55 protein-coding genes, 1 pseudogene and 2 riboswitches (2 of these 58 cut by a window edge) are annotated in these 57,671 nt (G+C 45.7%); of the genes and pseudogenes, 25 read left to right on the forward strand and 31 right to left on the reverse strand.

The features are described 5' to 3' along the window. Positions 1 to 1,583 carry the 5' portion of an immune inhibitor A domain-containing protein gene (locus AC3B4V_RS12990; RefSeq protein ID WP_488378653.1) on the reverse strand. The gene continues 808 nt to the left of window position 1, outside the view, so 1,583 of the gene's 2,391 nt are visible here — the first part of the coding sequence; the start codon lies at positions 1,581 to 1,583; its stop codon lies off the left edge, out of view. 255 nt (positions 1,584 to 1,838) lie between these two features. Here AC3B4V_RS12990 and AC3B4V_RS12995 point away from each other — a divergent pair, with 255 nt between their 5' ends. From AC3B4V_RS12995 to AC3B4V_RS13005, 3 genes are all read left to right on the forward strand, one after another. Beyond that, positions 1,839 to 3,326, forward strand: coding sequence for an HD domain-containing phosphohydrolase (locus AC3B4V_RS12995; protein ID WP_488378654.1), 1,488 nt, complete (start codon positions 1,839 to 1,841; stop codon positions 3,324 to 3,326). Between the two features lie 25 nt (positions 3,327 to 3,351). Next, positions 3,352 to 3,771 (forward strand): GyrI-like domain-containing protein, encoded by a 420-nt coding sequence (locus tag AC3B4V_RS13000; protein WP_488378711.1) that lies wholly within the window; start codon positions 3,352 to 3,354, stop codon positions 3,769 to 3,771. A gap of 173 nt (positions 3,772 to 3,944) precedes the next feature. Then, entirely contained in the window at positions 3,945 to 5,480 is a 1,536-nt protein-coding gene (locus tag AC3B4V_RS13005) for a M4 family metallopeptidase (protein WP_064300711.1), read from the forward strand. Between the two features lie 104 nt (positions 5,481 to 5,584). On the opposite strand, the gene AC3B4V_RS13010 is transcribed toward AC3B4V_RS13005, so the two are convergent. From AC3B4V_RS13010 to AC3B4V_RS13025, 4 genes are all read right to left on the reverse strand, one after another. After that, on the reverse strand, positions 5,585 to 6,451 hold the full coding sequence (locus AC3B4V_RS13010) for an SH3 domain-containing protein (RefSeq protein ID WP_488378655.1): 867 nt from the start codon (positions 6,449 to 6,451) through the stop codon (positions 5,585 to 5,587). A gap of 68 nt (positions 6,452 to 6,519) precedes the next feature. Continuing rightward, positions 6,520 to 7,503, reverse strand: a complete 984-nt coding sequence (locus AC3B4V_RS13015; RefSeq protein ID WP_214858840.1) for a YhdH/YhfP family quinone oxidoreductase — start codon at positions 7,501 to 7,503, stop codon at positions 6,520 to 6,522. Between the two features lie 254 nt (positions 7,504 to 7,757). Continuing rightward, complete coding sequence (locus tag AC3B4V_RS13020; protein ID WP_214858886.1) at positions 7,758 to 8,264, reverse strand: hypothetical protein; 507 nt, start codon at positions 8,262 to 8,264, stop codon at positions 7,758 to 7,760. 49 nt (positions 8,265 to 8,313) lie between these two features. Further along, positions 8,314 to 9,087 (reverse strand): hypothetical protein, encoded by a 774-nt coding sequence (locus AC3B4V_RS13025; protein WP_488378656.1) that lies wholly within the window; start codon positions 9,085 to 9,087, stop codon positions 8,314 to 8,316. Between the two features lie 141 nt (positions 9,088 to 9,228). On the opposite strand from AC3B4V_RS13025, the gene AC3B4V_RS13030 reads away from it, so the two are divergent. Continuing rightward, positions 9,229 to 10,866, forward strand: a complete 1,638-nt coding sequence (locus tag AC3B4V_RS13030; protein WP_488378657.1) for a glycosyl hydrolase family 28-related protein — start codon at positions 9,229 to 9,231, stop codon at positions 10,864 to 10,866. 41 nt (positions 10,867 to 10,907) lie between these two features. Here AC3B4V_RS13030 and AC3B4V_RS13035 read toward each other — a convergent pair whose 3' ends face one another. The 3 genes from AC3B4V_RS13035 to AC3B4V_RS13045 all read right to left on the reverse strand — a co-directional run bounded on the left by AC3B4V_RS13035 (position 10,908) and on the right by AC3B4V_RS13045 (position 13,742). Further along, entirely contained in the window at positions 10,908 to 11,729 is an 822-nt protein-coding gene (locus tag AC3B4V_RS13035; protein ID WP_488378658.1) for a DUF1028 domain-containing protein, read from the reverse strand. Positions 11,730 to 11,828: 99 nt separating this feature from the next. Next, a complete protein-coding gene (locus AC3B4V_RS13040; RefSeq protein WP_488378659.1) occupies positions 11,829 to 13,232 on the reverse strand; it encodes a YfcC family protein in 1,404 nt (467 codons plus the stop codon). Between the two features lie 228 nt (positions 13,233 to 13,460). Continuing rightward, positions 13,461 to 13,742 (reverse strand): putative quinol monooxygenase, encoded by a 282-nt coding sequence (locus AC3B4V_RS13045; protein WP_029342949.1) that lies wholly within the window; start codon positions 13,740 to 13,742, stop codon positions 13,461 to 13,463. A 156-nt stretch (positions 13,743 to 13,898) separates the two neighbouring features. Here AC3B4V_RS13045 and AC3B4V_RS13050 point away from each other — a divergent pair, with 156 nt between their 5' ends. From AC3B4V_RS13050 to AC3B4V_RS13065, 4 genes are all read left to right on the forward strand, one after another. Next, positions 13,899 to 14,384: a cupin domain-containing protein gene (locus AC3B4V_RS13050; RefSeq protein WP_023469764.1), complete on the forward strand. Its 486-nt coding sequence runs from the start codon at positions 13,899 to 13,901 to the stop codon at positions 14,382 to 14,384. An 87-nt stretch (positions 14,385 to 14,471) separates the two neighbouring features. Continuing rightward, positions 14,472 to 15,362, forward strand: coding sequence for an aldo/keto reductase (locus tag AC3B4V_RS13055; RefSeq protein ID WP_311246981.1), 891 nt, complete (start codon positions 14,472 to 14,474; stop codon positions 15,360 to 15,362). Positions 15,363 to 15,375: 13 nt separating this feature from the next. Then, positions 15,376 to 16,308 (forward strand): aldo/keto reductase, encoded by a 933-nt coding sequence (locus tag AC3B4V_RS13060; RefSeq protein ID WP_133208435.1) that lies wholly within the window; start codon positions 15,376 to 15,378, stop codon positions 16,306 to 16,308. Between the two features lie 80 nt (positions 16,309 to 16,388). Continuing rightward, the gene (locus tag AC3B4V_RS13065; RefSeq protein WP_156323147.1) at positions 16,389 to 16,835 is read left to right on the forward strand and encodes an OsmC family protein; all 447 of its coding nucleotides are present in this window, start codon (positions 16,389 to 16,391) and stop codon (positions 16,833 to 16,835) included. An 84-nt stretch (positions 16,836 to 16,919) separates the two neighbouring features. Here AC3B4V_RS13065 and AC3B4V_RS13070 read toward each other — a convergent pair whose 3' ends face one another. Beyond that, positions 16,920 to 17,738, reverse strand: a complete 819-nt coding sequence (locus tag AC3B4V_RS13070; RefSeq protein ID WP_488378660.1) for an HNH endonuclease — start codon at positions 17,736 to 17,738, stop codon at positions 16,920 to 16,922. 40 nt (positions 17,739 to 17,778) lie between these two features. Here AC3B4V_RS13070 and AC3B4V_RS13075 point away from each other — a divergent pair, with 40 nt between their 5' ends. Beyond that, complete coding sequence (locus AC3B4V_RS13075; RefSeq protein WP_488378661.1) at positions 17,779 to 19,497, forward strand: hypothetical protein; 1,719 nt, start codon at positions 17,779 to 17,781, stop codon at positions 19,495 to 19,497. Between the two features lie 44 nt (positions 19,498 to 19,541). Here the strand turns inward: AC3B4V_RS13075 and AC3B4V_RS13080 are convergent, their stop codons facing one another. Continuing rightward, the gene (locus tag AC3B4V_RS13080; protein WP_488378662.1) at positions 19,542 to 19,823 is read right to left on the reverse strand and encodes a DNA cytosine methyltransferase; all 282 of its coding nucleotides are present in this window, start codon (positions 19,821 to 19,823) and stop codon (positions 19,542 to 19,544) included. Continuing rightward, the gene (locus AC3B4V_RS13085) at positions 19,811 to 20,794 is read right to left on the reverse strand and encodes a DNA cytosine methyltransferase (protein WP_488378663.1); all 984 of its coding nucleotides are present in this window, start codon (positions 20,792 to 20,794) and stop codon (positions 19,811 to 19,813) included. Before AC3B4V_RS13085 ends, AC3B4V_RS13080 begins: the two co-directional genes overlap by 13 nt. Positions 20,795 to 20,990: 196 nt before the next feature. On the opposite strand from AC3B4V_RS13085, the gene AC3B4V_RS13090 reads away from it, so the two are divergent. After that, on the forward strand, positions 20,991 to 22,175 hold the full coding sequence (locus tag AC3B4V_RS13090; protein ID WP_406748684.1) for a class I SAM-dependent rRNA methyltransferase: 1,185 nt from the start codon (positions 20,991 to 20,993) through the stop codon (positions 22,173 to 22,175). A gap of 84 nt (positions 22,176 to 22,259) precedes the next feature. Here AC3B4V_RS13090 and AC3B4V_RS13095 read toward each other — a convergent pair whose 3' ends face one another. Further along, entirely contained in the window at positions 22,260 to 23,258 is a 999-nt protein-coding gene (locus AC3B4V_RS13095; protein ID WP_488378664.1) for a zinc-binding dehydrogenase, read from the reverse strand. A gap of 109 nt (positions 23,259 to 23,367) precedes the next feature. Here AC3B4V_RS13095 and pepT point away from each other — a divergent pair, with 109 nt between their 5' ends. Beyond that, positions 23,368 to 24,603 carry a peptidase T gene (gene pepT, locus AC3B4V_RS13100; protein ID WP_488378712.1) on the forward strand — a complete coding sequence of 412 codons (1,236 nt, stop codon included), beginning with the start codon at positions 23,368 to 23,370 and terminating at the stop codon, positions 24,601 to 24,603. Between the two features lie 39 nt (positions 24,604 to 24,642). On the opposite strand, the gene AC3B4V_RS13105 is transcribed toward pepT, so the two are convergent. The 4 genes from AC3B4V_RS13105 to AC3B4V_RS13120 all read right to left on the reverse strand — a co-directional run bounded on the left by AC3B4V_RS13105 (position 24,643) and on the right by AC3B4V_RS13120 (position 28,846). Then, positions 24,643 to 25,662, reverse strand: coding sequence for a DUF916 domain-containing protein (locus AC3B4V_RS13105; RefSeq protein ID WP_488378665.1), 1,020 nt, complete (start codon positions 25,660 to 25,662; stop codon positions 24,643 to 24,645). Positions 25,663 to 25,685: 23 nt separating this feature from the next. After that, positions 25,686 to 26,378: a WxL domain-containing protein gene (locus AC3B4V_RS13110; RefSeq protein ID WP_488378666.1), complete on the reverse strand. Its 693-nt coding sequence runs from the start codon at positions 26,376 to 26,378 to the stop codon at positions 25,686 to 25,688. A 16-nt stretch (positions 26,379 to 26,394) separates the two neighbouring features. Then, complete coding sequence (locus tag AC3B4V_RS13115; RefSeq protein ID WP_488378667.1) at positions 26,395 to 27,678, reverse strand: hypothetical protein; 1,284 nt, start codon at positions 27,676 to 27,678, stop codon at positions 26,395 to 26,397. Positions 27,679 to 27,976: 298 nt separating this feature from the next. Further along, positions 27,977 to 28,846, reverse strand: a complete 870-nt coding sequence (locus AC3B4V_RS13120; protein ID WP_488378668.1) for a prohibitin family protein — start codon at positions 28,844 to 28,846, stop codon at positions 27,977 to 27,979. A 299-nt stretch (positions 28,847 to 29,145) separates the two neighbouring features. On the opposite strand from AC3B4V_RS13120, the gene AC3B4V_RS13125 reads away from it, so the two are divergent. The 3 genes from AC3B4V_RS13125 (at position 29,146) to AC3B4V_RS13135 (ending at position 33,211) form a co-directional block, all read left to right on the forward strand. After that, positions 29,146 to 30,768 (forward strand): ABC-F family ATP-binding cassette domain-containing protein, encoded by a 1,623-nt coding sequence (locus tag AC3B4V_RS13125; RefSeq protein WP_023469778.1) that lies wholly within the window; start codon positions 29,146 to 29,148, stop codon positions 30,766 to 30,768. Between the two features lie 64 nt (positions 30,769 to 30,832). Beyond that, positions 30,833 to 31,216 (forward strand): NUDIX domain-containing protein, encoded by a 384-nt coding sequence (locus AC3B4V_RS13130; protein ID WP_488378669.1) that lies wholly within the window; start codon positions 30,833 to 30,835, stop codon positions 31,214 to 31,216. Positions 31,217 to 31,330: 114 nt separating this feature from the next. Further along, positions 31,331 to 33,211 carry a PhoX family protein gene (locus AC3B4V_RS13135; protein ID WP_488378670.1) on the forward strand — a complete coding sequence of 627 codons (1,881 nt, stop codon included), beginning with the start codon at positions 31,331 to 31,333 and terminating at the stop codon, positions 33,209 to 33,211. 39 nt (positions 33,212 to 33,250) lie between these two features. Here AC3B4V_RS13135 and AC3B4V_RS13140 read toward each other — a convergent pair whose 3' ends face one another. The 6 genes from AC3B4V_RS13140 to AC3B4V_RS13165 form a co-directional block, all read right to left on the reverse strand. Next, positions 33,251 to 33,718 (reverse strand): SRPBCC family protein, encoded by a 468-nt coding sequence (locus AC3B4V_RS13140; RefSeq protein WP_029342963.1) that lies wholly within the window; start codon positions 33,716 to 33,718, stop codon positions 33,251 to 33,253. A gap of 76 nt (positions 33,719 to 33,794) precedes the next feature. Beyond that, positions 33,795 to 34,742 (reverse strand): ATP-grasp domain-containing protein, encoded by a 948-nt coding sequence (locus AC3B4V_RS13145; RefSeq protein ID WP_050678782.1) that lies wholly within the window; start codon positions 34,740 to 34,742, stop codon positions 33,795 to 33,797. After that, positions 34,739 to 35,797 carry an LLM class flavin-dependent oxidoreductase gene (locus AC3B4V_RS13150; protein ID WP_326188657.1) on the reverse strand — a complete coding sequence of 353 codons (1,059 nt, stop codon included), beginning with the start codon at positions 35,795 to 35,797 and terminating at the stop codon, positions 34,739 to 34,741. The genes AC3B4V_RS13145 and AC3B4V_RS13150 overlap by 4 nt, the downstream gene beginning before the upstream one ends. Positions 35,798 to 35,871: 74 nt before the next feature. After that, positions 35,872 to 35,974: riboswitch (SAM riboswitch) on the reverse strand. A 112-nt stretch (positions 35,975 to 36,086) separates the two neighbouring features. Then, positions 36,087 to 36,725 carry a DUF975 family protein gene (locus AC3B4V_RS13155; protein ID WP_488378671.1) on the reverse strand — a complete coding sequence of 213 codons (639 nt, stop codon included), beginning with the start codon at positions 36,723 to 36,725 and terminating at the stop codon, positions 36,087 to 36,089. Between the two features lie 63 nt (positions 36,726 to 36,788). Further along, positions 36,789 to 38,057: a DUF2325 domain-containing protein gene (locus AC3B4V_RS13160; protein WP_488378672.1), complete on the reverse strand. Its 1,269-nt coding sequence runs from the start codon at positions 38,055 to 38,057 to the stop codon at positions 36,789 to 36,791. An 87-nt stretch (positions 38,058 to 38,144) separates the two neighbouring features. After that, the gene (locus tag AC3B4V_RS13165; protein ID WP_488378673.1) at positions 38,145 to 38,930 is read right to left on the reverse strand and encodes a DUF817 domain-containing protein; all 786 of its coding nucleotides are present in this window, start codon (positions 38,928 to 38,930) and stop codon (positions 38,145 to 38,147) included. 152 nt (positions 38,931 to 39,082) lie between these two features. Between AC3B4V_RS13165 and AC3B4V_RS13170 the strand changes: the two genes are divergently transcribed. From AC3B4V_RS13170 to AC3B4V_RS13190, 5 genes are all read left to right on the forward strand, one after another. Then, the gene (locus AC3B4V_RS13170; RefSeq protein WP_195866106.1) at positions 39,083 to 39,748 is read left to right on the forward strand and encodes a YczE/YyaS/YitT family protein; all 666 of its coding nucleotides are present in this window, start codon (positions 39,083 to 39,085) and stop codon (positions 39,746 to 39,748) included. 154 nt (positions 39,749 to 39,902) lie between these two features. Then, on the forward strand, positions 39,903 to 40,358 hold the full coding sequence (locus AC3B4V_RS13175; protein ID WP_023469788.1) for a MarR family winged helix-turn-helix transcriptional regulator: 456 nt from the start codon (positions 39,903 to 39,905) through the stop codon (positions 40,356 to 40,358). 1 nt (position 40,359) lies between these two features. Next, on the forward strand, positions 40,360 to 40,995 hold the full coding sequence (locus AC3B4V_RS13180; RefSeq protein ID WP_023469789.1) for a nitroreductase family protein: 636 nt from the start codon (positions 40,360 to 40,362) through the stop codon (positions 40,993 to 40,995). 51 nt (positions 40,996 to 41,046) lie between these two features. Then, positions 41,047 to 41,682, forward strand: coding sequence for a nitroreductase family protein (locus AC3B4V_RS13185; protein ID WP_023469790.1), 636 nt, complete (start codon positions 41,047 to 41,049; stop codon positions 41,680 to 41,682). 76 nt (positions 41,683 to 41,758) lie between these two features. Continuing rightward, on the forward strand, positions 41,759 to 43,075 hold the full coding sequence (locus AC3B4V_RS13190) for an NAD(P)/FAD-dependent oxidoreductase (RefSeq protein ID WP_488378674.1): 1,317 nt from the start codon (positions 41,759 to 41,761) through the stop codon (positions 43,073 to 43,075). A 21-nt stretch (positions 43,076 to 43,096) separates the two neighbouring features. On the opposite strand, the gene AC3B4V_RS13195 is transcribed toward AC3B4V_RS13190, so the two are convergent. The 5 genes from AC3B4V_RS13195 to AC3B4V_RS13215 form a co-directional block, all read right to left on the reverse strand. Continuing rightward, positions 43,097 to 44,533: a DEAD/DEAH box helicase gene (locus AC3B4V_RS13195; RefSeq protein WP_488378675.1), complete on the reverse strand. Its 1,437-nt coding sequence runs from the start codon at positions 44,531 to 44,533 to the stop codon at positions 43,097 to 43,099. A 63-nt stretch (positions 44,534 to 44,596) separates the two neighbouring features. Next, entirely contained in the window at positions 44,597 to 45,670 is a 1,074-nt protein-coding gene (rlmN, locus tag AC3B4V_RS13200) for a dual-specificity RNA methyltransferase RlmN (RefSeq protein ID WP_023469793.1), read from the reverse strand. 124 nt (positions 45,671 to 45,794) lie between these two features. Beyond that, on the reverse strand, positions 45,795 to 46,601 hold the full coding sequence (locus AC3B4V_RS13205; protein ID WP_064300737.1) for an ABC transporter permease subunit: 807 nt from the start codon (positions 46,599 to 46,601) through the stop codon (positions 45,795 to 45,797). Next, positions 46,598 to 47,482 (reverse strand): ABC transporter ATP-binding protein, encoded by an 885-nt coding sequence (locus tag AC3B4V_RS13210; protein ID WP_231884720.1) that lies wholly within the window; start codon positions 47,480 to 47,482, stop codon positions 46,598 to 46,600. Before AC3B4V_RS13210 ends, AC3B4V_RS13205 begins: the two co-directional genes overlap by 4 nt. Before the next feature lie 9 nt (positions 47,483 to 47,491). Beyond that, positions 47,492 to 48,151: a methyltransferase gene (locus AC3B4V_RS13215; protein WP_488378676.1), complete on the reverse strand. Its 660-nt coding sequence runs from the start codon at positions 48,149 to 48,151 to the stop codon at positions 47,492 to 47,494. A gap of 89 nt (positions 48,152 to 48,240) precedes the next feature. Here AC3B4V_RS13215 and AC3B4V_RS13220 point away from each other — a divergent pair, with 89 nt between their 5' ends. The 3 genes from AC3B4V_RS13220 to AC3B4V_RS13230 all read left to right on the forward strand — a co-directional run bounded on the left by AC3B4V_RS13220 (position 48,241) and on the right by AC3B4V_RS13230 (position 51,389). Then, positions 48,241 to 48,561, forward strand: coding sequence for a heme oxygenase (locus AC3B4V_RS13220; RefSeq protein WP_023469797.1), 321 nt, complete (start codon positions 48,241 to 48,243; stop codon positions 48,559 to 48,561). A 124-nt stretch (positions 48,562 to 48,685) separates the two neighbouring features. Continuing rightward, a complete protein-coding gene (locus AC3B4V_RS13225; RefSeq protein ID WP_347357177.1) occupies positions 48,686 to 49,423 on the forward strand; it encodes a uracil-DNA glycosylase family protein in 738 nt (245 codons plus the stop codon). Positions 49,424 to 49,515: 92 nt separating this feature from the next. After that, a riboswitch (Lysine riboswitch) is annotated at positions 49,516 to 49,694 on the forward strand. 111 nt (positions 49,695 to 49,805) lie between these two features. Further along, positions 49,806 to 51,389 (forward strand): Na+/H+ antiporter NhaC family protein, encoded by a 1,584-nt coding sequence (locus AC3B4V_RS13230; protein ID WP_214725178.1) that lies wholly within the window; start codon positions 49,806 to 49,808, stop codon positions 51,387 to 51,389. 65 nt (positions 51,390 to 51,454) lie between these two features. On the opposite strand, the gene htpG is transcribed toward AC3B4V_RS13230, so the two are convergent. Both htpG and AC3B4V_RS13240 read right to left on the reverse strand, forming a co-directional pair. Continuing rightward, entirely contained in the window at positions 51,455 to 53,317 is a 1,863-nt protein-coding gene (gene htpG, locus AC3B4V_RS13235) for a molecular chaperone HtpG (RefSeq protein ID WP_290714303.1), read from the reverse strand. An 83-nt stretch (positions 53,318 to 53,400) separates the two neighbouring features. Continuing rightward, positions 53,401 to 54,270: a PDZ domain-containing protein gene (locus tag AC3B4V_RS13240; RefSeq protein ID WP_488378677.1), complete on the reverse strand. Its 870-nt coding sequence runs from the start codon at positions 54,268 to 54,270 to the stop codon at positions 53,401 to 53,403. Between the two features lie 135 nt (positions 54,271 to 54,405). On the opposite strand from AC3B4V_RS13240, the gene AC3B4V_RS13245 reads away from it, so the two are divergent. Beyond that, positions 54,406 to 55,236, forward strand: a complete 831-nt coding sequence (locus tag AC3B4V_RS13245; RefSeq protein WP_488378678.1) for an SDR family oxidoreductase — start codon at positions 54,406 to 54,408, stop codon at positions 55,234 to 55,236. 139 nt (positions 55,237 to 55,375) lie between these two features. Continuing rightward, positions 55,376 to 56,548, forward strand: a complete 1,173-nt coding sequence (locus tag AC3B4V_RS13250) for a M20 family metallopeptidase (RefSeq protein WP_488378679.1) — start codon at positions 55,376 to 55,378, stop codon at positions 56,546 to 56,548. A 66-nt stretch (positions 56,549 to 56,614) separates the two neighbouring features. Here the strand turns inward: AC3B4V_RS13250 and AC3B4V_RS13255 are convergent, their stop codons facing one another. After that, a complete protein-coding gene (locus AC3B4V_RS13255; protein WP_488378680.1) occupies positions 56,615 to 56,962 on the reverse strand; it encodes a hypothetical protein in 348 nt (115 codons plus the stop codon). A gap of 85 nt (positions 56,963 to 57,047) precedes the next feature. Here AC3B4V_RS13255 and AC3B4V_RS13260 point away from each other — a divergent pair, with 85 nt between their 5' ends. Next, on the forward strand, positions 57,048 to 57,473 hold the full coding sequence (locus tag AC3B4V_RS13260) for a DUF1801 domain-containing protein (RefSeq protein WP_488378681.1): 426 nt from the start codon (positions 57,048 to 57,050) through the stop codon (positions 57,471 to 57,473). A gap of 50 nt (positions 57,474 to 57,523) precedes the next feature. On the opposite strand, the pseudogene AC3B4V_RS13265 reads toward AC3B4V_RS13260, so the two are convergent. Beyond that, a pseudogene (locus tag AC3B4V_RS13265) lies at positions 57,524 to 57,671 on the reverse strand (MFS transporter) (it continues 1,090 nt past the right edge of the window).

Here is a 57,671-nt window from a genome sequence, read left to right on the forward strand (position 1 = left end):
AATTCAACATCATAGTAAGCCTTGAAGTCGAACTTCGCTTCTTTTGCATTCGTCAAATCAAATTCTGGTGAAGTCATCGACGTATGCAAATCGTCACCTTTCGTGCTGTAGTAATACTTTTTACCAAATTCAGGTGTGATTCCTTTTACTGGCTTTTTCGGTAAGTTGACCTTGATGATACCAGGATTTTTTGATTTCGTGACACTCTGGTCGAGATACGATGCCGTTCCTGCTTTCGTGAGTGAATCAAAATCAATCTGTTGGATGTTTGCCCAGTTTCCACCCATCACGTTTTGGAAGAACTCTTTGTTTTGTGGTGAGAAACTTGTTGGTTCTGTTCCAGCAACTTTACCATTCCAGCTACCACCACTCATGATCGACCAAGACGCAACTGGTTCACCTTGACCTGTGTACTGTGTATCGTACTCATCAGGAAGTCCAAGATCATGACCAAATTCGTGCGCGAAGACACCGACTGCACCATCTTCTGGTTGAACCGTATAATCATAAGCAGCCATTTTTCCGCCCCAGTAATTGACGCTTGCTGTCGTATCCGCAACCGGATAGACGCCACCAAGTGTCCAGCGGTGTGACCAGATCGCGTCGTCACCGAGCTTACCGCCGCCTGCTTCTTGTCCTGTACCAGCATGAATGATCATCAAGTGATCGACGAGACCATCTGGCTCATTCAAGTCGCCATCGCCGTCCATATCGTACTGGTCGAACTTATCGTAATCTGCTAAGTTAATGCCAGCTTTAACAGCTGCATTCAAGGAATCCTTGACGAGACCACGTGGTCCTTTTGCGCCAGGCAAGTTATCATTTCCACCTGCAGGATTATCCGAACCATAATCTTTTGCTGTTCCAGGAACAGTCAACCAATTGGACACCGTACCATCTACCGAGTAACTACCACCTGATTGTTCTTCATAGAACTGTTTGAACGTTTTTACTTTGTCTCCGTTGAAGAGTTCGAACTCTTGATCACCAAACATTAAATCTTGATAATGTTTTTGGTTGAAGTCATCTGAATACATATATCCAGGCTCTTGAACGACGTTGTTGTGCTTGAAGTCGCTGTACTCGACGAGAAGGACGAGGACTTTGTCCGTCCGTGTCGCACCGTTATAGGCTGCCTGTTTTGCTTTATCCACTTTGACGAAGCCATTCGGATTACCTTTTTTGTAGTTGTCGTGTTTTTTCTTTAATTGTTTAGCAAGTTGTTCCTTTTGTTTTGTTAAGAAGTCTTTTGTTTTCTTATCAAACGCGGCTTCTTTACTTGATTCATGATCGTGGTCATGATCGACGGCCGGTTTTCCGTTCGCCTTTTTGTCCAGATACTTTTGAACGGCTTTTTGTTTTGCTTCTGCTGAAGCTGCTTTTGAGATGACCCCACGTTTTTCAAGCACTTTTGCTAATCGATCCTGATCGACCGTGTTCAAATCCATCGGTGCACCAGGTGCTACTTTTTCTGCTGCTTGTACGGACGTTACCTGCCCACCAGGTAAGACCGGACCAACAGCAAATGCAGCTGCCGTAATTCCAGATAGAACGGCTAGACTAAGCTGTTTCTTTTTTCCCACGTGAATTGACCCCCTATGTAGTAGTGAAAAGCATCTGATTACTATACTTTTCTGAATATTCAAATCATAGATTATTTTATTTCGTTAATCAATTGCTTTTAAGACAATTAGTGCTTTGTAACCATACCTATTTTTGGGGATTATTTTCAAAAGATTTTCAAAGGATTCTTTCACCTCTTTTTCAAAAAAATACGTTCTTATTATTTTAGAAAACGGTACGCTGAAAGCACTCTAATTCACTTAAGGGAGGATACAATGAGCGCTTTACAACGTTTTGAACGTCACTTACTAAGGAACTATCTAATCGGTTCATTCGTCGCTGTCTTCGGCGTTGGATGTCTGTTTATTTTTGAGACCCTCACCTTCACTAGAACCGAACAATTGATGTTGATGGGGCTCATGGCCGTATCTGTCAGTCTGATGTTTTTACTCGAATACACAGTCTATTCGCGACATATTCACCCTTTACGTCGTTTCTTCCAAAACGATATTCCGTCTCTCGTCTCGTTTCAGGAGGCTTATCAAACGGTACATCGTTTTCCGGTACTGACTGTCCAGCGCATCATGGGACCTCATTTTTTAGGACTTTCTGTTCCCGCTTCACTTCTGACAGCACTAGCGATCTCTCAAGGATGGTTACAGATGCCGTACTATTTGATTGGTCTTGCTTGTTTTGGTGCGGTCCTCGTCGCCATTCTGCATGCGCTGATTGAGTTTTTTCTAACCTATCGTGTCACGGAGCACATGCTTCTGACGTTAGAGAAGTATGCTTTTGAACATGGATTTGATTTTCCAAAAAAAACGACAGTTGTCACGCTAAGACAAAAAATGCTCATCAGCATACTCATCATCGGTGTTTTCCCGATCATGCTGTTCGTTCTCGCCTCAGCTGTCCAGTTAACGGAAAATGAGAGCCTTCGCTCTTACTGGAGTTGGGCGACACTTATTTTAATCGTCATCTTATCCGTTGCGACGTTTTGTAGTCTTCTTCTCTATGAAAACATCCGTAAACCAATCGCTACCCTGCAACAAGGGATTCAAGATGTCGAAAGCAATCGACTCGTCTCATTACCGAATCCATATTCAGACGAGTTCTCCCATCTCGTTTCTGGTTTTAACTTGATGATGGAAGGTATTAAAAAGCGTGATGCGGAAAACGAACAGTTACTTGATAGTTTGTTTACCTTGTTTGCTGCGACACTAGATGCCCGTGATCCTTACACAGCCGGTCATTCCGTTCGTGTCGCTGCCTATTCAGTCGAAATCGCTACCGCTGCCAATCTACCGAACGAACAAATCGAACTGTTACGTAAATCCGCGCTGTTACATGACATCGGAAAAATTGGGATTCGAGACGATGTGTTATTGAAAGAAGGACGTCTCACAGACGAAGAATTTCAGATCATTCAGCAACATCCAGTCATCGGTGTGCACATTCTATCGCAAGTTCAGCTACCAAAGACGTTACAACCGATTCTTCCTGGGGTAAAGTACCATCACGAACGCTATGACGGAAAGGGGTATCCGGAAGGTCTTATAGGAGAGGACATCCCACTCTTTGGTCGGATCATGGCAATTGCTGATGCCTATGATGCAATGACATCCGATCGTCCCTACCGTAAGGGGATGCCCGTGGAAAAAGCTTTATCTATCTTAGAAGAAGGCATGGGTACACAATGGGACGCTACCTTTACGCGTCTATTTCTAGATTTGAAGCGTTCGCCCGTCGAGGACGTGTCATAGGAAGGGAGTTTCTGATGCATCCAAAATCGTTGAACGCCATGAATTTTATTTTGTTGGACTTGGACTGACTTGTGAAGAAAATGAACTGCATACGCTGATGCCGGAACTCTGGCGTGAATTTTCAAGACGTTCGCATGAGATTCCTGCGAAGCCGGATAGTTATCCGCTCGACATCTCCCTTGAGCGAAACGGAACAAAATATTCGCAATGTGTCGGGTATCCTGTTGCATCACTTGATGGAATTCCAAAAGGTATGAAAGGTCACCGGATTCCTGCTGCGCGTTATGTCTTCTGGAAGCACGAAGGACCGGATATCGAAATTTGGAAATCGTTCGAGAAAATCCAACGTTTCGCTTCAAAACAAGGAATCGAACTTGATCCGCATGACTTTAAGATTGATGAGACGCGAGACGACGTCCATCATCTTTACCAACGCATCCGCTGAACCATTCTCTTGAATGGTTCTTTTTTTATGACTTAATATCTTTTACACTTAATAATTCAGTCCAGGTACTACGGACTATATTCAGAAAATTCTATTTAATTCGAATGACTTATTCTCGCTTCTCTGATTCTTTGGCATAGTTAGACTCAACCCAAACAAGGAGGCGATTTATTTTGAAAAAGTTTCTCGCTACATCGCTTGTCGCAAGTGTACTTGTCGTTCCTACGGTAGTAGGTGCAGAAGGTCTTCAGTCTGGTAAGCTCACGAAAGCTTCGTCAGAACCAGCTGCAACGATCGTTAAAGATTTCGTGAACAAAAAAGGTGACTTTGCTGTTCAGAACGTCGAAAAAGACGGATCTTCACAGATCGTACGTCTCCAACAAGAAGTGGATGGCGTCCCTGTCTTTGGTAGTGTCGTCGTCGGGAACGTCGCGAAAGACGGTACTTTGAAAGCAGTCGTAAACGATGCGATCAACGTCAAAGGAAAACCAGGTCTCGCGAAAAAAGCAACGCTCTCTGAAAAGAAAGCCATCAAACTTTATCAAAAAGCAATCAAGGCTTCTGAATTCGAAGTCGCTCCAAAAGCAGAACTCGTCATCTATCCAGTAAAAGATGATGCTGTCTATGCATACAAAGTCACATCGACAGTCCTCGCGGGCAAAGAGCCATCACGTTGGACTTACTTCATCGATGCGAACTCAGGTAAAGTACTTAATAAATATGACCAACTCGCACATGCAAAGCCAGTCAACACTGTAACAGGTACAAACGCTGTCGGTACGGGAACAACGGTTCTTGGGACAAGCGCGACATTCAACACAGTGAAAAGTGGTTCGTATTACTATCTTCAAGATTCAACACGCGGTAAAGGAATCTACACATATGACGCGAAAAACCGTAACACTCTCCCAGGATCACTCTGGGCTGATCTCGATAACCAATTCAATACGACATATGACCGCGCAGCTGTCAGTGCGCACGTCAACGCTGCTAAAACATATGACTTCTACAAGAACACATATGGTCGCAACAGTTACGACAATGCAGGTGCTGCTCTGAACTCAACGGTTCACTATTCAACGAGCTACAACAATGCATTCTGGGATGGCACGAAGATGGTATACGGTGACGGTGATGGTTCAACGTTCACATACCTCTCTGGCGCACTCGACGTCGTTGCACACGAATTGACGCACGCTGTCACAGAATACACAGCTGGTCTCGTATACCAAAACGAATCTGGTGCGATCAACGAAGCCGTTTCAGATATCATGGGTACGGTTGCTGAATACTCAGTCGGATCGAACTTCGACTGGCTCGTAGGAGAAGACATCTACACACCAGGAGTCAGCGGTGACGCACTCCGCTCGATGTCGAACCCAGCAGCTTACGGTGATCCAGATCACTACTCTAAACGTTACACAGGTACACAAGATAACGGTGGTGTCCACATCAACTCTGGTATCATCAACAAAGCCGCTTACCTCCTCGGTAACGGTGGAACGTTCTACAACGTATCTGTCACAGGAATCGGCGTGCCGAAACTCGGTGCGATCTACTACCGTGCTCTCAACGTGTACTTGACTCCGAACTCGAACTTCAGCTCACTCCGTGCAGCAGTCGTTCAATCGGCGAAAGACCTTTACGGTTCAACAAGTGCAGAAGCAACAGCTGCAGCGAAATCATTTGATGCAGTAGGCGTCTACTAAGAAAATCTCCTCCCAAAGGATTTTCATATTTCCTCCCGAGTGTCGGACTCGGGAGGTTTTTGCGCAAAAAAGACGAATTCGCTTGAAGCGAATCCGCCGTTCATTCATTCTTGTCCAGGATCACGCGCAAGACGTAAACGCATCTTTCCGTTATCCGGGAACACTTTTAGTTGTAAGGATTCTCCCTCGTACCACGTACCATAGCTCGTATCGACGACGGGTTCACCCAGTGTCGATAATCCACCAGTCGAAGCATTCGTCCAGTCAATCGCTTCAATGATTCCATCCGAGACGACAAGCAGATATCCAGCATTCGAGAAGTAATACGTATTGACGGCATCCTGTTGTGTATTACCAACAGCACCATACTTCGCTTCGAATTCAGCAATCGGTTTTCCGAGATACTGCTCCGGCTTGTCAATCGGTTGATTAGCGACTGCTTGCGAAAGCGCCGCAAGAACGGCTTCGTCTGATGTCCCTTTTGGTGCTTCCAAACGAACATCACTTTCCGGTAAGTATCCTTCGATGCTGTCATTGAGTTTGAGATGGACCATGCCGTCCTTCGCATCCAGTACCTCATAAACATCACCTAAATCTGCTTTGTAGATGACACTACTCCGATTCGCATCACTGTAAACGTTCGCGAACGGACGTGTCACCCAAGCCGCTTGCGCATACTCTGCTGCTTTTTTCTTTGCTTTCTTCTTTTCTTTTTTCGCTTCTTTTTTATCATCCGTTGTTGCTGTTTCCTTCTTCGACTCCTCGTTTTGTGTTGCTTGATCGGTCGTTTTCGGTTTTTCAAGTGTGGATGTCGCTTGAGAGGCGTCGTTATTCGTCAACATATATAACCAACCACCGACGATGAAAAGCGTTGCTAAAATACCTCCGAAAGCAATCCCTCGACGATTGCGTTTTTGTTTCCGTCTTTCTTGTCGAGACTGTCGTTCTTGTTCTTGTTGGTGTTCACTCATGTATGGTTCCTCCTGAAAAAGTCGACACAGTTTTTCCCCACTATACCACCAATGTTTACTCGAAATATTTAAATTTCGATGACAGTTCGACCACGATGACGTGAAGTCAGCAAGGCTTCTGTAATTTCAGGTAAATCGTTTAGTGTTTTGATATCGACTTCTGACGCAAGATCGACCTGCCAGTCACTCGCTAAACGTTGCCATAGCTCTTCGCGATAGGCGATTGGTGTTTGCACCGCATCGATGCCGATCAAGCGGACACCACGTAAGATGAAGGGATAGACTGTCAACGTCATTTCTGCCCCACCGACGTTCCCACACGTCGTGACGACACCACCATATTGCACGAAGCGAATGACGGACGCGAGCAATGGTCCCCCGACCGTATCAATGACACCGGCATAAAGCCCTTTTTTTAGAGGACGATCGGTTTCTTCTAGGAATGTCGTGCGGTCTAGTACCTTAGCCACCCCTTTTTTGAGCAATCGTTCTTGTTCTACTCGTTTTCCGGTCACAGCATGTACCGTGTATCCTAATCGAATCAGTAAAGAAATCGCAATCGTACCAACCCCACCTGTCGCTCCCGTCACGAGGATCGGTCCTGCATCCTTCGAGACGATTCGCAACAATTCATCAACCGATTGCGCTGCCGTCAATCCGGCCGTTCCATATTGCATCGCTTCTAATGGACGAATGGATTCTGGGAGTAGCGTCACCCAATCGGCTGGTACGCGTATGTATTCTTGAAATCCGCCTGAAGTGTTCATCCCGAAATCAAAGCCATTGACGACGACGGCTTGACCGATATGAAATCGTTCATCTGTCGTTTGTTCGATGTATCCTGCTGCGTCAACGCCCGGGGTATGCGGATAGGATTTCGTCACCCCACGATTACCCGACATCGATAAAGCATCCTTATAGTTGACGCATGAGTGTGTGACACGAATCAGGATATCTCCTTCTGGTAAATCATCGACGTGCTTTGTCTCGATATTCCCCTCGTATGATCCATCGACTTCGCGAACGACGAATGCTGAAAAAGTGTGTTCCATGATCTCTCTCCTTTCGCTTGTGCTTCTCTATACCCTGTTGTTTCCATCGACACACTAAAAATCCCTGCCGTTTCTCAAAGAAACGACAGGGAGCGGGGACGGAAAAAGCATCAGGGTTCCATAGGTGGTCAAAGGTAACAGGTCAATCTGTCAATGGTTCGTGGTCATCGGTTTGCCGTCGCCATTTCTTCTCCACAGAGGAAAATTGAGGTCCGTCCCCTCCCCTTGACGCGGAGTCTCACCACGCCAAGGAATTACATGTAACGTCCACCATCAAAATCGATCGTCGTCTGGTAGTTCGCGGCATTGATTGCATTCGATACTTTGTGTGCTCGTCGTTCCACTTCCTCCGCTTTTAAACGATAGGCATCTGGATCAAACAAGGCATGACGAATGACCGTCGTTCCTTCGAATCCGTATTGAAACTCACGTTTCGGTCGACTCGCAAGCATCTGGTAATTTTGTGCCTTTGCCCGTAATTGGGTAGCCCACTCGATCGCTTCGACGAGCGGCATGTCTCCTTCATCCGTCGCGATCACGGTGTTTAAATTCGCTGCATAAACGAGACGATCTAAGACCCGCATGTCGTAACGCACAATGTCCATTGCGGCTTCTACGTCAGTTATCGTTCGTCCTTGTTGCGTCGGGAGTGCTTCTCCCTTTTCTAAATCAATGAACGCTACGCGCTCCATTTCTTCGATTAGCTGATCGAGTTGTTTCCTCAAAATACTCTTTAATTTCACAGCATCTGCTAGGTACATCATCATCTCCCCTTTCCTGTTTCATTTACGTCATCTTGTTCAAAAGGTTTCAATCGAACTGATGGACGAAGGCTCCGAATTCTCCCTGAATCGTTTGTTTATCCATCTCCGATATCGCAAAAGATCGTTCTGTGTATCGTTCTAGAAGATAGGCTTTTGTTAAGCGATGGGAAGGTTGAAATCCAATTCGCAGGCACCATTCCTGAAACGTCTCTGTATCATGTCGCTGTAAACGGACCGGGAGAATCTGATTGAACTGGATAAGCTGTTTGCGAATCCAGGCATCTGGTAGCTCGATCGAGTTCTTTTTTATAACAAAGTCGTTGTCTAAGGACTGTAACGGGGTGTCAGTTCTGATCGAGTCCTCACCCTGTTTCTTGGTCTTTCGACGTTTCCGCCAAACGATATAGCTTATGATGAATAGAGGTAAAACAAGCAGGCTCATCAGTAAGATCGATGAGGAAGATCCCCCTTTTTCATTCGTACCTCGCTTAGCATTTTCAACTCCTATAGTGAAGATCTTATTCTTTTTCTTTTTCGGTTTGAGGTCTTTCTGCTTCTTCGGCTTTTCCTTCGTATCCCAAGCACGTAAATCTTCATCATTCTTCATTTTCTTTTTAGGTAACCATGAAAGAAATCGAATGTTTAACAATTCGCCTTTTTTCTTGCAGTTCGGTTTACACGATCTATTTGTTTCGATTCCAGACGGCTGAACCGCTTTTGGCTTCATTGCTTGAACAGCCGCTTCTGTCAGTGGCTTACCGATCCCTAATAGCAGCAAAATCAATCCGATACCAATTACGAGTCGTTTGCGAAGTGACATCAGAAGACCTCCTCTTTTAAAATCCATTATAATCCATTTAAAAAATTTTTGTGTATTTTTATGGATGTATTAAAACGAGGAATGTTTGTGTAAGGAGAGGGGAAAAGGTAGACAGACCTATTCAGAGAGGGGAACCATTTCATGTTAAAACTCGATCACACGCATGATCCGTATCAAAATGCGGCGTTGATTCAAGAATACGTTGAAACGTCAACCAACGAACAAGCAGTTCGACAAGCGGAACAACTGCTACACGATAGTCCATTCGTCGCACCACGACGCAATCCTAATCTCAGTCGAACGCTTCGTTCGATGATCTCGCCATTATTTTTGACGAACCGTGATAAACATATTCTACCGCTGACACCAGCTTTCGTTACACCACGCGATGAGATTCGACCAAGTTGGTTCGGTCGTCTCAATCATGAGTTCGAACGTTTGATCAGCGATGTCGAAACTGTCGATGTTACTGCTTTTGGCGCAGTCGGTGATGGACAGACGGATGATACACAAGCGTTCATCGACGCACTCGGTGATGGACATCGACAAGTCCATGTCCCACCCGGTACGTACGTCGTTCGGGGGATTCGTTTGCCTAGTTACACGATTTTAACGGGAGCCGGTAAAGGGAAAACGATTATAAAGATGCACGATGAGGCACCAAAAGGACGACGTCTCGTGACGAATCAAAATTATCTTCTCGGTAATCATCATCTCCTCGTCGAGAAAATGACGCTCGATTGGAACATTAAACGCATCGGTGACGCGAAAAAAAGTAGCACATGGGGGAACCACTCCAGTTGTCTCACATATGCGCATGTCACCTATGGCTGGGTCTTTGATGTCGAGGCCGTCAACCCGGGACTTCACTGTTTTGATATCTCGACACCATATTACAATTACAACGGAGATGGAGCTCGAGCAAATTTAAGTAGTTCATTCATCTGGTTCGATGGATTGACTGGTTACGGATTCGGAGATGACGGGATCACGACGCATCATAGCGATCACCTCTTCATCTCGAACTGTTTCATGCATGACCCAAGTGGACGTGCCCATGCAGAAGGCTTCTCCAATTCAAACGGAATCGAAGTCGATGATGGATCACGCGACGTCTGGTTGTTCAATAACGCAACAAGTCGTTGTTTCGGTGGACTCGAAATTAAGGCACATGCAACCTCTTCTGCTGCCTCGACCGTCAAAATCGTCGGACACCTATCGATTGATGATCATCGCGCGTTTAACTTCCGACACATCGGTCACCATCAAGCGACTGATCCGACGTCTCAGACGGCTTATAATATCATAGCAACGCGTTTGATTGCTCAGACTCCTAAATATACAGAACTCTATGCGAATTCAAAACCGCGTGCGCTCGTCGTTTCCGCTTATCGTAATGTCGTCATACATGATTTTACGGTGCTCGGTGATCCGTATTATGACTATCAAGAACAACCGATGATCGGGATTCAATATAAGGCACGGAACGTCACGATCAGTCAGTTGAAGATGAGCGGATTCCGACAAGCGAAAACGGACATCCAAATCTTTGGGGGAGAAAATGGGGCTGAAGACGTACGCCTTCGTGATATCCGCATTGAGGATTCCGCCAAACACGGGATTACGATCGGTCCAGACATCACGCGTGTCAAGCTAACGAACGTGGCATTAAAAGGAGACGGAACAGTTGGCTTAAACGCTAAATCGGAACCGGAAATGGAACGGTTCATCGCGACCGGATTCAAAGTACCGATTCGCGCCCAGTCGACACAAGTATGAAAAAAATGACAGGATGGACCGCGGTCCATCCTGTCATTTTTTCATTGTGCTCGAATATACGCGAGAACACGTGTATCAATCGAACGATCCGCTTGTTCGCGCATCTCGAAGTTTTCCGTATGCAGATACGTCCGGAATGCGTCTTCGAAATCACCCCGGTAGCCGAGCACTAATAATTTATCCATCAACTCTGACTCTAAGGCATCATCGATTGGCTTGATTTCTTCCGGCTTACTCGGTTGCAAATAAAGTGTATGCAGTTGATAGATGCGTTCGAGCTCTTCAATCGGACTCGGATGATCGTCAACGCGTAAATCAATATATCGGTCGTTGAATCCACCGTATCCGCCACCCTCCTTGACGACGAGGAGTGCCGCTGATTGCATTCCGCGTGAATCCCCGCCTGCTGCTTGACCAGCTGCTAACGCACGCAATAAACGTTCTGCGAGCGGACCTTGTGTTGATTCAAAGACACGTGCCATCTCTTTTACCGTGTTACCGTCTACAAGAATATTCCCTTGCGCTGCAAAGTGTTTCCCGGCAATACCGCCTGCCCAGTCGTTACATCCCTCTCCCGTGAATGTCGCACTCTTGCCATTCGCATCAATGATTCCCACTTGACGATCCGCTCGTCCTTCATCTGCTTCCGTCAATCGACGCAACACTTCGTCCGCTGAAGCACCTTGTTCGATCATTCGTAATCCTTCAGGGCCATACGTCGTGTTTGCAAATGATTGTGTCGCTACAGCACCTACTCCCGCCTTCGCAAATGGAACAGCGCTCCCGACGGCTAAAAACTTCGACTGAACGGCAACGCCCCATGCTTGTTCTTTTTCACAATACCCAACGATTGAATATGTCACTTCAGTTCCCCCTTTAGTCATTACCTATTCCGTTCGTGATAACGCTTCCCGATTCCTGCAACTGAAAAACCTTCCAGACAGATGTCCGGAAGGTCGACTTCATTGAATACCGAGTGTTACGGCAAGTAGTAGGGCGGCACATGCCAAGGCAATCCAAATCGCGAAGAGTTTCCAAACGAAGCGTAACCATTGCTCATACGGAATGCCTGCAATCGCGAGAAACGCCATCAAATGTGCGCTCGTCGGGAAAATCATGTTCGTCAATCCATCCCCATATTGGAATGCCAAGACAGCCACTTGACGCTCGATCCCGAGTAAATCCGACAATGGTGCCATGATGGGCATCGTCGTCGCCGCTTGTCCACTCCCAGATGGAATGAAGAAGTTCGTAATCAATTGCACGGCGTACATCCCGATGACGGCAAAGAACGTCGGCAAATGTCCTACGGCATTCGATAAGCCGTAAATGACCGTATCGATAACACGTCCTTCTTCAAGAATGACGACGATTGCTCGAGCAAATCCAACAATCAATGCGCCGAACGTCACGGCTTTTGCGCCGTCAATCAAACTCTCGAACGTACCGTTCACACCAAGCGTAACGATTCCCGCAATCATCCCGATGATCAAGAAGGATGCGGTTAATTCCGTCAAATACCAGCCCCACTCGAAGATTCCGATCACATTGAGTGTAATACCACCGATTAAAATAAGTAAGACGAAGGCATGACGTTTCGAAAAGCGTGAAATCGTCGTCGCTGCTTCTTCCGAACGACGTTGTTCGAGATCATAAACAAGACTGCGCGCCGGATCATGTTTGACTTTCCGTGCGTAATTCATGACATAAAGAATCGTCACTGCTAAAAATACGATATAAACAGCCGTTCGATACCCGAGACCACTAAAGAGCGGTACTTCCGCAATTGATTGAGCGACACCTACCGTAAACGGATTCAACATCCCGCCGGCAAAACCAACCGCCGCCCCTAGACTGACGATCGCGGCTCCTGTCATCGCATCATATCCAAGGGCACGCGCTAACATGATCCCAATCGGCACGAAGATGATTGTCTCCTCTGCCATCCCGATCGTCGCCCCGGCAATCGAAAAGACGAACATCGTCATCGGAATCATGATGTGCCCCTTTTGACCAAACCGACGGATTAATTGATTGATCCCCGCCTCGATGGCGCCGGTTTGACGAATGATACCGAAGACACCACCGACAAGAAAGATGTAGAAGATGATCGCAGCACCTGCTTCCATACCTTTTGGGATTGCTTCAAATAAACCAAAAAGATTGACAGGTGCAGACTCTACCGCGCGATATGTACCGTCGATGACGACAGTCTGTCCGTCTTGCTTTTCACGATCGAATTGTCCTGCTGGAAGTGTGTACGTCAAGATGACTGAAATGACGAGAATCACCATGATGATGGCATATGTATGAGGCATCTTGAAGAATGATCGCTTCGACTCTGGTGCATTCGTTCGTTCATTCATGATAAAAGCCTCCTTTTTGTGTCTTTATAAGAATAATGCCCTAATCAGGGAAAAACTAACATTTTCAGTGAAATGTCATATGATTGTAAAAGAAATGTGAAACATGCTTATATGAAATCTGAATTGAAAATGAACGTTCTAAACGGTCACATTGAACGAAAAAAGGAGGATATTCTCGGTCATAAAACCGAGGATATCCTCCTTTTTTATTTCGTTACTCTCTTACATTTATGCTTGGAACGATTGAACGTCTAATGGTTTAGCAAGAGCCGTTTGTGCAAACGCAACGAATTGTCCGAAATGAGCACTCGTGTTGTGTGCTTCGATTGCAGCTTGGTCTTCCCATTTTTCAATCATCATGAAGACATTTTCGTCTTCTGTACTTTGGAATAAGTCATAGCTGATGTTTCCTGCTTCAGCACGTGATCCTGCAACTAGTGTTTTAGTTGCTTCTAAAAATTCTTCTCGTTTCGCGGGTTGTACTTCTAATTTTGCTTCGATGGCGATCATCGGAAAGCCTCCTTTGTAATTTCGTTAACTTAAGCATCTTAGCACCTCCGAATTCGTTACGCCATAAAGATGCTCGGACGATTGATGATATTTAATTACGGGTAATTACAGATGTAATTATTACTTTGTGCCACACCAGAGAAAGGAGCAACGAAGATGCGCGTTGAGGTATTTTATTTTGAGGATGACGGGCACATTCCGAACAACCCGACATTCCCCGTGTTGATTTATCGGCACGCATTTGCAGAGCCATCACACATCGAACAGACCTTCCATGCACATGACTGGCGTAACAGCTGGGTGGATGGGATTTTTGACTTTCATCATTATCATAGTATCGCTCATGAAGTGATCGGGATTCTTGAAGGGCATGCAACCGTTCAGCTGGGTGGTCCGCTCGGTAAGACCTTCACTTTGACGAGTGGAGATATTCTTTTACTTCCTGCAGGTACGGGACATAAAGCACTTGATACAAGTCGACACTTTCGAGTAATCGGTGCCTATCCGGATGGTCAAGATTACGATACGCTGACAGGTCAAACAAGTGAACGCCCGGAAAATCTTCAACGTATTCGTCAGGTGATGCGTCCAACTCAAGATCCTGTATTCGGTGATCACGGTCCCTTGTTTGAGCATTGGTGACGTCTCCTTCTATTGAAGAAGACGTTTTTTGTTCGGAGTTCGCGTGGTAAACCCTACTATTGTCTCTCTACTAAAGGAGGAAGAACGATGAACGCAACAGAAAAGACGTTGATACTTGCTGCATTAAAGCAAAAAACGGTGACGTTTCCCGATCAGACGCATGTTCGGGCACTCGGACAAGGTACGTGGCGGATGGGAGAAGAGTCGGAGAAGCACGAGGCAGAAATCGAAGCACTCCGTGTCGGTCTTGATAGCGGAATGGAACTCATCGATACGGCAGAGATGTACGGAGAAGGTGCTTCTGAAGAATTGATTCGCGACGCGATCGCAGATCGACGAGAGGAAGTCTTTCTCGTTTCGAAAGTCTATCCGCATCATGCTGGTGGGAAAGCATTGAAGCAGGCTTGTTCCAACACACTTGAACGTCTTGGTACCGATTACCTTGATTTGTACCTTCTGCACTGGCGTGGCGACATTCCACTGAAAGAAACCGTCGAAGGACTGGAAGCTTTAAAACAAGAAGGAAAGATTCGCCGTTGGGGTGTGTCTAACTTTGACGTATCAGACATGAAAGAACTGTTGGCACTGCCAAATGGTGATCAATGCGCTGTCAATCAGGTACTCTATCACCTTGGATCACGCGGAATCGAGTATGAACTATTACCGTTACTACGTGAGCATGGTATACCAGTGATGGCGTATTGCCCACTAGCAGAAGGTGGTTCATTACGTGATCAACTTCTGAATCATCCGACCGTCGAGGAACTCGCTGAGACACATGGCGTTGAACCGGCACAGATTCTACTCGCATGGGCGATTCGTGAAGGTGACGTCATCGCGATTCCTAAGGCTGGTCAGGCACATCATGTCGAAGCCAATGGTCGCGCTGCGCTTCTGAATTTAACAGAGGAAGAGCTCGCTGCACTTGATCAAGCGTTCCCAGCACCAACGAAAAAAGAACCACTCGATATCGTTTAAGGAGGTCATTTTCATGACAAAACATGTTCAACTCGGTCAATCTAACTTATTCGTTCACCCCATCGGTCTCGGTACGAATGCTGTCGGTGGACACAACTTATATCCGAATCTCGATGAGCAAGCCGGACGCGATCTCGTTCGTGTCGCTTTGAAGCAAGGAATCAATTTCCTCGACACAGCTTTCATCTACGGACCAGAACGTTCGGAGGAACTCGTCGGTGAGGTCTGGAACGACACGGTCGCTCGAGAAGATGTCGTCCTCGCGACGAAAGGTGCGCATCAGTTCGTTGACGGAAATGTCGTCATGAACAATTCACCAGACTTTCTCCGTCAATCGGTCGAAGAGAGTTTAAAACGTCTTCAAACAGACTATATCGATTTGTATTACATTCATTTTCCGGATGAATCAACACCAAAGGATGAAGCCGTCGCTGCACTCGCAGAACTGAAAAAAGAAGGAAAGATTCGCGCAATCGGTGTCTCGAATTTCTCACTCGAACAACTGAAGGAAGCGAACAAAGACGGACATGTCGACGTCTACCAAGGGGAATACAACCTATTCAAACGGGATGCGGAAAAAGAATTACTCCCGTATATCGTTGAGAACGGTATGTCCTTCGTCCCGTACTTCCCACTCGCTGCTGGATTATTGGCAGGGAAATATACGAAAGAGACGACGTTTGATGATCTACGAAAAAATGATCCCTTGTTCCAAAAAGATGTCTTCGAACAAAATCTCGCAAAAGTCGATCAACTACGTCCGATCGCAGAAGCACACGATGCGGAAGTCGCACACGTCGTACTCGCGTGGTATTTGGCACAGGACGGCATCGATGCCATCATTCCTGGTGCCAAACGACCAGATCAGGTGACGGATACGTTGCGTACGTTAGACGTTCAGTTGTCGCAAGAGGATATCAAAAAAATCGACCAAATTTTTAGCTAATCGGTCTCTTCCTATGCACATGAGCAGAATAGGCGAAAAATCATACTAAACTTCGTATGATGGAGGCATGGAGGCGATTGATCATGAAGCACCATTTTCATTTAACCGCAGACTGGCCGGGCAATCGCAATGATGTCGGTCAGATCGAGACGGGTGAACTAAAAACAAAAATCTCAATTCCGGACGCCATGGATGGTCCAGGGGTTGGTACGAATCCAGACGAGATGTTACTCGGGGCTGCTGCTACGTGCTATATCATCACGCTTGCCGCGATGCTTGAGCGTAGTCACATTCCAAAAGTCTCGTTAACGATGGAATCTGAAGGCATCGTCGATGTCACGAACGGTGTCTTCACATACGACGCGATCATTCATCGTCCGAAACTCTTATTGCCATCTGATCTGTCGGATCGTGATGTGGAGAAGGCACAACGTCTTGCTGAAAAAGCGGAAGGTTCGTGTATGATTACGCGGGCGCTAGCTGGTAATGTTAAAGTATCGCTTGAGGCTGTTGTGGAGCGCGTGTAAGTTAATTTTAAACAATTAGAAATCAAATACTCCTTTAACTATGTATTTTCTAAATCACAGTTAAAGGAGTATTTTTTACTAAATTCAATATTGATAAGGATTTTTCAATGAATCTTGTATCTTCTTTTTTAGCACCTCGTAAGAGGCATTCTCATCTTGTCTCATTAATTTATGAATTATTCGATGGCAACTTGCACATAACAAAGCTAAGTCTTCAATCTGAGTATCTGTTATGCCACTTATACTTAATTGATTTTTATGATGCGCTTCAATGTAACCTTTCCCGATAACTCCATAAACTTCCTCATAATTCATCTCACAAATATCACAGAATAATTGTCCGGCGTGTTTAATTGCAAACTGTTCTTTTGCTTTTTTAACTACTTTTGCATTTCGTTCTGTTATGTAATGCGTGGCGAGTCGCTTTTCCCCTTCTGTATAACGCTCATCCTCCAATAGACTTTCAGCAATGTGCGAGTTAAGTACTTCACTTTCGTCTGTATAGTACTCTGTTGGAAAAGCAAAGTATTCTTTAAATTTACTTTCGAAAGTATCAAAGGTCATAAAGGGATGAAATTTTTCCAGTTTAAATGATTTATCTGATCCGTTAAGATCTTTTTTTAAGTTTATTACTTCATTTTGATTCAGCCATGCAAATTGTATATCGTTTATTCTGACTAATTCTTCCTCATTGGTAATACAAAAAATAAGGTAATCATATTCGGTTACTTTCGTATCTCGGATGCCATACATTCCACCCGTTGCTCCTCTTATTCCGATACGTTTTCCATTTAAAATTTGCTTATTCTTTTCTGATTTAAATGATACATTATATTGATCAGACAACGATTTTAACCACTCTTTTGTTAACTTTTTCATTATACCTACAATATCTTTTTGCAAGATCTATCCCTACTCTCGTTTCATTTGGAGGATTGCATGTATGATCAAAAAACAGAAAAAATCAGGAGACCAATATACTAAAGATGTTGCGATGTATTTAGAACAATTGATTCAAGAGCAATCATCTCTTTCACAAGAACAACATCCCGCAACAATCGTTGCTCAATTTCTATTCACCCAGTTTCCAAAAACGAGTGAAGTCAAAACTAAATTCGATTTTAAACGTGCTGATCATCATGCTGATTTATATATTTATCAAGACGAACACATTTATCCGATTCATTTATTTTTCCTTAAGAAAAATACAACGATTCAACCTAAAAATCCTGGTGCTAAATCTTTCTTACATAAGTACTTTGGTTTAACGGAATCCCAACACACCTTTAATGCATTACTGGATCAGGCGCGTTCTAAACTTTTTCAAGATATTGCGTTTCACCATGGGATCACCGATTTATATGTATCAGAGGCAACGTTAAAAAAATCAATTCATGCATTGCAGTTAGATGAGACCATACTTAAAGCCTATCGTAGACGATTCTTAGAAGGTATTCGGGATCATTGTTATTCGCTCCTTCTTAAGAGTCTAAATGAGCATCAATTTGATTTTTTCAAAGGTTTCAAGCATCTATCGATGATTGAAGAGTATAAAATTATATTCATCGAAGAAACCTCTGAGATCAAACTAGAACAACAGACAATACAATCATTCGAATCCGTACATCTATTGAAAAAGAACAATTCATCGATTCATATCTTAGTTGATGACTATGAGCTCGAACTTCGATTCAAATTCGAGTCTTCTTTGACGTCTTCCATTAAATTAGCGACAAAACTATCGCATACTCGTGAACTAACGAATCAATTTCAACAAAAAACGAAGCAACTCAATGCAAAGTGGTTAAATGCTTTTGAAGATTCTCTACATACTCATACATTACTTACTCATTCGAATAAAAGTAATGCAATCGGTCGCTGTCATGAAGTCCTTACGTTATATCAATTCATCAAACACGATCCAACGATTCATTTAGTCGATCCTACTCAAGTCCATCAGACATTAACAGCTTACTATTCGTATCTTGAACCAAACGTAATGCAACAACTGATTGATAGTGCTCACGTTACAACTTCCGTATTACTTCAATACCTAAAAGATGTATATGGTAAGTCTCAGATTGAACAAGTTCAACTCGTATCAGATAGCTATGTCGCGAATAAATTAGAAACAGCAGACATCTTACTCACTCTTCGACATGAACAAACCTTGATTGAGCTTCCCCTGTCCTTAAAAGCACTAAAAGCTCATAATTCTGTCATGACGATTAAAAATCCAGGTGCTGGTACGATTCTTTCTTATCAATATTTTGATGTTTTCGACGAAATGCAGGAGTTCATTGCAAGGATAAAAGAAAAGTATTTGGTCGGATTGATCTCACGTCAGGAAGTCCTCTCTGAGGTATCGAACGAAATCACAAGACACCTTTCCATCGCTTCACAAACGTCTCTTGTTTCTGGATTGAAAAAAATGATTGGAACGAACTTATCGATTGTCTCTTTTTATCAAAGTTTAACGTGCTCCATTCATCCACCGATTGAAGTCGGAGGGCATATTCATGTGTCTCAACATTCATCGACTACGACACGCTTGACTTGGTCCAACGGTAACGAATACTTGAACTTTCGAGTTAAGTTTAGTGCTGGTGTTTCTCATGGATGGTCGTCCCTAAAATTGTCATGTGAACGTTCCGTCTCATAATAAAAAAACGGATCTACTCATCAAAGAGCAGATCCGTTTCACGTTTAAAAAAGCTTCAATTGTTGTTCTGATTGCTCTGCAACTAACTCCTCTGATTTCAACCAGTCTATGATGGGTTGCAGAATACGCAACGCTAAGAGTACAGGTACAGCATTTCCAATTTGCTTATACTGTTTATCTAACCGGTTGTTTAGCTGCGTTTTCGTATTGCCACCATCGTAAAATTCGAACCAATCCGGAAACGTCTGGATACGGGCCGATTCCCGAACACTCATACGACGATTGGAACCCACTAAGCTCCATTCATCTTTTCCTATTTTTTGCATTGCCTCTCCACCTGGCCACAATTGTGCTTGTCTACCAGATGCTTGAATCGTAAAGGCTTGCTCCGTCCATTTTTTTTACGATTACGAGATAAATACATCGGAGAAAAACCACCACTGTATACATCAGTTGGTTCCTTCGGTAAATCTGCAATCGTCTCTTCTAAAGTCACGTAAGGAAATTTTCCTAAAGGACCATGAGTAGGCTCTGGAAATGTATATCTGAATGAAACATCTTTTCGTACACCGATGATAAAAACACGTTCCCGAAGTTGTGGCACCCCATAGTCTCGAGCATTGACCAGTTGGTAATTCACTTCATATCCCGCTGCAGCAAAGTCTTCAATGATTTGACGCGCTACTTCCCCTTTTCCTAAGGTTAATAATCCTTTTACGTTTTCAGCGACGAATACTTTAGGTCGTGCTTGCATGATCGCTCGAATGAAATGGATATATAAAAAGTTTCGCTCGTCATCAATCAAGCGTGGACCCGCTGAACTGAATCCAGGACAAGGAAATCCACCAAGTATGACATCACATTCAGGAAAGTGTTTGATTTTCCGTATATCTCGACCGTCTTGAAAGACCTCTGTCGAAAAGTTCATCTTATATGTGACGGCAGATTCTCGAAACATGTCATTCGAAAAAATCGTCTCTGTTACGTTTCCTTTTGATATTAACTTCTCAAAAGCTTCTTTTGATTGAAAGACTCGTTCAATGACATCTTCTCCGTACAGACTAACAAGACCAGCTAGTTCTAATCCTAAATCTAATCCTCCCGCTCCAGAAAACAGACTAATTACACTATGTGCTTTTGTTGAGCGTTTGATATCAGAAAAAAAAGCGGTATCGTCTGTTTCAAAAATACGGTTTGTTTCTTCCTGGATTTTTTCGAATAGTACATTTTTTACATCGTTCTCTTCATATTCAGTCAAGGGACGGTATTTTGCTCGTCCTCTCTCGTTTAATTTCATAGGTTTACCTCCTGGCAACATCCTCTTACCTTTATTATAAGCGAGCATCCGTTAAAAGGCCAGCATTCTGATTAAATCGTAGAATAATTGATTTTAAAGACATCGTCTTTTTTATATACCAGTTATCCACATGTGGATAACCCCATTTATGGTATACTTATGGCACTTATCCACAAGTAGAAATGAGGAAACTAACATGCCCCGTGAACTTTATCCAGTTGTCGTCAAACCAGAATGGATTGAATCGATCCGAAGCGGGTATCCCGCCTTACGCAAGGAAATGTTCGAAGCTTTGCACCATGTCAAAGAGGCAGGCGGACTGCTTCATCTGATGACAGAACATAAAGAATACCTCGCGACCGGTTATTTTGGCAAGCAGGAAAAAGGTGTCGGTTGGACTCTCTCAATGGACGAGCAAGAAGCGATTGATGTCGCCTTCTTCAAACAACTTTTTGAAAAAGCGTTAGACAAACGAAATGAATTTTTTGAAGAGTATTCAGAAGCCTTCCGTATCTTTAACGGTGCAGGGGATGGCATTGGTGGTTTGACGATTGACTGTTATGATCATCATTACCTCATTACATTCGAAAATGAAGGCATTTATACATTCCGCCCACTGATTCTTGAGGCTCTTGAATCACTACTGAATTATAGAAGCATTTATGAAAAACGAGACTTCCTCGTCGATCTTCAACCGGTCAAAGGCGACGACTTTTTGAAAGGCGAACGAGGCGATTTTCCTGAAGTCGCACAAGAATATGGTGTGTTGTATGAATATGACTTGGATGCTGGTATGCGGACTGGTTTTGACATTGCCCAACGTGAACTTCGCCGAATCCTTCTCGATTCCGTCGAACGAAAGACCGTACTTAACCTCTTTTCCGATACAGGAACGTTAACGGTAGCTGCCCTTTATGGTGAAGCTGCCCGAACGACAAGCGTTGATTTCTCGACACGTAGTCGAAATAAGACAAAAGATAATCTTATGTTGAACAGTTTTACTCCCGAAAAACAGAAGATTTTAGTTCAGGATGCGTTCGACTACATCGAACAAGCGGATAAGAAGACTCGTTTTGACGTCGTCTTGTTCCATCCGCCCGTACAAGTCAATACACGGACGCGTCAGTTTCGGACGGAACAGGATCTCGCCCTTTGGATCCAAAAAGTCATTCATTTGACGAATCGTGGAGGACTGCTTGCGATTACGACAGATAGTCCTGCTCTTGATGCATCACAATTGAAAAAAGCTGTCGAGCAGGCATTCAACAAGTTGCGTCAAAAATTCGAAGTCGTGTGGGAGCAACCGGAGCAGAAAGATTTCCCGACTCCTCCTTCCATGCCACAACTCGCTCCAAAAAGCATTCTCGTCCGTCGTAAATGATGTGTTATCTAAAAAATCCGCTACCGAATTTTTCAGTAGCGGATTTTTTATATTTTTAACAGGAAATGTAAAATGAATGGAGAATCATTTTTTAGGGGTTGGATATACACTCACCTTACCAAAGTGTGATGTTTGATCAAATCGTTGATAGAGATCGTTTAACGCATCGCGTTCATAGGGAATCTGCTCTTCAATCCGAATCTCGATGACACCCTCCTCCACTAAATGAATGAGTTCTGATAAGTGACGTTGCTGTTGTTTCATCTCATCTACTTTTCCTTTCAGTAACGGAAGCGCGACGAACACAGCTTCAAGGGACAAGGCTTTACTATGCATCATCGTTAAATCTTGTGTCGTCCGCGTCGCGATCGAAATGATGCGTCCCCGCTCTTTTGCGAGTATGAACGATTCTTGTAAATGGTCACCACCAACTGTATCAATGATGACGTCGAATCCGTCCAGATCAAGTCGGTTTAATAACGCTTCAGCTGATTCTTCCTTGTACCGATGAACGCGAATCCCTTTCGCTTCTAGCCAAGCTGCCTTCTCGTCAGAAGAGGCGCTCGCTGTGACGTCGCATCCATAATGACGCGCGAGTTGCACGGTAAAATGTCCTACTCCACCCGTTCCACCTGCTACATAAACACGGATGCCTGGGGTAATCGCGATTCGCTCTTTTAAAATTTCCATCGCCGTCAACCCAATCACCGGTAAACAACCAGCAACCTCAGCCGAGACCCCTTCCGGTCGTAAGACTGCCATCTGTTCAGGTACAAGCATTTCTTCCGCTAGCGCACCGGCACGTGTTCCAAGTCCGCCACCGAATGCGACGATGCGATCGCCGATAGAAAAAGACGTCACACCCTCGCCGATCTCAATGACTTTCCCCGTTACATCGCCCTGGAGAATTCCAGTCGTCGAAGCCGCCGCCACATGTCCGAAGAACATCTTCGTATCAAGTGGATTGATGCTCGACCCCTCGATTTGAACCCGTAATTCGTGTTTCCCCGCTTTTTCAGGTGTGACGTCTTTTTCTGTAAGTGATGCGTCTTTTCCATACTGATCGACTACGAATGCTCTCATAAAGAATTCCCCCTTTTTCATTATTAGTCTATCATGATTCAGAATTCTCTCACATTAGTCGCTCATGCTATGATGAAGGTATCTTATGACGAGAAGGGACGTTTTTGATTTGAAACAAGAATTGATTGATCGTCTAACTACATACGTGAAAGTCGATACACAGTCGAACTATGAGAGTACAACTGTTCCAACAACTGAAGGGCAATGGACACTGGCTCGTTTGCTCGTAGAAGAATTAAAGATAATTGGCATGGAAGAGGTCACGGTCGATGACAATGGTTATGTCATGGCGACGTTACCCGCTAATACAGATGCAGACATTCCGACAATTGGTTTCCTTGCTCACCTTGATACGGCAACGGACTTTACAGGTACGAATGTCCGTCCGCAACTCGTGGAAGCATATGACGGAAATCCAATCACGTTAAGTGAAGTACCGTCCGTCATCCTGTCGCCAACTGATTTTCCGGCACTACACAACTATGTCGGTCATACCTTAATGACAACGGATGGTACGACATTACTCGGTGCCGATAATAAAGCTGGAATCGCAGAAATCATGACAGCAATGCATCATCTGATTTCACATCCAGAAATCAAGCATGGTCGCATTCGTGTTGCCTTCACACCAGACGAAGAAATCGGTCGTGGACCACATCACTTCAATGTCGAAGCATTCGATGCCACGTATGCTTATACGGTCGACGGCGGTCCGCTTGGTGAACTCGAATACGAAAGTTTTAATGCGGCTGCGGCCAAAATCGTCTTCCATGGAACGAATGTCCATCCAGGAACAGCAAAAGATAAAATGGTCAATTCGCAGAAACATGCGATGGCGTTCCACGATCGTCTTCCTGGAGAAGAGTCTCCTGAATTCACGGATGGTTTCGAAGGCTTCTTCCACTTAATTTCGTTTGACGGTTCTGTCGAAAAAACGACACTCGACTACATCATTCGTGATTTTGATCGTGAGGCGTTCGAAGGACGGAAACACTTCTTATCTGCCCTCGTCGATGAGTGGAACAAAAAGTATGGCGCAGGTAGTGTGGAAATCGATTTACACGATCAGTACTACAACATGCGCGAAAAAATCGAACCTCATATGCACATCGTCGATATCGCTCATGCAGCGATGGAGTCGCTTGACATCACACCGATCATTAAGCCGATCCGTGGTGGAACGGATGGATCACAACTTTCATACATGGGTCTTCCGACACCGAACATCTTTACCGGTGGCGAGAACTACCACGGCAAGTTTGAATTCATTTCGGTCGATAATATGGTCAAAGCAACACAAGTGATCATTGCCATCGCTCAAGGGTTTGAACAAGCTTCTCGCTAATCAAAAAGCAGATTCTCAGCGCTGAGAATCTGCTTTTTTTCATGTCTGGCGTTGTTGTTTTTTCAAACGATAGATGTAACCAATCAACAAAAAGATAATCAACGTCGAGGCAATCATGAGTTCCTTCGACCATTCACCGACGAAGGAGTTGAAATTTTCCTCGATCTCTCGCTCGGGCATCTGTTCTTTCATCTGGTCTGCTTGACGCTTCGTAATTTTAAAGCTATCTTTCCACTTCCACGTTTTTTCTTCTCCTTCAACACGGATATTAATGTAATACGTACCTGGATCTAAGATTCCCGTCGTTTCAATCGGTGTTCTCATGTAAATCGACGGGGCAAATCGAACTTCCATCTCTTTACGAACGACGACTTTTTTACCTTGCGTGACGACGGCTTCGAACTTCATAGGCTGACTGATCGTCGGTACCTGATTGGCTAGCTTAACAAAGACGGTCGGTCTAGAAAAAGACGATTTTGCCTCTACCCCTTCGTACGTTATCTCGGGCGCCAATTCTTTAATCGAAGATCGGACTTTCAAACCGATGATGTAAGAGTGACGATTTTGAATACCGATTGTATTTTTTTCAGCTGTTTCTTTTTCTGGTTTCTTCTCTACCCGAACACCAGCTAACAAGGTACCGTCTAAATCGTTCACAATCTCAAGTGGTAAAGAAACGACTTTCGATTCGCCTCCTTTGATGAACGTAGATTTTGTATTCGGTTGGATGAGATCCGTCAAGGAAGTCGGAGCTAACGGGACAGGTTTCTTTTGATCGTAAACAATCAAACCATTATCGTTCGTCGTCGCATTCCGGATTGATGTCAAAAACGTATGATCCTCCGGTCCGTGATTGAAAATTCGAACTTGAATATTCGTCTTTTGTTTCGCTGTCATACGTAAATCAAAGTACGAGACACCCGAATCGACTTGATAGGTATTCGGAACGGCTTCAATCGAAAAATTGACACGATCTTCCGCAAAACTAGTCGAAGGTATGACACAGAATAACAATCCATAAAGCAGTATAGCAAGACAACTGATTCCCCATCGTTTCATCTTTTTCTCCACCTGCTTTCAAGTCAATTCACGACATCCGTAAGCGTCCAGTCGAGTGTTGCGGTATGCGTGCCTTTCACTTGAGAATTGATTGGTACATTGAGTTTGATGTAATCGTTATCGGTTCCGTTACCCTTCCAGTAAATTTGCCAAGTTGAGAACGTTCCTTCTGGGGATGTTAATATCGTTTGCGCATCTCCTGCATTTCCTGGTGTCAATGTTATGTCTCCTGTCGTAGGTGCCGTGAATCCTGATACATTGACTAGTGTTTGAACAGTACCGGCATCAATGGATAACGTCGAACCTATTAACGAGGGTTTTCCACCTTCATCTGTAAAGTCTCCCAACTTCACGGTCACTTCCCATTCTGTCGGATTGACCCGACGATCCGTTACTTGGAGAAATGGTTTTTGATCGGTCGCCTTAAACTCAGCTTTGTTAGAAAGCAATTCGTTTGATCCAAAATCAAAGTTAGGCGCATAATCGAGTGTCAATGCTCCTGTATTTCCTGTAGGTGTATTTCCGCCGTTTTTGCCTGGTTCATATGGATTATTTGGATCCCGATCATCTGGATCCACGATGACCGGTGCTTCATTCGTCGTGAACGTGATTTTTGCCGTCGACTCGCCAGTAGAAGTCGCTGCCCATCCAGTAGTTGTTCCTAAAACCAAAGCCGTACTCATCAATACCGTCGAAACAGCGAAACGTTTCTTCATTTCTGTTCTCTCCTTTTCATGGTGCATTGATTAAACTCCATTGAATATCTGCGCTATACGATGAAGGTTTTGGATATTTGCCAGTTAAATCGAGAATAATCCCTTCGTTTTCTGAGTAGGTTAACGGTGTTTGATTCGAGCTAGCCGACATCGTCCCTGTTGCGATTTCAATAGCAGTCGCTTGTAACAATTGGGTTTTGGAAGTGGTCTTAAAATAAAGAACATCGCTCAACACGTCATTGTCTGTACTTGTCAACGGACGACTGAGACTTGCTTGTAGCTTCCAGTTGTAACCTGTGGCATTTTCATGTGAAATGGAAATTGTCATAGGAGATAAACGTGGGATGACTTTTTCACGTCCTGTCAACTCATGACTTCCGAAATCTAGCGTATCCGGAACACTTAAATTGAATGTTGGTCCGATTCCAAGTGTTGCTGTCGCCGTACCACTACTTAAAACATTTAAATCAACTAATCCATCTGCTAAAACACTCCGGAATGTATAGACTTTATCGACTCCGACTGGCAGATTTCCGACTTTGAAAGATAAGGTGAATCGATCGCTACTTAGAAGAGATAGCTTTAATAAAGAGCTAACATCAGCATAGATTTGGTTATTCATTCGATCGATTATTGCTGTCGCATCTCTCGTTTGCGATCCAATCCCTAGTAATCCATTATAGCGATATTGAAGTTTGACGGAACTCGTTTCAATACTTTGCATCACTTCTGGTGGTAGTCGGAAAATAATATATCCACTTGATAAATTTAAGCCCAACAATCCAGAAACAGTATTTTCTAATGTGATCGTTTGAGTCGTTCCATTATAGGAAGCATCTAAGCTTGATGTTCCGAGCAATGCTACTCCAGCAAGTGTTGGGGCAACTGCTTGTTGCTTCTCTTGTCTTGGTTTAATTGGCTTTGGGGCAGGTGCTGTAATTTCGCTCGATGATTCTTCTTCAGAATCAGGTTGCACGGGAACTTCATTGTCTTCTTTATCTGGAGCTATCTCATATGTTGATGGATCTTCATTTTCAGTTGATGGTGTCTCGGGTGTTGGTGGATCTTGACTCTCGGTTGGGGATGTCTCGGGTGTTGGTGGATCTTGACTCTCGGTTGGGGATGTCTCAGATGTTGGTGGGTCTTCACTCTCAGTTATTGGTGTCTTCTCTACTTCCATGAGTTCTTCGCATTTTTCGATTTCCTCTTTTTCTAATAAGTCCTTTTTCTTTGGATCATTCAACGTCTCTTCACAAAACGATGACGTCAAAGGGTCTGGAATTTCAAGTTCCTCAGTCATCGCATGACTGTGCGGAATCGGAAAGCTTGTTACTAGTAGAATCATCAAGATGATAAAAAGATTCGGTGATCGATTTCGATACAAACGCTCCCCTCCCATCCTTACGACCTAATTCCATTGACCTATACGTCTATTTTCCTTCTAAATAAGGCAATTAAACCATTAATTTGGTATTTAAAAGATATAAAATGTGTAAATATTTATTAATATACTAAAATTTAGTTCCAATATATAATACGTACAATAGATTTATTATGATGAAATAAAAAAATGTGCTTGTCTCCAAGCACATCGAGTTTTAATTCTTTTCTTCTGTTGTACCATCTGGAATCGGTAATTGAACCATACTCCCCGATCCACTGACGAGTGGTGATTTCCCGTCCCACTTCTTGACAGCTTCGTATTGAATCATCTCTTCTGTCAATGTCTTCTGTAGTTCTTTTTGAGCTTTTGCCAAACCTTGGGCTTCGATCAAACGGGCATCGGCTGCCCCTTTCGCTTCAACGCGAAGACGCTCTGCTTCTGCTTTAGCGATTTCAAGATCCGTTTTCTTTTTATCGAGTTCCTGGGACGCTTTGACACGCGCATCGATTGCTTCCTGTGTCTTTTCATCTGGTTTCGGCGCACCGAGTGCGACATCTTCGATGATGAAACCGATATCCTTGACGTCTTCTGCAAACTGCGTCTGAATGCTCGTCGAGACATTCCCTGATTTTTCACCGAACAGTTCAAGGACGGTGACTTTCGAGATTTGCTCACGCGATGCATCATAGAGACGCTGTTTCAGATAACCTTTTGCGATCTCATCGATTTCGATCGGTCCAAACTTATTGAAGACTTTCGTCACCTTATCCGGTGAGACGGAGAAGCTGTATGTAAAGTCAACGACGATGTTCTTCCCGTCTTTTGTCGCAAGTGTCATATTCTCAAGCGACTTCGTCTGTGTCCGAATCGGATACTCTGTCACCCGTGTAATCGGTGAAACGACATGCCAACCTTGCGATAACGTCTCATCTTTGACACCGCTTGATGGTGTATAGACGACACCAACTTGTCCAGGTTCGATTTGTTCAACGATGAACGGTGTTGTTGCAAGCAACGCTAGTACGAGCACACCAGCGATGATCATCGATGGGCGAATTTTTTTCTTCGGTTTGATTTCTCTCATTCTGAATCTCCTTTATCGATCTTTTCTTGGATATAACGGTAGAGTTCCATGCCAAGCAAAACGATGAGGGCGAAAAACAATAATGTGAAAAAGATGGCCATCTAACCCCTCCTCTAACGAATTCCTTACTTTCTTCTACGTATCTATCTGGAAAATGTTTCATTTTTTTAAATGTCTGGTTGCTTATTTTTAATTTCTGTCCTAATATGGAGGGAACTTTGCCTGCTCTACGACAGATCACGATTTGTGGTACACTCGAATGAGCACATCACTTACTAGAAACGAGGGTTCATCTCTATATGATTACAGTACAAAACGTCGGTCTTCGCTTTGCAGACCGAAAATTATTCGAAGACGTCAACATCAAGTTCACACCAGGTAACTGTTACGGTCTGATTGGTGCAAACGGTGCCGGTAAATCGACATTCCTGAAAATTCTCGCTGGTGACATCGAAGCACAACAAGGCGATGTCATCATCACACCAGGCGAACGTTTAGGCGTTCTCCGTCAGAACCATTACGAATACGAAGAATTCCAAGTCATCGAAACGGTCATGATGGGACACAAACGTCTCTATGAAGTCATGAAAGAAAAAGATGCGATCTATATGAAAGAAGATTTCTCGGACGAAGACGGCATGCGCGCTGCTGAACTCGAAGGTGAATTTGCTGAGATGAACGGTTGGGAAGCAGAGTCGGAAGCCGCAATGCTTCTTCAAGGACTCGGCATCAAGGAAGACCTTCACTCGAAAACGATGGCTGAGCTGACAGGATCGGAAAAGGTCAAAGTCTTGCTTGCACAAGCGTTGTTCGGCAAACCAGACATTCTCTTACTCGATGAGCCGACGAACGGACTTGATTTGAAAGCCGTCAAATGGCTCGAAGAATTCTTGATCGGATTCGAGAACACGGTCATCGTCATTTCCCACGACCGTCACTTCTTGAACAACGTCTGTACGCACATGGCGGATCTCGATTACGGTAAGATTCAACTGTATATCGGAAACTACGATTTCTGGTACGAGTCAAGTCAGCTTGCTTCGCGTATGGCAAGTGACCAAAACAAGAAAAAAGAAGAGAAAATCAAAGAACTTCAAGCCTTCATCGCGCGTTTCAGTTCAAACGCTTCGAAAGCGAAACAAGCGACGTCGCGGAAGAAATTGCTTGATAAAATCACACTCGACGACATTCGTCCATCGTCACGCCGTTATCCGTTCGTCGGTTTCACACCGGAACGTGAAATCGGAAATGACCTCTTGATGGTCGACGGCATCTCGAAGACGATCGATGGCGTCAAAGTCCTTGATAACGTCCGCTTCTCGTTGAACAAGACGGATAAAGTCGCGTTCATCAGTCAGAGCGATATCGCAATCACGACTCTCTTCAAGATCCTTATGGGTGAGATGGAACCGGATAGCGGTACGTTCAAATGGGGCGTCACGACTTCGCAGTCGTACTTGCCAAAAGATAACTCGGAATTCTTCGAAGGCTCGGATAAGACGATCCTCGATTGGCTCCGTCAGTATTCACCGGCAGACGAGAGCGATACGTTCCTCCGTGGATTCCTCGGACGGATGCTCTTCTCAGGAGAAGAAGTCATGAAAAAAGCATCTGTCTTATCTGGGGGCGAAAAAGTCCGTTGTATGCTTTCAAAAGCAATGCTCAGCGGTGCTAACGTCCTCGTACTCGACGATCCAACGAACCACTTGGATCTCGAATCAATCACAGCACTCAACGATGGCTTGATCGCTTACAAAGGTGCGATGCTCTTCAGCTCGCATGACCATCAGTTCGTCGAAACGATTGCGAACCGTATCATCGAGTTGACGCCGAACGGTATCGTCGATAAAGAAACGACATACGATGAGTACTTGAACAATGATACGATCCAACAGCAATTAACAGCATTATACGCGCAATGATTTTGAGGAGACCGGAACTGTCGTTTCGGTCTCTTTTTTGAACATATTAAAGGAGGAATGCGATATGCGACATCGCGTATGTGCTGCGTTGATCGAAGAACAACAAATCCTAATGGTCGAATTACACACGCCATCCCGGATATTTTGGACGTTACCGGGCGGAGGTGTCGAGAGTGGGGAAACCAAAGAACAAGCCGTCATGCGGGAAGTGTTAGAAGAGACACATCTTCACGTTACAATCGAACGACAACTCTACGAGATTTCAATCGATCAGGGAATCGAGACATGTTTTCTCGTTCAACGTACCTCAGGTAGTTTTTCTGCACCTCGACTCGGGATTGATCCCGAACTTCCGCTTAATCAACAGGAATTACGAACCGTCCGTTTCCTACCACTAAAGGACCTTCAAGATGATCCACAGATTGCTCGTTTGCTGACCTTACTGTAAAGGAAAGATTAACTAACTGAGATATAACTGACCAGGTTTCTTTACACCCTCTACATAATCGACTGATTAAATGAAAATGTAGCAACAACACAAACTCATTTGGGGGAAACAAAAATGAAACGAACACTCATGGTTGGTCTATCAGCAGCGGTCTTGTCATCAAGTATGGTCCCGATGTTCGCGGATGCCCATAGCTCTTCTCATACAACACGCAACATCAAGAAGGTCGAATTCTTGTCGATGGATGCACCGACGAAAATCGATCAGATGGTAAAAACTTATACAGAAGCAAAAGTCAAAGTCACCTATACGAACGGCAAAACGGAAGTGAAGCCGTTGAACTATAATCAATTATTCCTGTCGCAAGATAAAATCGTCGAAAACAAAGGCGAGATGATTGCAGCAGGTACACCGATCGATGCTAAAGGAAATCCGATCATCGACCGCAGTGTACCGGACAAACCGGAAGCCTTCGTCTCAGATGCACCAGACTCGAATAGTCTGCTTGAAGTGCACGGAAAAAAATACATGGTCTCTCACTTCGAGTATGACTCGATCGACAATGCTGGTAATGAAGTCAAGGGACTTCCAGCATCGATGACATTAACGGAAGTCGTACAAGATAAAAAGACAGGAAAACTTGCTGTCAAAAAAGCCAGCAAGATTGATTTTGAGAACGTCAATGGACTCTGGACACCATGTAACGGTTCGACGACACCATGGGGAACGCACCTTGGGTCAGAGGAATATGAACCAGATGCTCGTGCGTTTGAGTCAGACAAAACGTCAGCTGCTTATAAAGAAGTAAATGCCTTCGCTGAGCGCTATTTCGGAACGACCGAAAAAGCGAATCCTTACTTCTACGGGTATACGCCTGAAATCTCGGTCGACCGGAAAGGAAAAGCGACAGCAGTGAAACACTACAGCACAGGTCGTTTCTCGCACGAGATGATGCAGATTCTACCGGATCAAAAGACCGCGATCTTTGGTGACGACGGCAATAACACAATGATGTTCATGTATGTCGCAGATAAAAAGCGCGATTTCTCAAAAGGAACACTTTACGCGGCTAAGTTCAAACAAACACGCGCAACGGAAGGCGGAGCTGGTGATCTCGAATGGATCAAGCTCGGTCATGCTTCCGATAAAGAAGTCAAACGCTTGATTGATAAAGGAACGAAGTTCAGCCACATCTTCGAGACAGCCGATGCGCCAACTCCTGGCTTCAAAGCAGTCAAAACAGCTGCTAGCAAAAAAGTCGAATACTTGAAGCTCAAGCCTGGTAAGGAAAAAGAAGCGGCCTTCCTTGAATCACGTCGTTATGGTGCGTTGCTTGGCGCAACATCAGAATTCAACAAGATGGAAGGCATCACGGTCAACGAGCAAGACAAAAAAGCCTACATCGCCTTGTCTTATGTGTCAGGCAGTACCGAAAAACAAGAAGGTGCTGTCCAAGACGACATCCAGCTTGAAAAACGCGAATCGGGTGCGACATTCGAAATCGATCTTGGTCGTGCAAAAGGCATCGACAGCCGTTACGTACCAACGAATATGCAAGCACTCGTCATTGGTGAAGATTTGAAGAAGCCGGATGCTTACGGCAACACAGCGAATCCGGATCTCGTCGCGAATCCAGATAACCTTGCTTACTCCGCGACATCTGATACGCTCTTCATCGGTGAAGACAGCTCCTTGCACACGAACAATTTCGTTTGGGCTTATAACCTGAAGACGAAAAAGTTATCACGTATCCTTTCGGTTCCAGTCGGAGCGGAAGCAACTGGCCTTCGTTCACTCGATCATGTTGGGAAGTATAGCTACCTCCTAAGTAACTATCAACATCCGGGTGAGTCATTGACTGACAAACAAATCACCGCCGTCGATCCAAAGGCGCTTGAAAAAGCGATGAAAGACGGCATCGGTATTCAAAAAACGGGTGGTGTCGGCTATCTCTCTGGGTTACCGAGCGGTCACAAATCATATACGCATCGATAAGATGCTAAAACGGATTCCCAGGCACAGGAATCCGTTTTTTCATGCGTTATTCTTCTTTTGTTTCGCCGCTTCTTCTTCGACACGTTGCAACAGTCCATGAACGATTTTCTCATTCTCTCGCTCTCCTCCAAGCGACAACAGACTCTTTCCAACAAAATTGGCTCCTTCGTTCTTCCCTGTATAAATCAACAGACATCGATCAGGTCCGAGTGGTTTGAGTGTGAAGGTCATCTCGATCTTGAATATTTTAGCCAACGTGAATCCGATCGTATTTTGTTTGAAGTCGGGTTCGTTCGTATAAGCTAAATCGGTCACGATATAGGTTTCAAGTCGATTACCCTGCATGTATGTTTGACGATACGTCGAACCGACGACACCCGGTTTTCGTTCAATCACCTCGTGCTGGACGACGTTTGGAATCAAACGCTGCAATCGCGTGTGATCAAACAAGTGCCATGCTTCCTCAATCGGAATATCGAGCTGTCGTTCTTCTCTCCACGTAATCATAGATCCGCCCCCTTTTCTATAGAAATACCCTGTCATCCGGTCTTGTAACGTCCGGTGACAGGGCGAGAGCAGATTCTTATTTTACTGTGCTTGTTTCAAGGGCTGCACCGAGGAACTTCGCTAGTTCGAGCATACCGTAGCGTCCTGCAGCTGCTTCGGCATCCGAATTATAGTTCGTATTCGTATTGACGTCATACGTATAGATCGTACCTGACGCATCCTTAATGAACTCGATGCCTGCGACCGCGATTTGGTTCGCTTGGAGGAATGCTTCATACTTTTGGATGATCGGGTCATCGAAGCCTTCAACGATTTGGAACTTCATCGGTGTTTGCGGTGCTTCTTCACCGACTGGGCAGAACAAGTCGTCGATCACGCATGCATCCGCTGGGCAAAGCTCAAAACCTTCTGATGTATCGACTCGAACCGCGTAGACGAACTTTCCACCTACGAACTCACAACGTGTGATGTACGGTTCTGGTGCTTGAATATACTCTTGAATCAACGTGATGCCATCGACTGGTTCGTCGAATGTCGGACCGTCGAGATAAGCTTCAAGTGCTTCAATCGAATGGAATAACTGGACGCCGAGACCTTTCCCTGCACGGTTGTGTTTCGTGATGAATGACGAAACACCGATCTCTTTTGCTGCTTGCACGATTTGATCACGTCCGACGGCAGCCGTCGTCTTCGGTACACGAATCCCAGCCTTACGCAACGCCGTATATTGATTGACTTTGCTGACTTCAAGACGGAGCGCACGCGTTCCGTTAAAGACGGTCCGGTCATGCTCTTCTAACCAAGCGAGGACCCCTTCCGTCAACTCCGGCGCGTAACGATGTCCCCGCGTATGCGAAGAAGCACTCATCCGGCTGTAAAAGACGCCTTCTGGCGGCAGTTCATCCAGCGGAACGATTCCTTCATTCAAGTGCCACTGTTCATACGGTAATTCGAGTTCTTCGAGACGTTTGATGAGATGGTCCGTCCATTCTTGGTTTTCGTGGAGAATATGAATTTTTGTCATGATTGTTGACCTACCTTTCGTTTCGCTTCGACCAGTGGCATTACGTCACGAGCAAAGCGTTCCATTTCTTCAAGTTGTGGTGAGAATTGTAACAAAAGTAACGTGACACCGACGGCTTCGAACGCTAGAATCCGTTCAGCGATTTGTTCTGGTGTCCCGATTAAATTCGGACGTAGACCACGGTTCGAGACAGAATAATCGTTCCGCTCGACCTGTTGCTCCAGTTGCGATTTACTAATGAAATCCTGATAACCGGCATAACCGGCGCTGTCTTCCTTGACGTCCGTGATCCGTTGCCATTCAAGAAGTGCTTCTTCTTCAGTATCCCGACAAATGATGTAGGCAGCAAGACCGAAGCTTTCGAGCGGCTTTTGTCCCGTCGCTTCCCGGCGTACTTTCATATCGTCGATTTTATGGGCTACTTCTTCAACAGTGCCCCCGTGCATGACATAAGCGTCACAGTGTTCGACGATCGTTCGCTTTCCAGCTTCACTCTCTCCACCAGCGTAGAGCTTGATCCCCGGACGCTGGACTGGCTTCGGATGGAGTTCTGCTTGCTCGATCGTGTAGTGATGACCGGAGAAGCTATACGGTGACGTATCTGCCCATAGTCCCTTCATGACCGTGACGAACTCTTCCGTCCGAGCATAGCGTTCATCGTGCGCTGTGAAGATACCGTTGTATTGTTTCGCTTCCTCTGCCCACCACGCTGAGACGACGTTGAGCGTAAAGCGTCCACCACTCAACTGATCGATGTTTGCCGCCATCTTCGCCGTCGTCGCTGGATTATGGAACCCGGGACGAACCGCTGTCATGATCTCAAGGCGTTCTGTCGTTGCAGCAATCGCTGCTGCCGTCGTCCATGCCTCAAGACTCGGTTCCTTGATGCCTTTGATATCATTCAAGTTCAATTCCGCAATCAACGTCGTCGAGAAGCCGATTCGTTCTGCTGTTTGTGCGACTTTTTTCGCATAATCGAAGGTCGGTGGCATCTGTTCATCCTCGACGTTACGTAACCATCCCCCAAAAATCGGTAACCAAAAACCATACTCCACTCCATCGTCCCCCTTATCATAAAAAAACGCTCTTTTCGAAGTTCGAAAAGAGCGACGGTATCTTGTCCTGTCCGCTCTTATCTTCGGAAGGTATCCCTTCCTGGAAGTAGCACCTTCCGCCACGGCGGGGTTGCTGAAGTGTCTTCGGGCCAGTCCCTCGACTTCTCTAGATAAGATGTGTTGCATTCATCGTACAAAATTCACTGAACTAAAGCAACCATTAAACCGTCTTTTCCAATCGGAATTATTTCGAGCATAAAAAATCCCGACATCGTGTCGGGATTCGGGATTAATATGGTGCGACGAAATCTGATGTTGGCTCTGGCGCCTGTTCATCACGAACACGATCATAGAATTTTGCCATCGTGACGCTGAAGTATGGTCCAACCCATAGGACAGCAAGACCAAGTGTAACAATCACAAGTAATGCCCAACCAATGAATGATAGGAAGAGTAAGAATGCTTCCATTTTATGACCATCCATGAGTTGACGTGAACGCGTGATTGCCTCGAGAATACCGACTGATGGTTCATCTCGAAGGATGTAGAACGTCAACAAGTAAGAGAACGACTTGATGATCCCTGGAATGATCAAGAGTAAGGTCCATAGGAATAAGAAGACCGCTTGCACAATCGACACGCCGATGACTTTACCGAAGATTTTATACGGTTCGAACAAATCAGCTACTTTGACTTCTTCATTGCGTGCGAACGACATCGCGACCCACGTCCAACCCGCTGCAATTGGGATCAATAAAATCGAAAGAATGATACTGACCGCACTCATCGCATTTAGATCTTCGTTAGGATCTGGTCCGATGAACGTCGGAACGCTCTGGATGATAGAAAAAAGTACGAACATGAGGATGGCAAATCCCCAACGACCGCTGAGCGACTCCTTCGCTGCTTTTTTTAATTGAGATGACATGAGTAAGGTCCTCCTTGAAAAATAAGTTCTCACCTTACTTTACGGTCGAATTCTTCTAATGTTTCACTCTTTTTTCAATAATTTCCCGTCTCGTTGCTGGTTGAGCCAGGCACGCTCAAGCTGTCGTTCACACGCCGTGTATAACGAGCGTCGACCGTCGAGCCGTTCCATCGCGAATGGAATACCATGCTTTTTCGCCTGCGCGATGACATGTGCACTCGCTGCATGAGAAACGCGACTCGTTACGACGACGATCGCGTCCGTCTTTTTGGCGAGACAGGCAATCTTTTTCGCGGACTGTGCGTCCCCTGCCAGATGAATCAATTCGATCCCCGTCGGCGCAAAGAACTCACGATAGACAGCGGTTTGTTGTTCGTTTCCAACAATGACGAGACGCATTCCTGTGAAGCGCGTGAAATCAAGCGGTGTCTTATCAACGAAATCCATCAATTGTCCGGGTACAGCTGTCGTCACGATCGGTTCAATCGTTCGCTCTTTTGGCATACGGACGCGACGCTGCGCTTTTTTAGCTTTCGGCACCGGTTGTCGTTTCATTTTTCGTGCATACCGATTTGACTTTTTTGTTGTCACAGATGCCTTCACTACCGGTTGCTCTACTTCTGATCGGCGGTTAGATGATGCGTTGACGATCGGCTCTTCATACGTGAACGGATGCTTCCAAGCAATCGTCAGTGTATCCTTCCGTTCCCGCCACATGACGAGATCGACGAGTTGACCTGCTTCTAGTCGGAAATAGCGCATGTCTTCTACCGGAACGACATAATAGAACGATCTGCCCGACTCATCTTGCAGTGGACCATTCACCGTTTCCTCAATGATTCCATGCGCCTTGACGATTGCTTGTTCAAACACGACACGTTCTGGATTCTCTCTCATTCGCTCCGTCGAGACGACGGCTTCGATACGGCATATCGTTTTTTGATCATCCTGACGATCGACACGGACCCGGACTTCCATGCCGTGCTCGAGATTCCAATCGCGGACGTCTCGTTCAGAAATATGACTGCCCGACCATTCTAGTAAAGTACCGCCTTTTAACCCCCGCTGAAACGTATAGGCATAACGTTGCTTGAGTACTGGCTCGATCGGTACTTGTGGTGGCATGACGATAGTCTGTTTCTCTAACTCCATCACTTCATCGATGACCGGTGTTTCTTGAACGTCGCGCGGTGCATAATACGCTGACATCTTGACCCATTCATCGATTCCGTTTACTTCGTCGAGCCAGAGTTGCCAATCTTCATACCGCTCCACGACCGCTAATTTCATCTGTACCAATTCAGTTGCTCGTTCCAACACCTGTTGCATCATCCGTAACCACTTCCTTTGCGTTTTTTTCACTATAGCAACGAAAAAACGCGGAAGTAGTCCAAAAAAATAACCAGGTTATTTTTTTATTTAGGTACGTTGCTGAATTTCCACAGCCGGATCCTGACGCTTATATTTCGCGACGATGACGATCAAAACCGTGATGATCACAAGTAGGAACCAAGAAGATAATTTTCCAAGATCAACGACTGCCCAGCCTCCTTCTTGATGCGGATAGACCCAGCCTTTAAAGAACGTCACGATATTCTCTGCGATCCAAATGAAAAAGGCGATCAGTAAAAAGGACAGGACGAGCGGCATCCGGTAAATCGTCTGCTCGATCGTAAAATGAACCCATGACTTATAGAAAACGAGGACGACGAGAACCATCAATAGCCAGCGTGCATCGAAGATCCAGTGGTGGGTGAAGAAGTTGAGATAGACGAGACTACCGACGCTGATCGCAAGCCACGGGGGAGGAAATGCTATGAATCGTAAATGAAATCGCCGAAACGCCTGGCAGACATAACTCGCGACGCTTGCGTACATGAATCCTGCATACAAGGGAACACCCGCCACTTTCGTCAAAGCGTCTTCCGGATAACTCCAAGATCCGACGTTCACCTTGAACAGTTCAAGTGCTAGACCGATGACGTGAAACAATAAGATCAGTTTGAATTCCTCCATCGTTTCATACCGCGTGACGAGTAAGACAATTTGGACGAGAATACACCAGAGCAACAGGAGATCGTATCGCACAATCGGTTCAGTAGGAAGATAACGTGAAAGAGCAAGCGCAGCGAAAATCATCACGGGAAAGACACAACAGATGGCTTCTATATATGTAAAACGAATCAGGTGCCGGATCGCTTTCATTCGGTCATCTCCTTTTTCTTCAGTATACGTTTCTCTTTTGACCTTCCCATCCTTCTTAAGATGGAAAAAACGGAAAATTTCGTCTTTCTTATTCCACTTTCCTCATGATACAGTTAACGAATCAATTATTTTTAAGAAATGAGGTGCCAGACATGACGCGTCATCGCGCTTCCTGGTTGTTACGCGCTACGTTAAAGTGGGGACTCTTCCTACTCGGTTTATTTTTACTCGCTCTTGGCTCATCAATGATGATCACGGCTGAACTCGGTGTCTCGACGTGGGATGTATTGCATCTTGGTCTCCAAAAAAAGACGCCACTATCCGTCGGAACGATCATCTTGCTTGTCGGTCTATTACTCGTGTTCGTGAAGTACGCGTTAGACCGCGTCACACCGCAAATCGGAACGCTCGTCAACGCGATTTTCGTCGGTGTCTTCATGAATCTTGTTCTTGGTTCTCATCTCTTACCTTCATTTGAGTCGATCTGGTTGAATACGCTCTGGCTGATTTTCGGCATCTTCATCATTGGGATGGGCGCTGGTCTGTATGTCGCTGTCGGATACGGGGCCGGTCCACGCGATGGGTTGACATTGACACTTGCAGAGCGCTTCGGAACGTCGATTCGTCTGATGCGGACGATCATGGAAGTTACGGCATGCGGCATTGGCTGGTTGCTTGGAGGACCTGTTTTCTTCGGTACGATCCTCTCGATTTTCTTAATCGGACCGTTTCTTCAATTTTGGTTGTTCTATTTCCGCCGGATCATTGCAGCGATTGATGCAAAAGGACTTTCAGCGTCTGAACGCCAAATTAGCTAAGTCGCCTGACTCGATATCATTCCGCGTGAATGATATCTTTTTTTATGTCAGAAGCAGATAAGTTGCGTCATCAAAATAAACACGTTATATTCGTTTACATATCAATCTTTGATACGTCAAAGGTTTCTTCGAACGAAGGGAAGGATGTGATGGATTGAGTATTTCCTGCACCGAAAAAGGACGTTTGATCTATGCACTCGTCTCCGTCAATAAGACGATTGCTCAAAAATTCGATCTCTGTACGGATGGTTTCAGTCAGACGCGAATGGACCTACTTGCTCAACTACAAGTCGATCAAACGATCAGTCAAAAAGAATTGCAAAAACGCGTCAATGTCGATCACGCGGCGGTGACCCGTCACCTCAAACACCTGGAATCGACAGGGATGATTGCTCGCGAGCGTTCAGCCGCTGACAATCGGGTGATTCTTGTTTCATTAACGGAACAAGGGGCGACGCGCATTGCACGATTACGCGAACAAAAAGATGAGTTCCTCGAGAACCTACTCGAAGGATTCTCTGCTGAAGAACAACGGACGTTAGCTGAGATGATTCAACGCATCGAAGCGAACGCCGACACATTACCTAAATTAAAAGAGGAGTCGATTTAATATGGCAACGCAAACTCAAACAGACTTCATGGAAATCGTCAAAGGACGCCGTTCGATCCGTAACTACGATACAGACGTGAAGATCTCAAAAGAAGAAATGACACAAATTCTTGAAGAAGCAACACTCGCACCTTCTTCCGTCAACATGCAACCATGGCGTTTCCTCGTCATCGATAGCGAAGAAGGCAAAGCAACGCTTGCACCACTCGCGAAATTCAACCAAGTCCAAGTCGAGACATCTTCTGCTGTCATCGCCGTCTTCGGTGACATGAACGCTGTTGATCAACTCGAGAACATCTACGATACAGCTGTCGCAAAAGGGCTCATGCCACAAGAAGTACGCGATCGCCAAGTACCAGCGATCCAAGGGATGTACAGCAGCGTATCAGCAAACGACTTGAAAGACAGCATCTTGATTGACTCGGGTCTCGTCTCGATGCAATTGATGCTCGTCGCTCGTGCACACGGTTATGATACAAACCCAATCGGTGGTTACGAGAAAGATCAAATCGCGGAAGCATTCGGTCTTGAAAAAGATCGTTATGTACCGGTCATGTTGCTATCGATCGGTAAAGCGGTGGACGCTGGATATCCATCAGTTCGCCTACCAATCAACGACATCGCAGACTGGAAATAAGTTTTTTACACTATAAAAAAAGAAAACACACACAAGGGAGATTGAATAATTATGACTACTCAAACAACAACGGACTTCATGGAAATCGTCAAAGGACGCCGCTCGATTCGTAACTACGACACAAACGTAAAAATTTCAAAAGAAGAAATGACACAAATCCTTGAAGAAGCAACACTTGCACCTTCTTCAGTTAACATGCAACCATGGCGTTTCCTCGTCATCGATAGCGAAGAAGGCAAAGCAACACTCGCACCACTCGCGAAATTCAACCAAGTTCAAGTCGAGACATCTTCTGCTGTCATCGCCGTCTTCGGTGACATGAACGCGGTCGACAGCATCGAGACAATCTATGATATGGCTGTTGAAAAAGGGCTTATGCCGCAAGAAGTACGTGATCGCCAAGTACCAGCTATCAAAGGTTTCTACCGTCCAGAAGACGTTGAAACATTACGTGATAGCATCTTGATCGACTCAGGTCTCGTTTCAATGCAATTGATGCTCGTTGCTCGTGCACACGGTTACGATACAAACCCAATCGGTGGTTACGAAAAAGACCAAATCGCAGAAGCATTCGGTCTTGAAAAAGAACGTTATCTTCCAGTCATGCTGCTTTCAATCGGTAAAGCAGTCGACGCAGGATACCCATCAGTTCGTCTACCAATCGCTGACATCGCAGAGTGGAAATAAGCGATCTCACCTAGTCCGGATTCCTTTCACAGGAATCCGGCTTTTTTGTATACTCAAAGAAAAGGAGGCGTCTGTGATGTATGATGTGACGATTATCGGAGCCGGTGTGGCAGGAATTTTCCTCGCCCATCAGCTCGTTGAAGATGGACAACGCGTCCTAGTGCTCGATGCCGGAAAACCGATTCGCGAACGAACAGCAGAAGATGCGTATCTTGGATTCGCAGGGCTTGGCAAATCAGAAGGAAAGTTCAATTATGCGACGGGATTCGGCGGGGAACTCGTCTCAAAAATCGGTGAAGAGACGACACGACGACTGTTCCAAGAAGTCGATGATCTCTTATGTACATATGGTGGAGGTACAGTTGAGACCTATTCCACGCATTCCCCTACTGTAGCGTCTCGTGCCTGTCGCGCCGGTCTGCATACGGTCGAGACGACCGTCCGTCATTTAGGCACAGTACGGACCGCTGCCGTCTTCACGGCGTTTGAGGACGCCTTATTGCCACGACTCGATTCCCGGTTCGAAACGACCATCGAGCAGATCACAAAATCAGAGCCGTTTACGATCAAAACAGCGGACGAGATCTTCGTCAGTCAACGAATTGTGTTCGCGACAGGTCGTTCAGGTGCTGACTTTACGTTGCAACAGTTAGCGACGCTTGGCGTCACCCCACAGCGGACCCGACTCGATCTCGGGGTGCGAATTGAGACGGATGAGGGACTATTTCGGACATTGTTACAGGAGACGTTCGAGACGAAGCTCGGTTACGACTCGCCTTACGGTCAAGCCGTCACCTATTGCATGAATCCGCGCGGACGGATCATCCGCAAATATCAAGAAGGACTCGTCATGCCGGACGGCCAAAACGTCCACGAGACAGCAGACGGCTCAACGAATCTGAACTTTACACTATTTCTCCCGCGTTATTTTTCGACACTAGCGAAAGCGAATGCGTATGCCGCACGCATCATTGGCGGAATCAACCAAGGTGGTGATCGCATTCTCGTTCAGCGACTCAGTGATTTCCGAGCATCGCGAGCGACGACACACGATCAACTGATTCGTAACACCATTGTCCCTTCCCTAATCGCGTCTCCCGGTAATTTGCATGCAGAAGTGCCTGCAGAAGACCTGCTCGTCTTAGAAGGGTTTTTAGAGCGCCTTGAACAACTCCTTGAAGTGGAACTTCCGGGAGATACGTTGCTTTACGGATTAGATGGTAAGTTTTACGCACCGATGCTTGAGACGTCAGAGACGTTTGAGACGACATGTCCCGGTATCTATGCAATCGGGGATTGTTCCGGTGCGACACACTCGCTTGCCCAGGCAGCCGCTAGCGGACTCCATCTTGGACATGCCTTGACGCAAAACAGCCGATCGCTCTTCGCTTAAGCGGAGAATGACCGGCTTGTCTTATTTCTTGAATGCTTCGTACACTTTCAATTGTTTCCCTTTGACCTTCGTCGTCTTCATCGCCCGGAGGACAAGCGGACCTTTCCCGTTGAGGATATCGACATACGTCAACGTATCCTGAATCGAGATGATGCCGATGTCGTCTGCTGTGACGCCTTCAATCTTCGCAATCGTTCCAACGAAGTCGACGGCACGGAGTTTTTTCTTTTTCCCGCCGTTAAAGAACAATTTCATGATGTCCGCATCAAGCTGTTCCGTTTTCGAAGAACGCGTATCTTCCGTCGCCATCTTCTCTTCGAATGCATCCGCTGTTCGCATCAAGTCCTTTTCCGACGGTGCTTGGCGACGTGTCAGTTTCCCGTGATACTGCTCGATTTCCTTCAGGCGACGTTCGTCTGCCGGTGTGACGAGACTGATTGCTTGTCCTGCTGCTCCTGCCCGCCCCGTTCGACCGGTCCGGTGAACATAGCTTTCTCGTTCGACAGGGAGATCATACTGGATGACATGCGTGATGTTCTCGATATCGATGCCGCGTGCCGCGACATCTGTTGCAACGAGAATCCGGAACTTCCCGGCACGGAAGGCTTTCATCGCATCGAGTCGATCGTCTTGTTCCATCCCACCATGGATTGCTTCAACCGGATAGTCATGTGCGCGTAGACCATTCGCGACGAAATCAACGTGTTCTTTCGTCCGACAGAAGATCATGCAGCGATCCGGGTTTTCAGCGACCAGGACATCTTTCAAAATGGCGAACTTCGTCTTGTCCGTCACCGGAATATAACTATGCGTAATCGTTGAGACGACGGTCTCGCCCGCTTCGATTCGTTTTGGTGCCTCCATGTAACGGTCACTCAACTGTTCGATGTCTTCTGGGAAGGTCGCAGAGAACAATAGTGTCATCCGCTCCTTCGGTAACTCAGACAAGATGGCATCGACTTGATCGAGGAAGCCCATGTTCAGCATTTCGTCCGCTTCATCTAAAACGACGTAACGGACTTTCTCAAGCGATAACGTGCCCCGCTCGATATGATCGCGTACGCGTCCCGGTGTTCCGACGACGACGTGTGTCTTTTGCTTGAGCTCCGTGACTTGTCCACGGAACGGTTGCTTGCCGAAGACAGCTGTCGCTTTGATCCGCTTATAACGTCCGATGTTCATGATATCTTCTTTGACCTGCAAGGCTAGCTCACGTGTTGGCGTCAAGACTAAGACTTGTGGTTTGTTTTCTTCCCACTCGACGAGTTCACACAGTGGGATCGCAAACGATGCCGTCTTTCCGCTCCCCGTCCGTGATTTGACGATGACATCTTTTCCAGATAATACGACCGGAATGACGGATTGCTGGACTTCGGTTGGTGTCGTGTAACCGAGTTGCTCGATTGAATCGAGAATTGGTGTGCTTAAGTTAAAATCATTAAATTGTGTACGTGTCATAGAATGTCCTCATTTCTTATCGTAAAAAAAGCTTCCCACCGAAACGATGAGAAGCCCAACGAATTATTTGGATGCTACTTTATCTTTTTTGATTTGCTTACTACGTAATTGACCACATGCCGCATCGATGTCTGTTCCATGCTCGAGACGAACACCACAGTTCAAGCCGTTCTTTTTCAACGTATCGTAGAACGTCGTGATATCTTCAGACGTACTGCGCTGATATTGACCGTGCTCATCGACCGGGTTGTACGGAATCAAGTTGACATACGTCAGGTGACGTTTGTCTTCGAACAGTTTCGCAAGTTCGACTGCGTGTTCCTTTTGGTCGTTGACGCCACGAAGCAAGATGTACTCGATCGTGATTTTACGGTTCGTCGTTTGAACGTAATAATCGATCGCTGGCATCAATTTCTCAAGCGGGATCGCCCGGTTGATTTTCATGATTTGCGTACGCAATTCATTGTTTGGTGCGTGAAGCGAGATGGCTAAGTTGACTTGGAGTTTCAAGTCAGCGAACTTGTAGATCTTGTCTGCCAAACCACTTGTTGAAACCGTGATATGACGTGCACCGATCGCAAGACCATTGTGGTCCTTGATGACGTTCAAGAAGTCAACCATGTTGTCGAAGTTATCGAACGGTTCACCGATACCCATGACGACGACGTGGCTGACACGTTCTTCGTTACCGACTGCATCGAGGTGATGTTGAACGTTCATGATCTGCTCAACGATTTCGCCTGCTGACAAGTCGCGGCTCTTCTTGATAAGACCACTTGCACAGAAGCTACAGCCGATGTTACAGCCGACCTGTGTCGTAACACAGACAGAAAGACCGTATTTATGACGCATCAAAACCGTTTCAATCAAGTTGCCATCATATAATTTGAAAAGGAACTTGATTGTTCCGTCTGCTGATTCTTGCTTGACCGCTTCTGTCATCGAGTCAATCGTAAAACTCTGATCTAACAACTCAAGGCAATCCTTGTTGACATTCGTCATTTCCGCGAAAGTCGTGACACGTTTACGGTAGAGCCAATCCCATACTTGTTTGGCACGGAATGGTTTGTGCCCTTGATTCGATAACCATTCTGTCATCTGCTCAAGCGTTAATCCATAAATGGATGGTTTATTCATTTCGAAAGACCTCATTTCTTTTTCCAGAACTACAACATTCCTTTATCTTAGTAAAAATCAGCGCGTGACGCAACGTTCAAATCCTAAATGTTCACTTTCTGTAAAGTTTTTGCGCCACTTTTGATCAAATCGACAGACTCCGACGTCCGAATTGAACAACTGCTCCAGTCAAGAACACAAGACAGAGGACAAGTAAAAGAATGGAATGAAGAAGAAAATGATCCGTTCCTTCTAGTAATTGCGTCGTATTGAATAAGGAGAAGACGGATAGATAACGGAGCCACTCCGTCTTGTCACTTAGTTCCGACAGAATCGTCAAGACGATCGATAGGACAAGCACACTACCAGCAAGCGAAAAAGCACGACGTTCTTCGTCAAATAACGTCGCAACGAATAGCGTAAAGGCACCGATCGCGAAGAGTAACAATAGCGCATTGAGTTGAATCCGCCATAAGATGACGTCATTGATCGAAATATCTGTCATCCACCAGTCGGATACCATCAAGACAAGTCCATTCAGTCCTACGAGAACCATACTTGCGATACCCATGACGATCGCAACAGCAAACGTATACGCATTCCGGGTGATCGGGGCTGCTAGATAGACGATCAGCTCTCCATTGTCGATTGGTCGCGCAACGAGTCGCGCTGCTAATGAGAGCAAGAATAGACTCGCAATGACTTGAAAAATCAGTCCATAATAGTTTCCCCCGAGCAGATCCAGTACATTCTCGAACCCTGTCACCTTATCGTATTGAAATGCTTTTAAGACTTCCGGAGGTAACGCTTCTAGTTTTGCTTCTAGTAAACCGGTCTTCATCATCGATGGATAAAGCAACGCAAGCATCAATAAGTAGAGACTCGTTCCAATCGCATAAGCAAGCACGGGCTTTCTAACCTGCTTGAATAAAGAGCGGATCAGCAATATCACGACGATTCCTCCTCTCCATAATAATGCAAGAAGACCTGTTCTAAATCATCTGCTGACGGACGAATCAGCCGTACATCGTACTGCGTTAAATAAGCGATCGCCTGATTCAAGCTTAGCGTCTCATCCGTTTGAAAACTGACTTCTGTCCGCTTCGGTTCAACACCGACTTGCATCGCGAACTGTGCTGCTTCCACCTCCGTTCGGAAGACGATCGTGTACGTCTTTCGACTCGATCGAACCAACTCATGAATATCCGATTCGACGATGATGCGCCCTGTTTTGATTAAAGCCGCTCGATCGCACGATTTTTCCATCTCCGGAAAATGGTGTGAACTCATTAGAATCGCTTTTCCAGCATGCTTCTCCTGTTCGATCCACTCTAAAAAACGCTCTTGCATCAAAGGATCGAGTCCACTGGTCGGCTCATCAAGTAGATAGACGGGTGCATCCTTCATGAAGCAACCGACAAGTGCCAATTTTTGTTTCATCCCTTTTGACATCTTGCGGATTTTCGTCTTCGTCTCAAAAGGAAATCGTTTCAACAACAGTTGTCGCCGTGCCGGATCGCTACCGTGTAGTCGTTGCATCAAATCCAGCATGTCTGCTCCCGTCATGTCTCCAGGTAAACTAATCTCCCCTGGCAAATAACCGACCAATTTCTTCACTTCTTTACTTTGATTCCAGCAATCAAAACCACCGATCGTCGCCTTTCCACCATCCGCCGCCAGTAGTCCCATCAAATGTCGGAGTGTCGTTGATTTTCCAGATCCGTTTGGTCCGATGAAACCGAATATCGTACCCGGATCAACTGTAAAACTGACATCGAATATCCCACGCCCCGGCGCAAATTCCTTCGTCACATGCTCCAAACGGATCATCATCCGACCTCCCTATCTTTTATTTCTTTCCTCACTGTATTCATACCCGTTTTGAAGCAGTTTGTTCGGATCAAAGCGATAGATGACGAACCGCTCGTCATGATTTTTTTCATAGAGGTCTCGTAATCGAATCTCATCGATTTGCTCGAATAAGGTATGGCGCTCCAAGTACTCCCGGTATTCATCGGTCGGGTAATACAAGATGAGATCAACCGAACGCGGGGAACGTTCGACCGAACTTAAAATGTGATCGATCACTTTCATGAAAATTTGTGAAGAGAATGGATTAAAGAAATAAAACTTATTCGCCTCATCCGGAATGGTATACTGCTCGGCATACGTCTGTTCGAATCGCAAACTTCCGGAACGCCGCTTCCGTCGACCTTGGTAGTTCGCCATATTCCGAAGTGCGTCCTCGTAAAATTGTCCGTTCATCTCGATTCCGATGACGGAACAGTCAAAACGATCGTGTAAGTAAAAGTTTAAACGCCCTTTCCCACACCCGAAATCGATGACAGTATCCTCTTTTTGAAACGGATAGGTTTCGCATAATTCGCTGAGTGCCGCATAAGGCGTCGGTTCATAGCGATTGTAGTGACTAAACACACCATAAAGGTGTTGCATCTCAATGGTCTCAATTCGTAATCGTTGATCATATTCCTGTTCATTCATCGTCTTTTGTTCCTTCTTTCCGGCATTCTTTCCCTCATCGTACTATACTAAAGAAGTACGTTACTCGTTTTTTGAAAGGGGATTTTATGATGATCGTCGTTACGAACCGGATTAAAGTCAAAAAAGGGATGGCTGCAGCTCTCGCTCCTCGTTTTACGCGTCCAAGTGGACTTGATACGATGGACGGATTCATCCGTGTTGAGGTCTTATTGACGCAAAACATCGAAGAACACGATGAAATGAACGTCAACATGTACTGGGAAGATATGAAGAGTTTTCAAGCGTGGCGGGAGAGTGACGATTTCAAAGCGTCACATAGTCGACCTGCGAGTAGTGAGGCAGGAGAATCGCCAATGCTCGGCAGCGAGATTCTGACATATGAAGTCGCTTCGGTCAAAGAACGCGCATGATGCACGAAAAGGACTCGTATCGAGTCCTTTTTTATATACCTATACACAAATAGTGAAAGGGTCGAATTGTCACAAATGGTATTATTTGTTATCATAGTGCCATTACAGAGAGAGAGGGTCCTTCATGAATTCATTAACTATATTTGAACAAGCCATTCGTAGCTTACCTGACGATCGTACGTTACGACGTGATGAATTATGGACGGACGATTTTTTATTGCAACAGGAGAACGAGCTGACCGTCTATTACTCTCCGATTGGCGAATATGTCAATACTGAAGCAAAAGTCGTCATCATCGGGATCACACCAGGTTTTGAACAGATGCGAATCGCTTTCGAAGAAGCGACGGATGCCCTCCATCATGGTGTTTCATTAGAAGAGACGGCACGCCTCGTCAAATATACAGCAAGCTTTGCTGGAACGATGCGACGTAATCTCGTCCAGATGCTTGATACACTCGAGCTTCCAGCATTACTCGGAATTGAGACGGCTACTAGCTTATTCCATCAACATCAGAAATTATTGCATCCAACGTCACTGTTAAAGCAACCCGTCTTTTATCGCGAAAAGAATTACTCGGGTCATCAACCGAAAATTAGTCGTAGTCCTTTGTTAAAACATTACGCGGAAGAACACTTCGTCGCTGAGATCAATCAGTTACAAAAACCAGCGTTATTGATTCCACTCGGTCGGGTCGTCGAGACGCAAGTCCGTGGATTGATTCATGATGGACGAATCGAACAGCATCAGCTTCTTTCCGGCTTCCCTCACCCATCTGGCGCGAACGGTCATCGAAAAAAACAATTCGAGGAAAACCAAGCCTATTTGATGAAACAGCTCATTCAACATTTTGCTGAATAAACAACTTTATCTTAAATTATCAGAATATATGGTTGAATCGCTTCTGAAATACATGATAAAGTGTCCATAAGAACAGAATATGACTATTCTATCGATGAGGTAGAGGCGCGATTTCAATCAGTACTTGGTCCGAGGATGACAACGAAGACGACTACAGGAAAGGTGACATCGCCGAAATGACAGTATGTGTCGAGCATATCGTCGTTGGTCGATTCGGGAAACACCCGATCGATTGCCATACATAACAATTGTATGGAGCGCTCCAATTCGGCTAAGAAAGACGCATCCAGCGAGGGTGTCGGCTTTGTTGCCGGTGCCCTTGCTTTTTTTGTGCCGCGGGGTCTCATCTTTAAGCCATTTATTAAAGAGGAGGATATTTTTCATGGTCAACTATTCAGATTCCATTATTGCCCTTGTACCTGCTTTACTAGCTATCTTATTAGCCATCTTTACCCGAAAGGTCGTTCTTTCGTTAGGTGTCGGCATTCTCGTCGGTGCCCTGTTACTCCACCGTTTTAACCCGATCGATACGGTAACCTATCTCGGCAAGAATATCTTCAGCCTCTTTTGGGCGGACGGTGCCTTAAACGAGTGGAACGTCTTATTGCTTGTTTTCTTGTTATTGCTCGGCGTCCTTTCCACATTGATTCAGACATCAGGTGGCGCTCGCGCTTTCGGTGAATGGGCTTCTACGCACGTCAAGACAGCGCGTGGTGCACGCTTAGTTGCCTTTGGACTCGGTATCCTAATTTTCATCGATGATTACTTCAATAGTCTCGCTGTCGGCAACGTCAGTCGTCCGTTAACGGATCGCCGTGGTGTCTCACGTGCGAAGCTTGCCTATTTGATTGACTCAACAGCTGCGCCTGTTTGTGTCATCAGTCCGCTTTCGAGTTGGGGCGCATTCATCATCTCTATCATCGCCGGTATCTTAACGACGCACTCGATTACGGATTACTCAGCGTTTAGTGCCTTTATGATGATCGTTCCAATGAACTTCTATGCGATTTTCGCATTACTTTTAACACTTTACATCGCTTACTCTGGCGTCTCTGTTGGACCGATGAAACAGCATGAACGCCGTGCCGCGAATGGTGAACTTTTTGATGCGTCAAAAGGAACACCGATGGGAATGGCAAAAGAGGTCAACGAACATACGAACGGAAAAGTCCGGGATCTCGTCGTTCCAATCGTCGTTCTCGTCATTGCTACGATCAGTGCGTTACTCGGAACAGGTGCTCAGGCACTTGCAGCCGACAACCGCCCGTTTACTTTAATCGGTGCATTTGAGGCAACGGACGTCACCCGTTCCCTCGTCGCAGGTGTCGTCATTAGTTTGATCGTTGCCTTCCTGATGCTTATCGGTCGGAAAATTCCGGGCCGCGATTACCGTGCAAGTATTGTCGCTGGTATGCGTTCGATGTGGCCAGCAGTCGTGATTCTGTTATTCGCTTGGACGATCATCGCTGTCATCGGTGATATGAAAACCGGTGACTATCTCGCGAGCTTCGTCAGCAACTCGATTTCTGCTTCGTACTTGCCATTCTTATTATTCTTGATTGCCGGCTTGATGGCATTCTCAACAGGAACAAGTTGGGGCACATTCGGAATCATGTTGCCAATCGGTGCGGATCTCGTCATGGCTGTTGATGCCTCACTCTTGTTACCGACGCTTGCTGCTGTTCTTGCTGGATCTGTCTTCGGTGACCATTGTTCACCGATTTCCGATACGACAATCCTAAGTTCGACAGGGGCTGGATCCCATCACATCGATCACGTTACGACACAGTTACCGTATGCGCTAGTCGGTGCTGTTACTGCGGCAGTCGGTTATTTAGTCATCGGTTTCACCGAGTCTTCAGTCTTCGGTTTCATCGGAGCCTTAGTTACATTCGTACTCTTTGTCGTCGTTTTGAACGTTCTCTCAAAAAAAGGTGAAACTGCTTCTGATTTACAAACAGATTAATGTAACACTGTACGAGAAAAGGCATTGGATGCGCGCATCCAATGCCTTTTTTACATCTATTCGTTTCATACCATCAATAAACACACATCATTCGCGAACGCTACTGGATCCTCGAGTGGAAGCCCTTCGACAAGCAATGCTTGTTGATACATCAGTTTTGTATAGCGCTCGAATTTCGAACGATCGTTTTGATATGCCGTTTCAAGAGAGTGGAACACTGCGTGTGACGGATTCAATTCAAGAATCTTGACCGCTTCTACCCCTTCGTTATTCGGCATCGCCTTCAGGATTTTCTCCATCTCGATCGAGACGGCGCCGTCCGTCGCAAAACAGACGGGATGCGATTTGAGACGCGTTGAGGCTTTGACTTCCTTGACTTGTCCACTTAGCACTTCCTGCATAGCTTGGAACATCTCTGCTTGTGCGTCCGTCGTCTCCGCTTCTGCTGCTTCAATCCCTAAATCGCTGCTTGTGACCGACTTGAACGTCTTCTCGTTATACGTCACGAGCATCTGAATCGCGAACTCATCGATCTCTTCCGTGAAGTACAAGATATCATACCCTTTATCACGAACGAGCTCGGATTGTGGTAATTTATCCAGACGATTCGTACTCTCACCAGCAGCGTAATAGATATGTGCCTGATCTTCCGGCATCGCTGCGACGTATTCTGCGAGTGTGATCAACTTCTTCTCCTTGGCTGAGTAGAAGAGGACGAGGTCCTGCACCTGTTCTTTATGCATGCCGTAATCATTATACATACCGAACTTCAGCTGACGTCCGAACGCTTGATAGAACGTTTCGTACTTCGTACGATCCTCGCGCAGAAGTGCTTCGAGTTGTGTCTTGATCTTACTTTGGATGTTTTTCGCGATCAATTTCAATTGACGATCGTGCTGCAGTAACTCACGCGAGATGTTGAGCGATAAGTCTTCCGAGTCGACCATCCCTTTGACGAAACTGAAGTGATCCGGCAACAAGTCGCTGCATTTTTCCATGATCAAGACACCGTTGGCATAGAGTTCAAGACCCTTTTCAAATTCCTTCGAATAATAATCGTACGGCGCTTGCTCCGGAATGAATAAGATCGATTGATAACGAACAGCGCCGTCGACACTGATATGAATGTGTTTCGCCGGTGTGTCGAAACCATACCGCTTCTCTTGGTAGAAGTTCGTATAGTCTTCGTCTGTCAGTTCCCGTTTGTTCTTCCGCCAGATCGGCACCATGCTGTTGATCGTCTTGACGACTTCGACCTCTTCCGTCTCGTCACTGCCTTCGATCGGCTGACGTTCGAGTTCCTTCATCTCTATCGGATAACGAATGAAATCTGAGTATTTTTTGATGATACTGCGCAAGCGATACGTCTCGAGGTATTCGTCATACGATTCTTCTTCCTCGTTCGCCTTGATGTGGAGTGTAATCTCCGTTCCGACGGTTTCCTTGTCGATTTCCTCGATCGTATAACCTTCGACACCGCGCGATTCCCATTTATAAGCGACTGCACTGCCGAACGGTTTCGTAACGACAGTGACGACGTCTGCGACCATGAAGGCAGAATAGAATCCGACACCGAATTGTCCGATGATATCATGACCATCTTGTGCTTCATTCTCTGCCTTGAAGGCAAGCGATCCACTTTTTGCGATCGTACCGAGATTGTCTTCTAGTTCTTCCTTCGTCATTCCGATTCCCGTATCACGAATGATGAGTTGACGCGCTTCTTTATTTGGTTCGATCGTAATTTTGTAGTGTTCCTTTTCGAACGAAATCGTCTCGTCAGTCAATGCTTTATAGTACATCTTATCCATGGCGTCACTTGCATTCGAGATCAATTCGCGCAGGAAAATCTCCTTATGCGTATAGATGGAATGAATCATCATCTCCAGCAATCGTTTTGATTCCGCCTTAAATTGTTTCGTTTCCATGCTCATTCTGCCTCCCCTTTTTTAGCACTCAATCATATAGAGTGCTAATTCACCTCCTATTATTAGGGAGTTCGAAATATCTGTCAATCTCCTTTTGCACTGTATGTCGTAACTTTTTCAAGGACAATCATTCCAATTTGACGTAAGTGTTCTGCTGACCCGTAGGTGCCATGGCTAACGCCGTTTTCATCCTTTCGATTACCGAGACCGATGAACTGCTCACTCGGTTTGAAGTGGAGTCCGACGACGGGTACCTGAAATCGTGACGATAAGCCAACTTGAAAAATCGCGTCCGGATAATCCGTTGGTCGATAGGTTGTCCAATCGATATCTGGTTCGAGCTTCGCAAATCGTTCCGTGTGTTCCTTACCGAGCAGGATGATTCCTTTTATCGAAAACAGTTCAAGCAGGCGTAACAAAAATGTCTGACCGAATGGACTATCTTCCAACACGCTGCGTTCTTTGATCGCTCCCATGTAGTGGTGTGTCGGAAACGGGAAAAAATCCAAGTGAATGACCGGATCAAGCGTCTTCTCGTAAAACGACGCACCGAGTCCGTTCAAGAATCCTTCGAGCTTACCGCCACCTGGTCGACCGAACCAGGTCCGGTACACATTTGGTTGTTTGAAGTAACGATTGAAGCGTCGGATCGATTCCGTCAATGTCTCTTCTTGTAAATACGCATTCCATGTCATAGATTGTGGACGTATGAAAAGCGGACCATGCTCGTCAAATCGCAATGTACCTGTTCGGTCTAAAAACTGCGATCGAGATGGGTTCGTCGCGATCGTCACCCAACTGCTACGTGTCGCATCACCAAACCAGAGGACCGGTGTCGTTTGGTCGATCAATTCACTTGCGAATGCACTCTTCTCGAGTGTCATTTGGTACTGGACGGCTTCGTGTAATAATTTTTTGGCAAGTTGCCATTGATCGAATGTCAGCGTTCTCATCTCCCTCTATACAGCGATTGTGCTGTTGTAGATGTACCCCCTATCCTCTATTACTAGACGCATCGATGGGTTTAATCTCCATTTCTCCGGGAATGTTTCATAAGGTGAACGATACGACTTAGGAGGGATTTAACAATGGGTAGACTCGATCAAAAAGTAGCTGTCATTACCGGCTCGGCAACAGGGATTGGACAAGCGACTGCACTTGTCTTCGCAGAACAGGGAGCAACGGTCGTCTGTGCCGATGTCTCACTTAAAAAAGCACAACAAACAGTAGAACAGATTACACAACAAGGTGGGAAAGCGGAAGCCGTCCATGTCGATGTCTCAGACGTCGAGAGTGTCGAGCAACTTGCGAAGCACGTCAAAGAGACATACGGTACGATCGACATCCTCTTCAACAATGCCGGAATCGATGAACAAGGCGGGAAAGTCCACGAGTATCCAATCGATCTCTTCGACCGGATCATCGCGGTCGACTTGCGCGGTACATTCCTCGTCAGTAAATTCTTGATTCCACTCATGCTTGATAACGGTGGTTCAATCATCAATACGTCATCGATGTCTGGTCGCGCAGCTGACTTGAACCGATCCGGTTATAACGCAGCGAAAGGTGGGATTGCGAACTTCACGCGCGCGATGGCAATCGATTATGCGCGTCATGGCATTCGTGTCAATTCGTTATCACCAGGAACAATCGAAACACCACTCATCGATACACTTGTCGGTGAAAAAGAAAAAGAGCAAGGCAAACAGTTCCGCGATGCGAACGCTTGGATTACGCCACTCGGACGACTCGGTAAACCACGCGAGATGGCAACGGTCGCTCTCTTCCTCGCTTCTGACGACAGCTCATATGTCACAGGTGAAGATATCACAGCAGACGGTGGCATCATGGCTTATACATGGCCGGGAGAGATGTTGATTGATTCGAAGTGGAAAGACGAAGCAGAAAAAAGTGAATGAGCAAGGTACGGTGTAACCCTCTGGTTGCACCGTTTTCTTTTATCTCAAGACGTTCAGCTCCGTAAATTATTTTCCGAATTCGTTTACCTCCCTGAAGTATTTTTATCAGGGTACAGGATAGGTAAAGGGGGAAATACTTATGCAAACAGCAATTACTTACTTACAACGGTGTCTTCAAATTCCAAGCGTCAACCCGACGGACGGAGAGGAAGCCGTTGCACGTTATGTGTACGATGTACTAATTGATCATCACATCTCGACAGAATGGATCGAAGTCTCACCTAAACGGATTTGTCTTGTTGCGACCGTTCCTGCGAGTGAAGAGGTTTCACACCCTTCCGTACTCGGGCTATCTGGTCATCTCGATACGGTTCCTGTGCAAGGAGACGGCTGGACGAAAGATCCATACGGTGGTGAAATCGAAGACGGACGCATTTATGGTCGTGGGGCTTCGGATATGAAATCAGGTGTCATGGCGATGGTGCAAGCGCTCATTCAATACAAGGAACGTCAAAACCGTCCGAATACCGTCAAACTTCTGATTACATCCGATGAAGAGAATGGCATGACAGGAGCTCGTCATTTGACGGAACAAGGGCATGCGGATGATTTAGATGCTCTACTGATCACAGAACCGACGAGTGGGATGATCGGTTATGCACAAAAAGGGGTCGTCGGGATCGAAGTGACATGTCGCGGGAAAAGTGCACACAGCTCTGCCCCGCAACTCGGACGTAATGCGATTGATGACGTATATCGCATCATCCAAGAAGTGAAGTCGGAGCGTTTTTCGATCACGACGAATCATCACTCGGCACTTGGTCCGGTCGTTGCGTCGATCACCTCGATTTCAGGAGGCGAAGGACCAAACGTCGTTCCGAGTCAGGCTTCGTTTTATATGGACATCCGGACGATTCCGGGATTCGGTCGAGCGGACGTTCTTGCTGCCTTTACGGATATCGAGCGTCGACTTGTTGCAGAAGATCCTGACTTTGATATGAGCGTAACCGTCATCAAGGATATTCCTTCCTGTGAAACCGATGAACAAGCGCCTTTCTTGCAGCAGGTCGCAGATACGATGGAGCAGGTCAGCGGCGTGACACCACGAAAAATCGCGATTCCAGGTGGAACGGATGGTGCGATGTTCAGCCAAGCAAAAAAAGCCTTTCCAATCGCGATCGCTTCTTTCCATGATTTCCGTCTCGCACATCAAGTCGATGAATCGATTCTGTTATCCGAATATGAACAAACGATTGCGTTTTGCTTTAACTTGATCAACTCACCGCTACACCAACCACTTTCATCATACTAAACAAAAAAGGGACGACATTCGGGTGCAATACCCAAAGTCGTCCCTTTTACTTTTACTGTGTTTAGTTTAGTACACACCAAACTGTGCCAACGCCTCACTTAAATAACTTTGATCACTGCGAAACTGGTGACTCGTTTGTCCGTCAGACCAACTGATGAAGACACGACCAAGCCGGTCATAACGTAAGCGGAGACGTATCACGCCCTGTTCGAATACGACTTCACCGTGTAACGACTCATGGACGCGAGCAAAGTTACGGATGAACGCATCATATTGATTAAATGTAACTGAAAACTCGTGTGCACTATCTTGTCCCGTCATCTGAATCGTTAGTTCCTCTTGCTTTGGATATACGTGTAAGATGTCCCACGATATACTGTCTTCTTCTCCTCGAAACACGATGCGATGCTTCATTCGATTTCCTCCTTTATGTACAAGGATTTTCGCTTTCTTTTCTCGAAAGTAACCGATATCTTCTTCATCCGAAAGGAGCCTGCTTATGTCTGATACGCCAAAGACAGGTCCTACCAAACAGTCCGTTGATGCCTTTTTGGCACAAGTCGAACCGCCACTACGTCAAGCAGATGGTATCACGTTACGTCAGTTCTTCGAAAATGTCACGGGATTCGAAGCCGTCATTTGGGGGTCTTCCTTGATTGGTTTTGGTTCCTACCATTACCGCTATGCCTCCGGTCGCGAGGGCGACAGCTTTTATGTGGGGTTTTCTCCGCGCAAGACGAACCTCGTCCTTTACCTCGCGCTTGGTGAAGACGATGTATCGGAACGACTGCTTGCTAGTCTCGGTACGTATCGACGCGGTAAGTCCTGTCTCTACGTAAAACGACTGACTGACATCGATTTAGACGTTCTTCGGGAAATGATTGAGCACTCGATCCGCACGTTACGAGACATGTACCCTTCTTGATTTCAATCAAAAACAGCCGAAGCAGATTCGCTCCGGCTGTTTTTTTGAAATTAATGTCCGCCTTCCGTCCGATCGATATGGCGGATGTGTTTGAGATTGACCCCGATGATGATGACGGATAAGAGGACAAAGCCACTTCCGACATAAATGGTAGGTTTGCGTTGAAGATTTCAGCCAATTTCCCGGCCATGAATGGCG

The sequence above is a fragment of the Exiguobacterium sp. E17S genome (genome assembly GCF_057772545.1).

What these genes read in the sequence shown, in the direction of transcription:
- AC3B4V_RS13230 (WP_214725178.1), top strand. Translation starts at nt 49,806, where the DNA reads ATGGTCAACTATTCAGATTCCATTATTGCCCTTGTACCTGCTTTACTA.
- AC3B4V_RS13140 (WP_029342963.1), bottom strand. Translation starts at nt 33,718, where the DNA reads ATGATTACGTGGAGAGAAGAACGACAGCTCGATATTCCGATTGAGGAA.
- AC3B4V_RS13165 (WP_488378673.1), bottom strand. Translation starts at nt 38,930, where the DNA reads ATGAAAGCGATCCGGCACCTGATTCGTTTTACATATATAGAAGCCATC.
- AC3B4V_RS13185 (WP_023469790.1), top strand. Translation starts at nt 41,047, where the DNA reads ATGACTACTCAAACAACAACGGACTTCATGGAAATCGTCAAAGGACGC.
- AC3B4V_RS13160 (WP_488378672.1), bottom strand. Translation starts at nt 38,057, where the DNA reads ATGATGCAACAGGTGTTGGAACGAGCAACTGAATTGGTACAGATGAAA.
- AC3B4V_RS13055 (WP_311246981.1), top strand. Translation starts at nt 14,472, where the DNA reads ATGAACGCAACAGAAAAGACGTTGATACTTGCTGCATTAAAGCAAAAA.
- AC3B4V_RS13045 (WP_029342949.1), bottom strand. Translation starts at nt 13,742, where the DNA reads ATGATCGCCATCGAAGCAAAATTAGAAGTACAACCCGCGAAACGAGAA.
- AC3B4V_RS12995 (WP_488378654.1), top strand. Translation starts at nt 1,839, where the DNA reads ATGAGCGCTTTACAACGTTTTGAACGTCACTTACTAAGGAACTATCTA.
- AC3B4V_RS13015 (WP_214858840.1), bottom strand. Translation starts at nt 7,503, where the DNA reads ATGGAACACACTTTTTCAGCATTCGTCGTTCGCGAAGTCGATGGATCA.
- AC3B4V_RS13220 (WP_023469797.1), top strand. Translation starts at nt 48,241, where the DNA reads ATGATCGTCGTTACGAACCGGATTAAAGTCAAAAAAGGGATGGCTGCA.
- AC3B4V_RS13135 (WP_488378670.1), top strand. Translation starts at nt 31,331, where the DNA reads ATGAAACGAACACTCATGGTTGGTCTATCAGCAGCGGTCTTGTCATCA.
- AC3B4V_RS13040 (WP_488378659.1), bottom strand. Translation starts at nt 13,232, where the DNA reads ATGAATGAACGAACGAATGCACCAGAGTCGAAGCGATCATTCTTCAAG.
- AC3B4V_RS13215 (WP_488378676.1), bottom strand. Translation starts at nt 48,151, where the DNA reads ATGAATGAACAGGAATATGATCAACGATTACGAATTGAGACCATTGAG.
- AC3B4V_RS13210 (WP_231884720.1), bottom strand. Translation starts at nt 47,482, where the DNA reads ATGATGATCCGTTTGGAGCATGTGACGAAGGAATTTGCGCCGGGGCGT.
- AC3B4V_RS13080 (WP_488378662.1), bottom strand. Translation starts at nt 19,823, where the DNA reads ATGCAAAAAATAGGAAAAGATGAATGGAGCTTAGTGGGTTCCAATCGT.
- AC3B4V_RS13050 (WP_023469764.1), top strand. Translation starts at nt 13,899, where the DNA reads ATGCGCGTTGAGGTATTTTATTTTGAGGATGACGGGCACATTCCGAAC.
- AC3B4V_RS13180 (WP_023469789.1), top strand. Translation starts at nt 40,360, where the DNA reads ATGGCAACGCAAACTCAAACAGACTTCATGGAAATCGTCAAAGGACGC.
- AC3B4V_RS13115 (WP_488378667.1), bottom strand. Translation starts at nt 27,678, where the DNA reads ATGACTGAGGAACTTGAAATTCCAGACCCTTTGACGTCATCGTTTTGT.
- AC3B4V_RS13075 (WP_488378661.1), top strand. Translation starts at nt 17,779, where the DNA reads ATGATCAAAAAACAGAAAAAATCAGGAGACCAATATACTAAAGATGTT.
- AC3B4V_RS13130 (WP_488378669.1), top strand. Translation starts at nt 30,833, where the DNA reads ATGCGACATCGCGTATGTGCTGCGTTGATCGAAGAACAACAAATCCTA.
- htpG (WP_290714303.1), bottom strand. Translation starts at nt 53,317, where the DNA reads ATGGAAACGAAACAATTTAAGGCGGAATCAAAACGATTGCTGGAGATG.
- AC3B4V_RS13240 (WP_488378677.1), bottom strand. Translation starts at nt 54,270, where the DNA reads ATGAGAACGCTGACATTCGATCAATGGCAACTTGCCAAAAAATTATTA.
- rlmN (WP_023469793.1), bottom strand. Translation starts at nt 45,670, where the DNA reads ATGAATAAACCATCCATTTATGGATTAACGCTTGAGCAGATGACAGAA.
- AC3B4V_RS13120 (WP_488378668.1), bottom strand. Translation starts at nt 28,846, where the DNA reads ATGAGAGAAATCAAACCGAAGAAAAAAATTCGCCCATCGATGATCATC.
- AC3B4V_RS13245 (WP_488378678.1), top strand. Translation starts at nt 54,406, where the DNA reads ATGGGTAGACTCGATCAAAAAGTAGCTGTCATTACCGGCTCGGCAACA.
- AC3B4V_RS13145 (WP_050678782.1), bottom strand. Translation starts at nt 34,742, where the DNA reads ATGACAAAAATTCATATTCTCCACGAAAACCAAGAATGGACGGACCAT.
- AC3B4V_RS13030 (WP_488378657.1), top strand. Translation starts at nt 9,229, where the DNA reads ATGTTAAAACTCGATCACACGCATGATCCGTATCAAAATGCGGCGTTG.
- AC3B4V_RS13095 (WP_488378664.1), bottom strand. Translation starts at nt 23,258, where the DNA reads ATGAGAGCATTCGTAGTCGATCAGTATGGAAAAGACGCATCACTTACA.
- AC3B4V_RS13085 (WP_488378663.1), bottom strand. Translation starts at nt 20,794, where the DNA reads ATGAAATTAAACGAGAGAGGACGAGCAAAATACCGTCCCTTGACTGAA.
- AC3B4V_RS13250 (WP_488378679.1), top strand. Translation starts at nt 55,376, where the DNA reads ATGCAAACAGCAATTACTTACTTACAACGGTGTCTTCAAATTCCAAGC.
- AC3B4V_RS13060 (WP_133208435.1), top strand. Translation starts at nt 15,376, where the DNA reads ATGACAAAACATGTTCAACTCGGTCAATCTAACTTATTCGTTCACCCC.
- AC3B4V_RS13190 (WP_488378674.1), top strand. Translation starts at nt 41,759, where the DNA reads ATGTATGATGTGACGATTATCGGAGCCGGTGTGGCAGGAATTTTCCTC.
- AC3B4V_RS13105 (WP_488378665.1), bottom strand. Translation starts at nt 25,662, where the DNA reads ATGAAACGATGGGGAATCAGTTGTCTTGCTATACTGCTTTATGGATTG.
- AC3B4V_RS13255 (WP_488378680.1), bottom strand. Translation starts at nt 56,962, where the DNA reads ATGAAGCATCGCATCGTGTTTCGAGGAGAAGAAGACAGTATATCGTGG.
- AC3B4V_RS13090 (WP_406748684.1), top strand. Translation starts at nt 20,991, where the DNA reads ATGCCCCGTGAACTTTATCCAGTTGTCGTCAAACCAGAATGGATTGAA.
- AC3B4V_RS13125 (WP_023469778.1), top strand. Translation starts at nt 29,146, where the DNA reads ATGATTACAGTACAAAACGTCGGTCTTCGCTTTGCAGACCGAAAATTA.
- AC3B4V_RS13025 (WP_488378656.1), bottom strand. Translation starts at nt 9,087, where the DNA reads ATGTCACTTCGCAAACGACTCGTAATTGGTATCGGATTGATTTTGCTG.
- AC3B4V_RS13010 (WP_488378655.1), bottom strand. Translation starts at nt 6,451, where the DNA reads ATGAGTGAACACCAACAAGAACAAGAACGACAGTCTCGACAAGAAAGA.
- AC3B4V_RS13110 (WP_488378666.1), bottom strand. Translation starts at nt 26,378, where the DNA reads ATGAAGAAACGTTTCGCTGTTTCGACGGTATTGATGAGTACGGCTTTG.
- AC3B4V_RS13195 (WP_488378675.1), bottom strand. Translation starts at nt 44,533, where the DNA reads ATGACACGTACACAATTTAATGATTTTAACTTAAGCACACCAATTCTC.
- AC3B4V_RS13170 (WP_195866106.1), top strand. Translation starts at nt 39,083, where the DNA reads ATGACGCGTCATCGCGCTTCCTGGTTGTTACGCGCTACGTTAAAGTGG.
- AC3B4V_RS13225 (WP_347357177.1), top strand. Translation starts at nt 48,686, where the DNA reads ATGAATTCATTAACTATATTTGAACAAGCCATTCGTAGCTTACCTGAC.
- AC3B4V_RS13155 (WP_488378671.1), bottom strand. Translation starts at nt 36,725, where the DNA reads ATGTCATCTCAATTAAAAAAAGCAGCGAAGGAGTCGCTCAGCGGTCGT.
- AC3B4V_RS13260 (WP_488378681.1), top strand. Translation starts at nt 57,048, where the DNA reads ATGTCTGATACGCCAAAGACAGGTCCTACCAAACAGTCCGTTGATGCC.
- AC3B4V_RS13020 (WP_214858886.1), bottom strand. Translation starts at nt 8,264, where the DNA reads ATGTACCTAGCAGATGCTGTGAAATTAAAGAGTATTTTGAGGAAACAA.